This is a genomic window from Agrobacterium sp. SORGH_AS 787 (assembly GCF_030819035.1).
Classification (GTDB): domain Bacteria; phylum Pseudomonadota; class Alphaproteobacteria; order Rhizobiales; family Rhizobiaceae; genus Agrobacterium; species Agrobacterium larrymoorei_B.
This window is the reverse complement of the sequence record NZ_JAUTBG010000002.1, coordinates 506531-563986: the sequence shown is the minus strand read 5'-3', so window position 1 is coordinate 563986 and position 57456 is coordinate 506531. Positions and strand designations below refer to the sequence as shown.

General features: G+C 59.7%; 51 protein-coding genes and 1 pseudogene (2 of these 52 only partly in view). 30 read left to right on the top strand and 22 right to left on the bottom strand.

Annotation, left to right across the window (positions count from 1 at the left end; genetic code table 11):
* The 6 genes from QE435_RS12195 to QE435_RS12170 all read left to right on the top strand — a co-directional run.
* A protein-coding gene (locus tag QE435_RS12195; RefSeq protein WP_306934426.1) for a 2-dehydro-3-deoxy-phosphogluconate aldolase crosses the window boundary here: on the top strand, positions 1-507 show its 3' portion. The gene continues 132 nt to the left of window position 1, outside the view; the window shows 507 of its 639 coding nt (coding positions 133-639); its start codon lies beyond the left edge, outside the window; its stop codon occupies positions 505-507.
* 105 nt (positions 508-612) lie between these two features.
* On the top strand, positions 613-1314 hold the full coding sequence (locus tag QE435_RS12190) for a tellurite resistance TerB family protein (protein ID WP_309771801.1): 702 nt from the start codon (positions 613-615) through the stop codon (positions 1312-1314).
* 86 nt (positions 1315-1400) lie between these two features.
* Positions 1401-2096 (top strand): GNAT family protein, encoded by a 696-nt coding sequence (locus QE435_RS12185; protein WP_349041536.1) that lies wholly within the window; start codon positions 1401-1403, stop codon positions 2094-2096.
* Complete coding sequence (locus tag QE435_RS12180) at positions 2093-2299, top strand: hypothetical protein (RefSeq protein ID WP_309771799.1); 207 nt, start codon at positions 2093-2095, stop codon at positions 2297-2299. The genes QE435_RS12185 and QE435_RS12180 overlap by 4 nt, the downstream gene beginning before the upstream one ends.
* 146 nt (positions 2300-2445) lie before the next feature.
* Positions 2446-6450, top strand: a complete 4005-nt coding sequence (locus QE435_RS12175) for a Pls/PosA family non-ribosomal peptide synthetase (RefSeq protein WP_349041535.1) — start codon at positions 2446-2448, stop codon at positions 6448-6450.
* Positions 6447-7091 carry a 4'-phosphopantetheinyl transferase superfamily protein gene (locus tag QE435_RS12170; protein WP_349041534.1) on the top strand — a complete coding sequence of 215 codons (645 nt, stop codon included), beginning with the start codon at positions 6447-6449 and terminating at the stop codon, positions 7089-7091. The genes QE435_RS12175 and QE435_RS12170 overlap by 4 nt, the downstream gene beginning before the upstream one ends.
* Before the next feature lie 42 nt (positions 7092-7133).
* Here the strand turns inward: QE435_RS12170 and QE435_RS12165 are convergent, their stop codons facing one another.
* Positions 7134-7979 (bottom strand): diguanylate cyclase, encoded by an 846-nt coding sequence (locus QE435_RS12165; protein WP_349041533.1) that lies wholly within the window; start codon positions 7977-7979, stop codon positions 7134-7136.
* 382 nt (positions 7980-8361) lie between these two features.
* On the opposite strand from QE435_RS12165, the gene QE435_RS12160 reads away from it, so the two are divergent.
* Both QE435_RS12160 and QE435_RS12155 read left to right on the top strand, forming a co-directional pair.
* Positions 8362-9771: a histidine kinase dimerization/phosphoacceptor domain -containing protein gene (locus QE435_RS12160; protein ID WP_349041532.1), complete on the top strand. Its 1410-nt coding sequence runs from the start codon at positions 8362-8364 to the stop codon at positions 9769-9771.
* Positions 9756-10124, top strand: coding sequence for a response regulator (locus QE435_RS12155; RefSeq protein WP_349041531.1), 369 nt, complete (start codon positions 9756-9758; stop codon positions 10122-10124). Before QE435_RS12160 ends, QE435_RS12155 begins: the two co-directional genes overlap by 16 nt.
* A gap of 82 nt (positions 10125-10206) precedes the next feature.
* Here QE435_RS12155 and QE435_RS12150 read toward each other — a convergent pair whose 3' ends face one another.
* The gene (locus tag QE435_RS12150) at positions 10207-10701 is read right to left on the bottom strand and encodes a PAS domain-containing protein (RefSeq protein WP_349041530.1); all 495 of its coding nucleotides are present in this window, start codon (positions 10699-10701) and stop codon (positions 10207-10209) included.
* A gap of 394 nt (positions 10702-11095) precedes the next feature.
* Here QE435_RS12150 and QE435_RS12145 point away from each other — a divergent pair, with 394 nt between their 5' ends.
* On the top strand, positions 11096-11446 hold the full coding sequence (locus tag QE435_RS12145) for an HNH endonuclease (protein ID WP_349041529.1): 351 nt from the start codon (positions 11096-11098) through the stop codon (positions 11444-11446).
* A 51-nt stretch (positions 11447-11497) separates the two neighbouring features.
* Here QE435_RS12145 and QE435_RS12140 read toward each other — a convergent pair whose 3' ends face one another.
* Together QE435_RS12140 and QE435_RS12135 are read right to left on the bottom strand one after the other, a co-directional pair.
* On the bottom strand, positions 11498-11896 hold the full coding sequence (locus tag QE435_RS12140) for a hypothetical protein (protein WP_306934415.1): 399 nt from the start codon (positions 11894-11896) through the stop codon (positions 11498-11500).
* A 195-nt stretch (positions 11897-12091) separates the two neighbouring features.
* Positions 12092-12484: a helix-turn-helix domain-containing protein gene (locus QE435_RS12135; RefSeq protein WP_306934414.1), complete on the bottom strand. Its 393-nt coding sequence runs from the start codon at positions 12482-12484 to the stop codon at positions 12092-12094.
* Between the two features lie 181 nt (positions 12485-12665).
* Between QE435_RS12135 and QE435_RS12130 the strand changes: the two genes are divergently transcribed.
* A complete protein-coding gene (locus tag QE435_RS12130) occupies positions 12666-13397 on the top strand; it encodes an SDR family oxidoreductase (RefSeq protein WP_349041528.1) in 732 nt (243 codons plus the stop codon).
* Positions 13398-13502: 105 nt separating this feature from the next.
* Here the strand turns inward: QE435_RS12130 and QE435_RS12125 are convergent, their stop codons facing one another.
* The 4 genes and pseudogenes from QE435_RS12125 to QE435_RS12110 form a co-directional block, all read right to left on the bottom strand.
* Positions 13503-13814: a GNAT family N-acetyltransferase gene (locus QE435_RS12125; RefSeq protein WP_349042848.1), complete on the bottom strand. Its 312-nt coding sequence runs from the start codon at positions 13812-13814 to the stop codon at positions 13503-13505.
* A gap of 941 nt (positions 13815-14755) precedes the next feature.
* The gene (locus tag QE435_RS12120; RefSeq protein WP_349041527.1) at positions 14756-15919 is read right to left on the bottom strand and encodes a nickel/cobalt transporter; all 1164 of its coding nucleotides are present in this window, start codon (positions 15917-15919) and stop codon (positions 14756-14758) included.
* A 227-nt stretch (positions 15920-16146) separates the two neighbouring features.
* Entirely contained in the window at positions 16147-16794 is a 648-nt protein-coding gene (locus tag QE435_RS12115) for a DUF1007 family protein (RefSeq protein ID WP_309771787.1), read from the bottom strand.
* Positions 16795-16869: 75 nt separating this feature from the next.
* Positions 16870-17764 (bottom strand): annotated as a pseudogene (locus tag QE435_RS12110) (LysR family transcriptional regulator).
* Positions 17765-18307: 543 nt separating this feature from the next.
* Between QE435_RS12110 and odc2 the strand changes: the two are divergent.
* Both odc2 and QE435_RS12100 read left to right on the top strand, forming a co-directional pair.
* Positions 18308-19441: an ornithine/lysine decarboxylase gene (odc2, locus tag QE435_RS12105; RefSeq protein WP_113180914.1), complete on the top strand. Its 1134-nt coding sequence runs from the start codon at positions 18308-18310 to the stop codon at positions 19439-19441.
* Positions 19442-19715: 274 nt separating this feature from the next.
* Positions 19716-20282, top strand: a complete 567-nt coding sequence (locus tag QE435_RS12100; protein WP_306934407.1) for an N-acetyltransferase — start codon at positions 19716-19718, stop codon at positions 20280-20282.
* Between the two features lie 491 nt (positions 20283-20773).
* Here QE435_RS12100 and QE435_RS12095 read toward each other — a convergent pair whose 3' ends face one another.
* A complete protein-coding gene (locus tag QE435_RS12095) occupies positions 20774-21598 on the bottom strand; it encodes an AraC family transcriptional regulator (protein WP_349041526.1) in 825 nt (274 codons plus the stop codon).
* Positions 21599-21832: 234 nt separating this feature from the next.
* Positions 21833-23647 (bottom strand): methyl-accepting chemotaxis protein, encoded by a 1815-nt coding sequence (locus tag QE435_RS12090; protein ID WP_349041525.1) that lies wholly within the window; start codon positions 23645-23647, stop codon positions 21833-21835.
* A gap of 363 nt (positions 23648-24010) precedes the next feature.
* Between QE435_RS12090 and QE435_RS12085 the strand changes: the two genes are divergently transcribed.
* Both QE435_RS12085 and QE435_RS12080 read left to right on the top strand, forming a co-directional pair.
* Entirely contained in the window at positions 24011-24688 is a 678-nt protein-coding gene (locus tag QE435_RS12085; RefSeq protein WP_306934903.1) for an OmpW family protein, read from the top strand.
* A 424-nt stretch (positions 24689-25112) separates the two neighbouring features.
* Positions 25113-25559, top strand: coding sequence for a glyoxalase superfamily protein (locus QE435_RS12080; RefSeq protein WP_349041524.1), 447 nt, complete (start codon positions 25113-25115; stop codon positions 25557-25559).
* 55 nt (positions 25560-25614) lie between these two features.
* On the opposite strand, the gene QE435_RS12075 is transcribed toward QE435_RS12080, so the two are convergent.
* The 3 genes from QE435_RS12075 to QE435_RS12065 all read right to left on the bottom strand — a co-directional run bounded on the left by QE435_RS12075 (position 25615) and on the right by QE435_RS12065 (position 28902).
* Positions 25615-26604: a WD40 repeat domain-containing protein gene (locus QE435_RS12075; RefSeq protein WP_349041523.1), complete on the bottom strand. Its 990-nt coding sequence runs from the start codon at positions 26602-26604 to the stop codon at positions 25615-25617.
* 244 nt (positions 26605-26848) lie between these two features.
* Complete coding sequence (locus QE435_RS12070; RefSeq protein ID WP_349041522.1) at positions 26849-27994, bottom strand: GTP-binding protein; 1146 nt, start codon at positions 27992-27994, stop codon at positions 26849-26851.
* 113 nt (positions 27995-28107) lie between these two features.
* Positions 28108-28902 carry a creatininase family protein gene (locus QE435_RS12065; protein WP_349041521.1) on the bottom strand — a complete coding sequence of 265 codons (795 nt, stop codon included), beginning with the start codon at positions 28900-28902 and terminating at the stop codon, positions 28108-28110.
* A gap of 79 nt (positions 28903-28981) precedes the next feature.
* Between QE435_RS12065 and QE435_RS12060 the strand changes: the two genes are divergently transcribed.
* The 3 genes from QE435_RS12060 to QE435_RS12050 all read left to right on the top strand — a co-directional run bounded on the left by QE435_RS12060 (position 28982) and on the right by QE435_RS12050 (position 31775).
* Entirely contained in the window at positions 28982-29491 is a 510-nt protein-coding gene (locus tag QE435_RS12060; protein ID WP_306934401.1) for a MarR family transcriptional regulator, read from the top strand.
* Positions 29492-29614: 123 nt separating this feature from the next.
* A complete protein-coding gene (locus QE435_RS12055; RefSeq protein ID WP_062427810.1) occupies positions 29615-30637 on the top strand; it encodes a LacI family DNA-binding transcriptional regulator in 1023 nt (340 codons plus the stop codon).
* Positions 30638-30812: 175 nt separating this feature from the next.
* Positions 30813-31775: a 2-hydroxyacid dehydrogenase gene (locus tag QE435_RS12050; protein WP_349041520.1), complete on the top strand. Its 963-nt coding sequence runs from the start codon at positions 30813-30815 to the stop codon at positions 31773-31775.
* 22 nt (positions 31776-31797) lie between these two features.
* Here QE435_RS12050 and QE435_RS12045 read toward each other — a convergent pair whose 3' ends face one another.
* Positions 31798-32553: a gamma-glutamyl-gamma-aminobutyrate hydrolase family protein gene (locus QE435_RS12045; protein ID WP_349041519.1), complete on the bottom strand. Its 756-nt coding sequence runs from the start codon at positions 32551-32553 to the stop codon at positions 31798-31800.
* 402 nt (positions 32554-32955) lie between these two features.
* Between QE435_RS12045 and QE435_RS12040 the strand changes: the two genes are divergently transcribed.
* Positions 32956-34062: a TRAP transporter substrate-binding protein gene (locus QE435_RS12040; protein WP_306934398.1), complete on the top strand. Its 1107-nt coding sequence runs from the start codon at positions 32956-32958 to the stop codon at positions 34060-34062.
* 2 nt (positions 34063-34064) lie between these two features.
* On the opposite strand, the gene QE435_RS12035 is transcribed toward QE435_RS12040, so the two are convergent.
* Genes QE435_RS12035 through QE435_RS12025 form a run of 3 tightly spaced genes read right to left on the bottom strand, consistent with a single transcriptional unit; the run spans position 34065 to position 36528 of the window.
* Positions 34065-34400, bottom strand: coding sequence for a hypothetical protein (locus QE435_RS12035; protein WP_349041518.1), 336 nt, complete (start codon positions 34398-34400; stop codon positions 34065-34067).
* A gap of 58 nt (positions 34401-34458) precedes the next feature.
* A complete protein-coding gene (locus QE435_RS12030; RefSeq protein ID WP_349041517.1) occupies positions 34459-35961 on the bottom strand; it encodes a TRAP transporter large permease subunit in 1503 nt (500 codons plus the stop codon).
* 27 nt (positions 35962-35988) lie between these two features.
* Complete coding sequence (locus QE435_RS12025; protein ID WP_349041516.1) at positions 35989-36528, bottom strand: TRAP transporter small permease subunit; 540 nt, start codon at positions 36526-36528, stop codon at positions 35989-35991.
* A 427-nt stretch (positions 36529-36955) separates the two neighbouring features.
* Here QE435_RS12025 and QE435_RS12020 point away from each other — a divergent pair, with 427 nt between their 5' ends.
* The 3 genes from QE435_RS12020 (at position 36956) to QE435_RS12010 (ending at position 38939) form a co-directional block, all read left to right on the top strand.
* The gene (locus QE435_RS12020; protein ID WP_309771776.1) at positions 36956-37177 is read left to right on the top strand and encodes an aa3-type cytochrome c oxidase subunit IV; all 222 of its coding nucleotides are present in this window, start codon (positions 36956-36958) and stop codon (positions 37175-37177) included.
* 87 nt (positions 37178-37264) lie between these two features.
* Complete coding sequence (locus QE435_RS12015) at positions 37265-37798, top strand: hypothetical protein (RefSeq protein WP_349041515.1); 534 nt, start codon at positions 37265-37267, stop codon at positions 37796-37798.
* A gap of 394 nt (positions 37799-38192) precedes the next feature.
* A complete protein-coding gene (locus QE435_RS12010) occupies positions 38193-38939 on the top strand; it encodes a GGDEF domain-containing protein (protein ID WP_306934393.1) in 747 nt (248 codons plus the stop codon).
* 52 nt (positions 38940-38991) lie between these two features.
* On the opposite strand, the gene QE435_RS12005 is transcribed toward QE435_RS12010, so the two are convergent.
* Positions 38992-39858 carry an aldo/keto reductase family oxidoreductase gene (locus tag QE435_RS12005; protein ID WP_349041514.1) on the bottom strand — a complete coding sequence of 289 codons (867 nt, stop codon included), beginning with the start codon at positions 39856-39858 and terminating at the stop codon, positions 38992-38994.
* A gap of 116 nt (positions 39859-39974) precedes the next feature.
* Here QE435_RS12005 and QE435_RS12000 point away from each other — a divergent pair, with 116 nt between their 5' ends.
* Positions 39975-40904 (top strand): LysR family transcriptional regulator, encoded by a 930-nt coding sequence (locus tag QE435_RS12000; protein WP_349041513.1) that lies wholly within the window; start codon positions 39975-39977, stop codon positions 40902-40904.
* A 118-nt stretch (positions 40905-41022) separates the two neighbouring features.
* Here QE435_RS12000 and QE435_RS11995 read toward each other — a convergent pair whose 3' ends face one another.
* The gene (locus tag QE435_RS11995) at positions 41023-42186 is read right to left on the bottom strand and encodes a S41 family peptidase (protein ID WP_349041512.1); all 1164 of its coding nucleotides are present in this window, start codon (positions 42184-42186) and stop codon (positions 41023-41025) included.
* A 106-nt stretch (positions 42187-42292) separates the two neighbouring features.
* Between QE435_RS11995 and QE435_RS11990 the strand changes: the two genes are divergently transcribed.
* A complete protein-coding gene (locus QE435_RS11990) occupies positions 42293-43888 on the top strand; it encodes a hypothetical protein (protein WP_349041511.1) in 1596 nt (531 codons plus the stop codon).
* A 348-nt stretch (positions 43889-44236) separates the two neighbouring features.
* Here QE435_RS11990 and QE435_RS11985 read toward each other — a convergent pair whose 3' ends face one another.
* On the bottom strand, positions 44237-44890 hold the full coding sequence (locus QE435_RS11985) for a TetR/AcrR family transcriptional regulator (RefSeq protein ID WP_349041510.1): 654 nt from the start codon (positions 44888-44890) through the stop codon (positions 44237-44239).
* A 221-nt stretch (positions 44891-45111) separates the two neighbouring features.
* Here QE435_RS11985 and QE435_RS11980 point away from each other — a divergent pair, with 221 nt between their 5' ends.
* Genes QE435_RS11980 through QE435_RS11970 form a run of 3 tightly spaced genes read left to right on the top strand, consistent with a single transcriptional unit; the run spans position 45112 to position 50359 of the window.
* Positions 45112-46188, top strand: a complete 1077-nt coding sequence (locus QE435_RS11980; RefSeq protein ID WP_349041509.1) for an efflux RND transporter periplasmic adaptor subunit — start codon at positions 45112-45114, stop codon at positions 46186-46188.
* Positions 46185-47267 (top strand): efflux RND transporter periplasmic adaptor subunit, encoded by a 1083-nt coding sequence (locus QE435_RS11975; protein WP_349041508.1) that lies wholly within the window; start codon positions 46185-46187, stop codon positions 47265-47267. Before QE435_RS11980 ends, QE435_RS11975 begins: the two co-directional genes overlap by 4 nt.
* Entirely contained in the window at positions 47264-50359 is a 3096-nt protein-coding gene (locus QE435_RS11970) for an efflux RND transporter permease subunit (RefSeq protein WP_349041507.1), read from the top strand. The genes QE435_RS11975 and QE435_RS11970 overlap by 4 nt, the downstream gene beginning before the upstream one ends.
* Positions 50360-50768: 409 nt before the next feature.
* On the opposite strand, the gene QE435_RS11965 is transcribed toward QE435_RS11970, so the two are convergent.
* Together QE435_RS11965 and rpsU are read right to left on the bottom strand one after the other, a co-directional pair.
* A complete protein-coding gene (locus QE435_RS11965; protein WP_349042847.1) occupies positions 50769-51593 on the bottom strand; it encodes a tetratricopeptide repeat protein in 825 nt (274 codons plus the stop codon).
* Between the two features lie 226 nt (positions 51594-51819).
* A complete protein-coding gene (rpsU, locus tag QE435_RS11960; RefSeq protein WP_027675524.1) occupies positions 51820-52047 on the bottom strand; it encodes a 30S ribosomal protein S21 in 228 nt (75 codons plus the stop codon).
* 319 nt (positions 52048-52366) lie between these two features.
* Here rpsU and QE435_RS11955 point away from each other — a divergent pair, with 319 nt between their 5' ends.
* From QE435_RS11955 to QE435_RS11940, 4 genes are all read left to right on the top strand, one after another.
* On the top strand, positions 52367-53620 hold the full coding sequence (locus tag QE435_RS11955; RefSeq protein WP_062427831.1) for a sarcosine oxidase subunit beta family protein: 1254 nt from the start codon (positions 52367-52369) through the stop codon (positions 53618-53620).
* Between the two features lie 156 nt (positions 53621-53776).
* Positions 53777-54091 (top strand): sarcosine oxidase subunit delta, encoded by a 315-nt coding sequence (locus tag QE435_RS11950; protein ID WP_309771754.1) that lies wholly within the window; start codon positions 53777-53779, stop codon positions 54089-54091.
* Entirely contained in the window at positions 54088-57048 is a 2961-nt protein-coding gene (locus tag QE435_RS11945) for a sarcosine oxidase subunit alpha (RefSeq protein WP_349041506.1), read from the top strand. Before QE435_RS11950 ends, QE435_RS11945 begins: the two co-directional genes overlap by 4 nt.
* Positions 57041-57456, top strand: partial view of a sarcosine oxidase subunit gamma gene (locus QE435_RS11940; RefSeq protein WP_349041505.1) — the 5' portion only. The gene runs 133 nt beyond the window's last position; 416 of the gene's 549 nt are visible here — the first part of the coding sequence; its start codon is at positions 57041-57043; the stop codon falls past the right edge of the window. The genes QE435_RS11945 and QE435_RS11940 overlap by 8 nt, the downstream gene beginning before the upstream one ends.

Sequence of the window (57456 nt, the reverse complement as noted above, 5' to 3'; positions counted from 1 at the left end):
GAGATCACCATGCGCACGCCTGTGGCACTCGATGCCATCCGCGCCGTTGCCGCAGAGGTGGAAGGCGCACATGTGGGTGCCGGCACCATTTTGAATGCGAAGGATTTCGACGCCGCTGTCAAGGCGGGCTCCACCTTCATCGTCAGCCCCGGCGTCAACAAGAGCGTGCTGGATGCTGCCGAAGGCTCGGATGTGCCGCTGCTTCCCGGTGCTGCGACAGCCAGCGAAGTCATGGTGCTGCGCGATGCGGGCTACAAGGTCCTGAAGTTCTTCCCCGCCGAACAGGCCGGTGGCGCGCCCTACCTGAAAGCGCTCTCTTCGCCGCTCGCCGGCACCGTGTTCTGCCCGACCGGCAGCGTCTCGCTGAAGAACGCCAAGGACTACCTGTCGCTGCCGAACGTCGTCTGCGTCGGCGGCTCCTGGGTTGCGCCGAAGGAACTGATTGCGGCGGGCGATTGGGCTGGCATCACCAAGCTTGCGGCAGAAGCCGCAGCGCTTCGGGGCTGACGAAACGCCCAAGCCGTTCACGACGGCGTGATGGCTACAGCCAATTGTATTGGCCCGGACACTTCCTATCTCCTGTTTCGACATTGACCGAAACAGGAGATTTTGATGTTCGACGCGAAGAAGCTTCTCGACCAGTTTTTGGGTTCGCAGGTGCCTGGGCTGTCAGGAAGCGTGCGGGACCGGGCAGGGCAGGCGGCGGAAATCGCGAAGAACAATCCGATGAAGGCTGGCGCACTTGCCGCCGCCATTCTTGGCACCAAGACGGGCCGTAAACTTGCGGGCAATGCGGCCGCCGTGGGCGGTATCGCCGCCATCGCCGGTCTTGGCTATCTGGCTTATCGCAACTACCAGTCCGGCAAGTCGCCGCAGGCAGCGACCCAGCCGCAGCCGACGCAGGAGCTTTTGCCGCCGCCGGTCGATTCCCCGTTTCACCCGCAGTCTCCCGCGCTGTCCAACAGCTTCGCCTTGACGCTGGTGCAGGCGATGATTGCCGCGGCAAAAGCTGACGGCCATATCGATGCGGCCGAGCGCGCGCATATCATGGAGAAGGTCAAGATCTCCGGTCTCGACCATGAGGCGGAAGCCTTCATCGAGAAGGAACTGGCCGACCCGCTCGATATCGACGCGCTGGTGGCCGCGGCAAAGACCGAAGAGCAGAAGGTGGAAATCTACACCGCCTCGCGCCTCACCATCGAGCCGGACAGCCGGGCTGAGCGCGGCTATCTCGATCTTCTTGCCGGTCGCCTCGGCCTGCCGGATGCGCTGGTGGAGCATATCGAAGCCACCGTTTCCGCCGCCAAGGTCTGATCGATCAATTTATTCCATATCAGAGGTCGGTTGTCTTTGATCGATGGCTGACTTATTCCTGAGCGTCACAAAGCTCAGGAGGCAAGATGCGCGATCTCAGCCAGTTCAAAGGATGTCCAGCACCGCAGCCGGTGACGCTTGAAGGCCGGTTCGTGACCGCCGTTCCCTTTGATCGGGCGGCGCACCAGCAGGCGATCTGGGATGCCCTTGGCGGGCTCGGCACCAATGATCTGATCAAGTATTTTCCCAACGATCCCTTCCCGGATGCGGCCGCCTTCAGCGACTGGATCGAAGGCATGGCGACGAGCCTTCAATGGGTGACGCTGGTTTTCATCGAAAATGTCAGCAGCGACGTCGTCGGCATGGCGACCTATATGCGGCCCGATCCGAAGAATGGCGTGGTCGAAGTGGGGTCGGTTGCCCATGGGCCGAAGATGAAGCGTTCGCCGCTTTCCACCGAAGCCCATTATTTGATGGCGCGGCATGTCTTCGACGATCTCGGTTATCGCCGCTACGAGTGGAAGTGCCATAATGAGAACGAGCCGTCGAAGGCGACGGCCAAGCGCTATGGCTTCACCTTCGAGGGCGTCTTCCGCCAGCACATGATTTCCAAGGGCAAGAACCGCGATACGGCCTGGTTCTCGATCATCGACAGCGAATGGCCGGTGATCCGCGAGGCCTTTGAGACGTGGCTATCGCCGGACAACTTCAAGGAAGACGGTACGCAAAAGCGCAAGCTGGAAGACATCCGAGCCGGTCTTTCCGCCGGGGCTGCCGCATGAGCAGCAAGGACACGAAGTCGGCCGCCATTGCCGCCATCGTCATCATTCTCGGCTTCGGGTTTCTGTTCTACATCGTGCCGACGGTAACGCTGTGGCTTGCCAATACCTATTCGGTCTGGCTCGCAGCGGCTTTCGATGTTGCGGCGGTGCTGGCTTTCTTCCTGGTATTCTGGCTGAGAGCGCGCCACCAGCGGCGGGGTTGAGAGCAAATCGCGAGAGCGATCTTGCCTGCCCAAAAATTCTGCATTCGGCCTTTTATTGCCCCTTCTTTCGGCGCAATTCCAAATGATGTATAGCGGCGGCATTGAGATGCCGCTTCACATATTTTGGTGACTTCATGGATCGGAATGTGGCCGAAAGGCCGTTGGAATTGACCGTCTTTGCGCCGATTGCCCCGTCGCTTCCCGTCCGAGAGGATGAACCTTACGCCCGCGACGAGATGTTGCAGGAAATTTTTGAGCAGACGGCCAAGCGCTATCCGTCCAAACGCGCGCTTCGGCTTCTGGGAAACGATCCTGAATATAGCCGCCGGACCGAGCTGACCTATGGGCAGCTGGCTGAACGCGCCATTCGCTTTGCCCGCACGCTTCAGACCATGGGGGTGAGGCGCGGCGACCGCGTCGTGATCTGCCTGCCGCGCGGTCTCGATCAATATATGGCGATCCTCGGTACGCTCTGGGCCGGCGCCTGCTATGTGCCGGTGGACTGGACCTACCCGCAGGACCGTATCGACTTCATTGCCGAGGATAGTGGCGCCACACTGATCGTGACCGATGCGGAACGCGCCGGTGCCATGCGGGTGCAGACCTTGGTGGTCAACGAGACGCTCGGCGATCTCGCAGCACAGGATGCGCTGCCGATCACCCGGGCCGAAATCGGCGCGTCTCCCGACGATCTCGCCTATATCATCTACACATCCGGAACGACCGGTCGCCCGAAGGGGGTGATGATCTCGCATCGCAGTGCCTGCCATTTTCTGCGGGCCGAAGGCGCGATCCTGGCGGTCGAAGATACGGACAAGGTGTTCGGCGGCTTCAGCGTCGCCTTCGACATGTCGATCGAGACCATGTGGAGCGCCTTTTCCGCCGGTGCCGAGTTGCTGGTCGCCAATGAAGCCCTGCACAAGGCGGGCCCGGATGTGGCGATTACGCTGGCCGAGGAAGGCGTTACCGTCTGGCACGTGGTGCCATCGCTCTTCACGCTCGTGGAAACCGAGCTTCCGACGCTGCGGATCGTCAATCTCGGCGGCGAAGCCTGCCCGCCGGATCTGGTAAACCGCTGGGCGCGCCCCGGTCTTCGCATTCTCAACACCTATGGCCCCACCGAAACGACGGTCACGGCCACATGGACGGAGGTGCAGCCGGGCCGCCGCGTCACCATCGGTCGTCCGCTGCCGGGCTATACCGCCTGGATCGTCGACGACAAGCTCTGGCCGGTGAATGCCGGTGCCGAAGGCGAGCTCGTCATCGGCGGGCCGGGGGTCAGTTCCGGCTATGTGAACCGTCCCGATCTCACCGCAGACAAATTCGTCATGACGCCCTTCGACGGGCCGGATGGGTTTCCCGCCCGGATCTATCGCTCCGGCGATCTCGTGCGCCTCGATGCGGTCGGCGATATCGAATTCATGGGCCGCATCGATACGCAGGTGAAGATCCGTGGTTTCCGCGTCGAGCTTGCCGAGATCGAAGCGGTGATTGCCGAGGATTCCGCTGTGGCGCAGGCCGTGGTGCATCTCTTCCGCGATGACGATGGCTCGGAGCTTCTCGCCGCCTTCCTCGTGGCGCGTGGCAGTGCGGTGATCGATATCGACGCCGCCCGCAAGCGGGTGGCCGACCGCCTGCCGAACTATATGCGGCCCGCCGCTTACCAGATCCTCGATGCGCTGCCGACGCTGCCCGCCTCCGGCAAGGTAGACCGCAAGGCGCTTCAGCGCCCAGTGGTGGTTGCCTCCTCGGATCGCGCGGCTGTCGCGCCTGAAACGCCGCTCGAAATCCAGCTGCATGCCATCTGGTCGGAGGCTTTCGCGCCGCAAAAGGTGTCTGTCGAAGACGATCTGTTTGAGGATCTGGGCGGCCATTCGCTGAAAGCCGCGCGTCTGGCGTCGGCCATGCGCAAGGCGCCCGGCCTCTCCGGCGTGTCCATTCAGGATCTTTATGCCGCGCCGACGATCCGCCGGCTTGCCGCACGCCTTGGCGAACGGGTGATGGCGGAAAGCGCAGCCCTCGAGCCGTTCCACCGTGTCAGCACGTTCCAGAAGCGTCTCTGCTGGACGCTGCAGACCATCGCGCTGGTGCCGATCTATGCGGTGGCGGGGCTGCAATGGTTCTTCCCCTATCTGGCCTATACCTATCTCGTCGAAGACTTCGGCCGCGTCTCGGCGCTGCTGCTGAGCGGTTTGAGTTTCATTCTCATTCCACCGCTCGGCATGGTCTTCGCCATCCTGGTCAAATGGCTGGTGATCGGTCGCTACAAGGCGGGCGATTATCCGCTATGGGGCAGCTATTATCTGCGCTGGTGGTTTGTGCGCCGCCTCTCCGATATCATCGCGACACCCTATCTCAGCGGCACGCCGATGATCCGTTTCTATTACCGGCTGCTGGGAGCCAGGATCGGTCGCCGTGCCTTTATCGGCACCGTTGCCATCGACACCGCCGATCTCGTCAGCATCGGCGACGATGCGATCGTCAGCGATTATGCGATGCTTGCCACCAGCTCCGTCGAGCGCGGTCTGCTGCGCCTTGGCCCGGTCAAGATCGGCCGCAGCGCCTCCATCGGTACCATGGCGGTGATAGGGCGCAATTGCGTGGTGGGCGATGCCGCAGCGCTTGAAGACCTGTCTTCGCTGCCGATGAACCAGTCGATCCCGGCAGGCGAAAGCTGGAACGGCTCTCCCGCCAAATGCGCCGCCACGGGCCGTGTTGCCCGGCGTGATGACGAGGCGGGCTTCCTGCGCCGCTTCCTGGTCGGCGTGGGGCTGTTTGTCGCCGCTGCCCTTCTTCCCGTGGTCGCCATCCTGCCGATTGCGCCGGGTCTGATTGCGATGATCGAAATCGACTGGAACACGGATGGCTATTCCTACCTGCTGATCTCGCCCTTCCTGGCGCTCACCTATATCGTGTTGATGTGCGTTCTGACCGTCTTCGCCAAGCGCCTGATCCTCGGGCCGGTGCGGCCCGGACGCTACTCGATCCATAGCTGGTTCTATCTGCGTTTCTGGTTCGTCCAGCAGGTCACGGATCTGGCGCTGGCACTGCTTCATCCGATCTATGCCACGCTTTACGTGCTGCCTTGGTATCGCGCGCTTGGCGTGCGGATTGGCAAACGCGCCGAGATTTCCACCGCCGCAAAGATCGTGCCCGATCTTGTCGATATCGGGCCGGAAAGCTTCATTGCCGATGGCGTGGTCTTCGGTGCGGCGCGCCATGAGCCGGGCATCATCGAGCTTGCCCATACGCGCATTGGCCGCCGTTCCTTCATCGGCAATTCCGCCGTGCTGCCGACGGGTGCCAAGATTGCCGATGGTACGCTGATCGGCGTTCTTTCCAAGCCGCCATCGGATGGCGGAGCGGAAAAGCCGGATGGCACATGGTTCGGCTCGCCGCCGATTTCGCTGCCCGTGCGCCAGGCCGTCGGCCTGTTCGATGAGGGTGCGCGTTTTAACCCACGGCCAAGACTCGTCGCCATGCGCCTGTCGATCGAGGCGATCCGCGTGATCCTGCCGCTCACCTTGTTCCTGGCCTTCTTCAGCATCCTCTTCTCCATCGTCGGGGATATTCAGGATTACGATGATAGCCAGGCGCTGATCGCAGCCGTCTTCCCCTTCCTCTATATCGGCTTCGCGCTGGCCTCTGGTCTCTCGGTCGTGGCGCTGAAATGGCTGGTGATGGGCCGCTACAAGCCGACGACCAAGCCGCTGTGGAGCACCTTCGTCTGGCGCACCGAACTGGTGACGGCCACGTATGAGAACCTCGCGGTACCAAACCTTTTGCAGCCCTTGCGCGGCACGCCGTGGATCTCGGCCTATCTGCGCCTGCTCGGCTGCAAGATCGGTCGCGACTGCTTCATCGACACGACCGACGTCACCGAGCACGATCTGGTGCGCATCGGCGACGAGGTGGCGCTGAACGAGTTCTCCGGCCTGCAGACCCACCTCTTCGAAGACCGGGTGATGAAGGTCAGCAGCGTCACGGTGGGCGACCGCGCGGTGATCGGCTCCTACGCCATCGTGCTCTACGATGCGGAAATCGGCGACGATGCCCAACTCGGCGACCTTTCCGTCGTCATGAAGGGCGAAACGCTGCCGACCGGTACTTCCTGGGAAGGGTCTCCCGCCCAGCCCGTGCGCAGCGCATGAGCGAGATCGTCTGGCTTTCCGGCGCAGACGATCTGACAACACCCACCGGCGATGCGCCGGTGGCGTGGTATCTGCGCCTCGACAGCTCCGAAACAGGGACATTGGCGGGCGGTGCTGCACTCTCTGCCGCCGACAGGCAGGATCTGGCAGCCAGGCCGGAGGCCGGCATGCGGGCGTTGCGCCGGCGTCTGGCAAAGGTTCTTCTGGCGCGGCTCACAGGCTTGCATCCGGATGAGATCATTATCGGCAGAACCGAGCTCGGTGCGCCGCAAATCCTCCACCCACCCGGCTGGCATATCAGCCTTGCGGGCCGTTTCCCCCATTGCCTGATCGGTCTCAGCCGGTCCCCCATCGGCGTGGACATCGAACCTATCGATGCCGAGCCGCCACCGGAGGACAGCTTTACGCGCAGCGAATGGCTGGCCCTTCACGGTGCCTCTCCTCACACGCTCGTCACCCGCTGGACAGCAAAAGAAGCCCACGCCAAATGCCTCGGCATCGCCTCGCGTATCGATGCAGCGGAGATGGAAACGATGGTGTCTGGTGATGGTTTGCGTGTTGCTTCAAAGGAAGGTGAGACGCAGGTGTACGTTCGTCGGCAGGCGGGGACGGTGCAGGCGGTTTCTAGCCTATCCAACTGAAGGTCGAGATCGTTGGCATGCGCCGATCAGCGGAAGTTTCCTTTAAGGCTCCGCCCGAACCACGACGTTCCGGCCCTGGTCTTTGGCCGTGTACAACGCCGCGTCGGCGCGCAGAAGCAGCTCTTGCAGTCTCTCATTCGGGCGGGCCTGTGCGACGCCGAAACTGCAGGTGATGCGTCCTTCTGGCAATGGTTCGACGACGCGGCCTTCCACGGCGCGGCGCAGGCGTTCCGCAACCGTTTCGGCGGCTGCAAGGTCGGCGCCTGGCAGGACGATGCAGAACTCTTCGCCACCCATTCTTGCGGCGTAGTCGTAGGGCCGCAGGTGATCCTTCACCGCTTCGCCGATTGCCATCAAAACGCTGTCGCCAGCATCGTGTCCGTATTCGTCATTGATGCGCTTGAAGTGATCGAGATCGAAGAGGATGAGCGACACCGCTTCTTCCGGGCGCGCGGCCTTGGCGCGAATGATCGGCATCTGCTCCATCAGCGCTCTGCGGTTGCCGAGCCCTGTTAGAAAATCCGTCATCGCCTGATGCTTCAGTTGCTTGGTCAAATTCTCGACCTGCAAGAGCGTCGAACGCGCAATATCCGTCACGGTGCCGATTTCGTCACGGGATTTCGGATAGAGCCTCAGGATTCCCTTGTCCTCCGGATACCGCTTCATGGCGTCCGCCAGGAGGTTGAGCGGCCGTATCAGCCGCCAGATCGCGAAAAGACATAGGGTCGTGCCGACCAGAGTGGCGCCGAGGATGAGAAGAAGGACCGACAACGTGCCTGGCTGGAACCCCAACGCCAGATAGACTGCAAGCGCAATCAGCGGCACGTGGACGCTGACGAAGCAAACGAGAAAGGTCTTCGCGACGAAGGACGATTTGATCTTCTTCAAGGGCACCTCAGGTTACGGCTTATTTTACCGGGGCCTCATTTAGAAGCGCGAAAACAAGAATCCTAGACCCTATTCTGGTGGGCGACATCTTGCAGCCTGGGACTTGTGTTCAAGTAACCAACGCGATTGGTTCGTTTGATGATCTAAGCGATGATGGCGAGCGTCCTTTCGGGTCACAAGCGTTCGGTGATGGGAACCTGATCAGATCCGTGCAAAGGCGAGGCATCGAAACGGCGGAAGTCGACCAAATAAAAAGCGGATCCTGATGAAACTTTTTCGCCTGCCGGCCGTTGTCGGTGTTGGTTCTTAGTCGGTCCCTCGACTGAAAGACTTTCGATTATCGTTACGACCATACTGCTACCATCTTGGAGAACCATCCCTCTTGCATATCCTGACCTCCACTGATCTTGTCGCGATAGTGCAAGGGATGCCTCAACCCTATCTCATACTCGATGCTGATCTCGTCATCGTTGCGGCCAGCAACGCCTATCTGGCGCTGACGGACCGTACGCTCGAGGACATTGTGGGACGGTCCATCCTGGAGGCGTTTCCGGAAAATCCCGATGCCGCCGGAACGGTCGAGCAAGGCCCTCTGGAAGTGTCTCTCCGTCACGTGCTTGCAACTGGAAATCCGCATGAGATGGCGGTCATTCAATATGACATCCCGCAGCCGGGCGGCGGGTTCATGCAGAGGTTCTGGACACCTGTCCACACGCCCGTCGCGGGCGTCGATGGTAAGCCGGCCTTCATCATCCAGAGTCCGGTGGACGTGACAGAAAGCGTGCTGAAGACGCGGGAAGCGGATGCGCGTCTGCGCGTTGCCCTCCACGCTGCCGATCTAGCCTCGTGGGAATACGAGCCCGAGACAGACCTCTGGCGTCGCAGTGGCGCTGCCGATGTGATGTTCGGCTTCGAACCGGGAGAGGGTGGACCAGTCGCGGCACCATTCTTCGCAAAGATGCATCCAGAGGATCTGGAGCGTGTTCGTGAGAAAATTGCTTCAGCCATCGCATCGCCCGACCATACCGTTATCAACTTCGACTATCGCATTATCAATGGAGATGCTGTGAGGCACGTCGCTTCGCGCGGCGAAGTTCTTCGGACATCGACGGGCAAGATCAGGATGATCGGCGTCCTGATGGATGTGACCGCCGACCGGGAACGCGAGGCGGCGCTCTCATCGGCGCTTGAAGAGAAGAGCGATCTCGTCGCGCAGAAGGATCTCTTGCTTGCCGAGGTGAACCACCGCGTCAAGAACAGTTTGCAACTGGTGATCAGCACATTGCGGCTTCAGGCCCGGCGCCTGGAGGAGCCTGCGGTTGCCCAGGCTTTCGATCGTGCCATTTCGCGTGTCCGTGCCATCATATCCGTGCACGAAGGTCTCTATCGGGATCAGAACTCGCTGGCCGTAAACATGGCCGAACATCTCGACAAGCTTTGCAGAGACATGACCGTTGCCGGAGGAGAGCAGATTGAAATCGACGTCGATGAGATCAGCCTTCCCCCCGAACGCGCGATTCCCGTCTCCGTGATCGTCAGCGAGCTTATCCATGATGTGCCGCAGCACCGCGGCGGTGGCGGCCGGATTCGCGTGGCCTTGAAACGGAGTTCGCCGGACCGGTACGTGTTGAGCATTATCGGCGATGAGATTTCTTCATCATCGAGCGAATTGTCAGAACGCCTGATCGCCAGCATGGCGAGCCAGATCGATGGCACCATCTCGCGCACAGACGGTCGGAGTTCATGGACGATAACATTCCCGGTGGAGGCTCCTCAATGCCGCTGCGCGTGATGATCGTCGAGGATGAAATGCTTCTTGCCCTGGACCTTGAGGACATGCTGGTCGACGCGGGGCACACCGTCGTCGGTCAGGCATCCGACATGCTCCAGGCCATTGCGCTCGCCGAGAAGGTCGAAGGCGCCGTCGATGTCGCCATTATGGATGTCAATCTTGCCCGGGGAACGAACGGCGTCGAGACGGCTGCGGTGCTCCGCAATCGCTGGGATGTCCCGTCTCTCTTCGTCAGCGCGAACCTCGACGAAAGAACCCGCGCGCTTGCGCAGGCATCCAAGCCGGTTGGGTTCGTCGGCAAGCCATATTCGGAGCGGGAAGTCCTTTCGTCTCTCTTCAAACTCTCGACGTGAAGTGCTGCACCCCAGGTAAGGATCAGGGCTGACCCAGCCGCCTGGACGATCATCACGCGTCCGCGTAGGCTTCGTAGTGGTCTTATGAGCCGCCGGGCGAGAGAGATCTGAGCGCAGAGGACAGGTATCGTTCCGTCAGCTCAAATTTCTTCGCCTTCGCCAGATCGATTGCAGCGCCGATGTGCAATTCGAGCCCTTCAGCCCCGGAATTCGCCCCAATCTCCCTTTCGACAAGCACGACACCCGAATAGACCGAAGGCACGCCATCGGCGTCCCTGGCGCAGGAACCCATGCTCAAAAGAGACTTCACCTGTCCATCGGCACAATAGATCCGATAGGGCGAGACAAAGGGTGTGCCGCCAAGGATGACATCATGGATACGGGCGGCGAGGCGCGGACGGTCTTCCTCGACGATTCTTTCGAGTATGGACTCAACCGGAATACCCTTGGCGAGGTCGTCCTGATCGATCTCGTATATCTGCGCGAAGGCCAGATCACCCGTCAGCAGGTTCGTTGCCAATGACCAGGAATAAAATCCCCCGCCTTCCAACAGATTTTTGACCAAGCGCCTCTGCATTGTCTCCATGGCAGTCCCACACATTCCCCCTGAAGCCGTTTAAAATCATGATATTGGCTTCGCCAATGGGTTGCATACACTGTCTGGAGCAGGTTGCCTGTGCGGTCTCGATCACATTTATGTGTGTTCATATACGGAAGCATGAGCGCGGCCTGGGCCATGGTTATGCCAATGCTCCGGTTGCGGATACGCCGCGCGCGTGATCTGCAATGCCGGCGGATTTCGACTGATGGCAGGACGGATCAGACGCGCCAAAACAGGCGATGCGATGTTGACGATTTTGTGCTAGTCATAGGCATGTCGTCATATTCGCATCGGAAAGCTCGGTGCGTCAAAACTGACGCAAGGTGCCTGAGCAGGCAGCATCCGAATCCATAGCAGGAAAGACCAAGTCATGGCCCGCAAGAACAGGGATGAGTTCGCGTCATGGGATGAGCCGACGCCGGAGCCGGTGATCTGTCCGCTGTGCGAGCGCGTCATTCCGGACGACCAGAAAGACGAGCATCATCTTGTTCCCAAGAGCAAGGGCGGAAAGAAAACCGTCTGTCTGCATCGGATCTGCCACGACCAGATCCATTCGATCTTCACCGATGCCCAACTCGCCAAGAAATTTTCAACGATCAAGGCCATTCTGGAAGACCCGGCGGTGCAGACCTTCGTCGCCTGGGTCAAAAACAAGCCACCGGGCTTTGCGGATTCCGCCAAGGAATCGCGGCAGTCATTCGGTCGGGGCCGCAGGTGGTAAGCGGTGAATGGGCGCCGAATGCGGACCCGGTAGCCTCCCTCACCAATGGACTCAGACAGACTGATCGAACAGATCCGCTTCAGCCTGACTTGCGAATGTGAATGTCACCAATTCGCTGTCATCGCTCTGACGGATGCCGATGGCCGTGACGATCAACCTTGCGATCTCGTCCTGCGCTTCGCTTCCCGAGCGGGATGAACCCACCGCCTTCTCGATGGCGGGCGCGAAAACTTCGCTGATGACGCCGAGGCGCATATTGTATCGCATGATGATGTCGCGGTCCTCGATGATCGCGGCCTGTTCCTCCTTCGGGATGCCGGCGTTGTCCATCGCGGTGATCGTCGCATTCGTTGCCAGCTTGATCGGGCCTTCTGCCAGCCAGCGATCGACCATCTGGTCGAACTGGCGCATGCGCTGTGCGGGGATTGTCTTCTGTACCGTGATCGACATCTCAGTTCCTTTGTTCGCTTCCATGCTCGCGACGCGCTTCCCTGATCCGGGATCGGCTATCGCAGCATCGAGACCTTTTGCGAGCAGGCTTTATGGGGTCGGGCCGCAAGCTTCAATGTTTTTGTGTCGAAGGCCTGCCTGCCGAGACGTGCGATGCGAGGTCAAAGGGGGAACTCAGTGTGGCCCGAGACGCCGTCACCGACGCTCTTTCGCACCATCATAGGTTTTCATCGCCGCCTCGATCTTGTCGCCATTGGCCGCAGCCCAGGCACATAGAGCCTCGAAGGGCTCGCGCAGGGAATGCCCGAGCGGCGTGATGGCATATTCCACGCCAATGGGCTGCGTCGGCAGAACCGTCCTCGTGACAAGGCCATTGCGCTCCAGTCTCTTCAAGGCATCGGCCAATGCTTTGTGGGTGATGCCGTCCAGACGCCGCTTGATTTCGTTGAAGCGCGAAGGCTTGGGGCAGATCACCGTCAGGATCAGGATCGTCCATTTGTCGGCGATCTTGTCCAGCACCGGGCGCACCTTGGGCATATCGCAGAGCGCCTGCTGAGAGAGGGTTTCCAGGTCGGTATACTCGTCCATATCTAGGCTATTCCAGGTGCGTAATTGATATCAGATATCCACTGTATATCATGGTGAGACCATTGAGAGCAATTTTGGTGAACACGCGTTCCCCTGAAGTGCTCTCGTTTTTGTTTGACGCATTTCCGGACGCAAAACCGAGCACACTTTTGCTGGAAATGCTTTCCTGAAAGGAACTACGATGGCTCGCATGAACAACAAAGTGGCTCTGGTCGTGGGTGGCGCAAAGGGCATTGGTCTCGCCATTGCGGAGCGGCTTGCTGCGGAAGGCGCAACGGTCTTTCTCACCAGCCGCAAAGGCGAGGAGGCTGCAAAGGCGGCGCAAGGCATCGGCCATGGCGCCGTCGGTATCGCTGCGGACGCAAGCTCTCCCGACGATATGCTCGCAGCTGTCGAAACCGTTCGCAAAGCCCATGGCCGTATCGACGCGCTGGTTTTGAATGCCGGTCTTGCCGAACATGCACAGATTGCCGACATCACCCCGGAATTCTTCGACCGCCACTTCGACGTCAACGTGCGCGGCATGGTCTTCGGCCTTCAGGCCGCACTACCGGCGATGACAGAAAGCAGCTCAGTCGTCCTGATCGGCTCGATCGGTGCCCATGCCGGCTACCCCGGCTATGGCACCTACGCCGCCACCAAGGCGGCTGTGCGCTCCTATGCCCGAACCTGGACCGCCGAACTCGCCCCCAAAGGCATCCGCGTCAACGTCGTCGCCCCCGGCCCGACGGATACGGACATGATGGCCGCCGTCGCGGACGACGTGCGGGCCTCCATCGTCGCGCCGATCCCGTTGGGGCGCATGGCAAAACCCTCAGAAGTGGCCGCGGCCACACTCTTTCTGTTAAGCGATGATGCCAGCTACATCGCAGGAGCGGAACTCTGCGTCGATGGTGGGTTGCGGCAGGTTTAAGGCTTAGGGTGAGACGCGGTGCCCGACTTTGAAGGGGTCGGGTGCCGCGACGCCAATCCCTCTGGTGAAGACAGCAATGGCCGCCTCTTCAGCCAACAAAAGGCCTCAAGGGCGCGCCTTGGTCAGCCTGATTTGATCGTCCTCACCCCTGATCTCGCTGCCCCAGCCAAGATGCTTATAAAAGCCAGCGGCGCGGCTGTTCTCGGCCGTTTCAAGCCAGATTTCAGAATGGTGTCGGAACAACTCGTTCTCCGCAACACGCACAAGCTCCGCGCCAAACCCCATCCCCTCATGTGAGGGAAGAACGAAGGCAGCGAAGAGAGACCCTTCGGTAATATCGATTATCGAGAATCCAACGACCTCATCACCCGAAACGGCGACCCAAGCGCAGGGTGCAGAGGAAATCATCTCGGCAATCGAGGTTTCGCTGATGCCGAGACCGGCCAGTTATTCGCGGCTGAGGTGGTTCTCGCGTACGGATGTGCGGATGTGAAATAGTGCCGGGACATCAGCTGGTTCGGCAGGTCTCATCTTTGTTGTCATAAATCATTCTCGGTAATGACGTTTTCGCGCGCGCGTTAGGGAGAGCATCGCTGACCAAAACAAAGTTGCTAATACCGTGGCCGCAGCGACACAATATAATACTCTAAATCCGGTTCGTTCGGCGATAGTTGCGCCAACCATTATTCCTATTGCAATATAAAACAGCAGGGAACGGCGACTAAAGAAAAGATAAGAAGACAGAGTTCTAAAGAAGAAATGTACTGGTTCGGGGAGCCGAAATCGGGAGGTTCTGCGATGTACAAGTTCTGTGTCACGCATGTTTGACTGCGTTCTCTTTATGAGCTTGCTACTCCAAGACATGTCTGGCACCTAAATGCTGGCTTGAACAAAATCGTTAACGAATACATGATGCCGCTTTCGCTGCGAAGCTGGCTCGGTACTTGGCGGAACCCGGAGGCAAGTCCCCGATATCTAGCATATCCTTTGTTGAATGCCACCTTTCCGCACGGAGGTGCCGAGGACCGATAACCCGCCGAAAGGTAAATTTCGCTCAGAAAAGTCACCCTTGCTGTTCACTGAGGGTCGAGAAGGATGAAAATCGGCATTTTTCGGGTTCGCATTTCGCCGATCATTTGCAGGCGGTAGCTCGAGCCTCATCGTCGAAGATGTACTTTCCCGAGGTTTCGTCAGCGCAGCGGTCAATACGTTCGTTGGCGTCAAGGAGCCCCTTTACGACCAAGCCAGCGCTGATCAGGATGCCAAATCCGAGCACAGCTGCAACACATCGAAGGGCTACTTGCATTTTGTGTCCTACTGCATGTAGCGCTCAGTACGCTGTTTGTAGTGCAGGGTGCTCACGCCTGCAACGACGCCCCCAGCAAAGCCAGCCCCATCAGCAATACCACAAGCGCCCCCGCAATCTCGATGCCATTGGCGATCCTTGACGCACGGCGGCTGCCGGTTCCGGCGTAGCGGATGGCGGCGTCCTTGGCGGTGACGGCGAGGATGGCGAGTAGCGAGACGGTGAGGGCGGTGCCGATGGACATGGCGAGCACCGAAAGCATGCCGCCGATGAGCAGGCCGTTCAGCATCGAAAAGCTCATGACGATGATGGCGCCGGAGCAGGGGCGCAGGCCCACCGCGACGATGGCCGACCAGGCTTCGGTGAGGCTGAAGGTGCGGGACTGGAAGAGTGAGGGGTCTGGCGCATGGGCCTTGCCGCAGGCATCGCAGAGTTCGCCGCTGCCGCTTTGGGCGTGATCGGCAAAGACCGGCTGGCCCTGGAAGCGCAGACCGCTTCCCATGCCGGTGCGGCGGGGTGCGGCGGTTCCGGCCTCCGCGAAACCCGTCGTGGTGTTTTCGGCTGCCTTGAACGAGAGCGCGGGGCTTCTGGACAGGCTAGCGCTCGCGACAGGTAAGGCGGATGGGGATGCGGCAAGGGCCGGTGCGGGCGCTTGCGGGGATGCGACGGCGTGATGATCGGCGCGCTGGTGCAGCATGCTCCAGATCTTGCGCACCAGAAGCCAGGCGCCGAAGAGCGCGACCATGGCGAAGCTTACGATCTCCATGGCTTGCGTGGCTTTCGTCATGGTGATGGAGGTGCCGCGCAGCAGAAAGTAAGCGGCGGTGACGAGCAGGATGGCGACCGCGCCCTGGATCAGCGCCGAGACGAAGGAGATCAGGATGCCGCGTTTCAGCTGTGTTTCGTTGGCGATCATATAGGAGGAGATGACCGCCTTGCCGTGGCCGGGGCCAGCCGCATGGAACACACCATAGGCAAAGGAAAGGCCGATCAGCGAGGTCAGCGCCCAGGGGTCTTCGCGCATGGCTTTCAGCGCGCCGGTCAGTGCGCGGTAGAAGCTCTGCTGGTGGACGTTGATCCACTGGAAGAAGGGTGCAAGCGGCCCGCCGACGGAAATGGAGGGTTCGGCCGAGCCGATGCCGAGCGGCGATTGCGCATGGGCGATGCCGAGCGAGGCGAAGAGCAGGGTGAGGGTGGTCAGCGCGAGGAGCCACACCGTACGGACCTCATTCCTGTCCTCAGACTTGTTCCGGGGATCGTCACAGGAATCCAGCCAGCCCAGGCCTCTGGGCTGAAACGACTCCTCTCGCCGCGCAGACGCGCGCCAGCTGGATTCCTGTGATGATCCCCGGAACAAGTCCGAGGACAGAAATGAGGGGAGAGAAAAATGCTCGCCGACTATGCTTGAGCCAGCTTTGGCGCGAATCTTCGAAACAATGTTCCCTAGCATTGCAGTTCCAGTCTTGTCGCAAAGAGCTTGGTCATGTCGGTGCCGGTCGGGTCGTTGAAGAAGGCGTCGGTCAGGCTGCTCTGGTTCTGGGCGATGATTTCATCCGGGTCGGGGCGCACAACCTTGTGCTTGCAGGCGGCCAGATGCGGGCCTTTCACCACGATGTCGGTATCCTTGGCGAAATCGATGGCCGTATACATGGTCGGGTCCCAGGCGCCGAAGGAGAGCTTGCCCTTGACCGGCAGCGGGTTTTTCGGCTTGACCGAGAAGAACATCAGGATCTGGCCGTCCTTGTAATCCACGTGGATGACATCCGGCTTGTTGAAGTCGATGTTCTTCCCGTTCACCGCGATGAAGGTGTAATAGGAATATTCCGCCAGGGACTCGTGCACCGTATTGCCGATTTCGGCGAGTTCTTCCTTGTCGAGCTTGGCGTCGCTGTTCTTGTCGTAATCGAGAACCACGCTTGCGGAAAACATCTCGTCGAAGCGCCAGATGTTGCGCACTTCCTGCACATTGCCATCCGCGCCTTCGATGATTTCCATGCGCGCTTCGGCAAAGATGTGCGGATGAGCGAAAGCGGTGAGCGGCGCAAGACAGGCAGCGGCGCAGGCGGCCATTGGCAGAATGAGTTTTTTCATGGGCCGCGTTTATCCTCAGGCGAATCTGGGGTTACTCTATAACTAATTGGGACTGAATTTCGGCGGCAGCGCCGATCAACCGTTCTTTCGGAACCAGTTGGAGAGATAATCGACGAAGCTGCGCACCTTGGCCGGCAGATAGCGGCGATGCGGATAGACGGCGTAAATGCCACGATCGCGGGAAATTATAGTCATCGAACAGCGTCACCAGCTCGCCTGACTGGATATGCGGGCGGGCGATGAAGTCCGGCACGATGGCGACGCCAAGGCCTGAGCGGGCGGCGCGTAGCGTAGCCTGCGGGCTGTTGACTTCGATCGGCCCGCGGGTCGCAACGGAATTGGTGCCACCGCCCGGCTCGAAATAGCGGATGTGATTCTGGAAGCGGGAATTGGTGTCGATGATGCAGGGGACTTTTCCGAGGTCCTGCGGGTTTTCCAGCGGTCCATGGCGGGCAACGAAATCCGGTGTCGCCACCGCATGGACGCGGAAATCCGACAGCTTTCGGGCAATAAGGCCGGAATCCTCCAGCTTGGTGATGCGGATGGCGAGGTCAAAACCTTCCTCGATCAGATCGACGAAGCGGTCATCGGCCACGATCTCCATGGACAGTTCCGGGTTCTCGCGGGCGAAATCGATGAGGCTCTGGCCCACATCGGCATCGATGAAGGTGCGCGGCACGGATAGGCGCAGCTTGCCTTTCAGGTCGGAATTCTTCTCGCGCACGAGGTCGGCGAGATTGTCGATCTCTTTCAGAATGTCGGAGGCGGTGCGGTAATAGGTATGGCCTGCTTCCGTCAGCGAAAACTGCCGCGTGGTGCGGTTGAGAAGTAGCGCGCCGAGATCGTCTTCCAGCTCACGCACATATTTGGACAGCAGCGCCTTGGAGCGTCCGGTCTTGCGCGCGGCGGCGGAAAAACCCTCCGCTTCGACCACGTCGATAAAGGCGCGAATGCGGGTCAGCGTATCCATCCATAAACTCCTGTTCGTTCCATATAATTGAACGATTGGAATCCACTGTCCAACAAGAAAAGCACTGCCGAAAAAATTCGCGAAATGGTGAAAAAATCCTCTTGATTATGACGGCGAATATTCTTATCTCCGTCCCTGCCCAAAGTCGCACGTGCCCATGTGTGTCCGCCGACCCTCGATGTGGTGAGGAGTTCGGTAAGGTACCTGGAATTAACCCCTCCAGTCGCTGTTCCGGCCAACCGGATATGCGAGGACATACGAAGCAACGACGGTGCGGGCCTTTCTGGTTCTCTGCCGGCTTTCCATCAGCCGGGGTACTGAAGAGGCACACCATCATTGCCGTAAGTGCGGTTGGGTATGATTCCCTCCAATCCCATGGCAGACAAAGCCGAATAATGCTCCTGGCAGGGCGTTGTTCACATTTGCGCCTTGAGCGTATGCGAATGAATCTGCGCCTCCACCGGCTGATTCGTCCTGCATATCTCGAGCGTTCTTTGTCCTCCGGAATTTTTCCGGAGCCGGATCAAGTTAGGGAACACAAAGATGACGACTGCACGCATCCTCGACTTCATCAATACCCGCCGTCCCGAAGGTCCCTGCCTTGTGGTCGATCTCGACGTCGTGCGCGATAATTTCCACGCGTTCCGGCATGCCCTGCCGAACAGCGCCATCTATTACGCCGTCAAGGCGAACCCGGCTCCTGAAATCCTCAAGCTGCTCGCTTCGATGGGCTCCAACTTCGATTGCGCCTCCGTGGCTGAAATCCAGATGGCGCTCGATGCCGGTGCGACCTCCGACCGTATCTCCTTCGGCAACACCATCAAGAAGGAACGCGATGTTGCACGCGCTCACGCGCTCGGCATCGATCTCTTCGCCGTGGACAGCCATGAGGAAGTCGAGAAGGTTGCCCGTGCAGCCCCAGGTGCCCGCGTATTCTGCCGTGTTCTGACCGATGGCGAAGGCGCCGAATGGCCGCTGTCGCGCAAGTTCGGCTGCGTGCCGCAGATGGCTGTCGACGTTCTGGTCTATGCACACCAGCTGGGTCTGGAATCCTACGGCGTGTCCTTCCATGTCGGTTCGCAGATGATGAACCTCGACGCATGGGATGCAGCCGTTGGCGATGCCAAGCGCGTCTTCGCGTCTCTTGCCAAGCAGGGCATCCACCTGCAGATGGTGAACATGGGCGGCGGTTTCCCGACCAAGTATCTTCGCGACGTTCCCGCCGCTGAAGAATACGGCCAGGCAATCGACACGGCGCTGCGCAAGCACTTCGGCAACCAGATCCCGAAGACCATCATCGAGCCGGGCCGAGGCATGGTTGGCAATGCGGGCGTGATCAAGGCGGAAGTCGTTCTCGTCTCGCGCAAGTCCGACAATGACAACCATCGCTGGGTGTTCCTCGACATCGGCAAGTTCGGCGGTCTGGCCGAAACCATGGACGAAGCCATTCGCTACCCCATCCGCACCACGCGCGATGAGGACACGATGGAGCCTTGCGTTCTGGCCGGTCCGACCTGCGACAGCGCCGATGTGCTCTATGAGAAGAACATGTACCCGCTGCCGGTCTCGCTGACCATCGGCGACGAAGTTCTGATCGAAGGAACGGGCGCCTACACGACCACCTATTCGGCGGTCGCATTCAATGGCTTCGAGCCCTTGAAGGCCTATGTGATCTAAGTCCCTCTCGGGACAAAATCGATCCAAAGCAATGTGATCTGCGCGAGACGCCGCCCGTTGGGGCGGGCGGCGTTCTCCCGGATCTTCCCGTTCCGGCCCGGCTGACGCCCGGGCCTGGCGCAAACCCTGCTTGCCGAACCTCTGTCCAGCCGAGGGAAAAGCTTGCGGCGCGCGCCGGGCCGGAACGGTTCAATCCTTGTCGTTGCAAGAGGCTTGCGCGACATGTTTCTGGCAGGTGCCGCTTTCGTGGGCGGCTTGGTAACGGGAGGCCGGGATGGCCGCTGTTCTCAATTCGGTTCGTGCATTCTTCACGCCGCAGACATTCTTTATCGAAACCGAAAACGCCGGCGATGTCGTCGCGCGCGAAAACCTGCTGGACCGCGCCATGGGTCCCGGCCGCCGCCGCAAGTCTTCCGAGAAGCTGCGCGCTGGCCGCGTGCCGGCCGAAGGCTTGGCGCTGGTCGCCCGCGATCAGGACGGCCATGTGATCGGCACCGTGCGCCTGTGGAACGTCCAAGCTGGCGTCACCCGCGAAGGCAGCCCGGTCGCAGCCCTGCTGCTCGGACCGCTCGCCGTCGATGCCGCGCATGAGGGCAAGGGCATCGGCTCGGCGCTGATGCGCGCCGCCATTGCTGAAGCAACCCGCCGCGACCACGGCGCCATCCTGCTTGTGGGTGATGCGCCCTATTACGAGCGCTTCGGCTTCTTCGCCACCAAAACCCAGCACCTCGTCATGCCCGGCCCCTTCGAGCGCAACCGCTTCCTGGCGCTGGAGCTGAAGCCCGGCTGGCTGGATGGTGCGGCTGGCATGCTGGTCGCAAGCGGGCGCCGGTTTTCCTGAGGGCGGGCGGACCCTTGAGGTCTGTCATGTAGATTGAAAAGTTGCCAAGACAGCTCTGAATGCTTGGCATCATACCCCCCTCTGTCCTGCCGGACATCTCCCCCTCAAGGGGGGAGATCGGCACGAGGTGCTCTTCGCATGTCACGTCTGACCGCAATTTGTGGCAAGACGGTACGACAGTTCGATCTCCCCCCTTGAGGGGGAGATGCCCGGCAGGGCAGAGGGGGGTATGTGACAGATCCGGAACGTAGAAGGATATTGGCAATCCGCGCGACGTAGATCTGGATACAGACCACGGAATATTCTGTTGACGCTGACGAAGGACGCTATTGTCGTGTCTTACGACATTGATCGCTACTTGCTGTCCAGAACGCAGTGAAACGTCCAAAACAAAGTCGAATCATCCATTGTCCAAAAACTTAAAAACGGACAGCAGCGGATGACCTGCGGGATGACAGTGGAGGTGTGGCGCCCTGCACGTCAGTGGCCCCTCACGAAACGATCGGAATCCAGATCTCCACCTCGCCGCGACCGGTGCGGCCATCGAATCGGTGGTCGTATCGCTCGAAGTCCGGTGCGTTCGCGCTTTCAAGCCCAGCGTCCGGCAGTGCCTTGTTCCAGATCGTATAGACCGTCTTGCCGATATCCGAGATGTGGCCGCTATGGGTGAAGACGGCATAGGTCTGCGCGGGGATGTCGATATGCTCCATGCCGGGTGTCGATCCTGTTGCCTCGATACCGGCAATGTAGCGGAAGTTGCCAGCGCCATCGCCCATGCAGCAGACGCCGTAAACCGGGCCGGGCACAAGGTTCTGGACCTCTTCCTCATGCTCCATGAAGGATCGCCAGAGTGCTGGGATTTCGCCCGTCTTGTCAAAGGCGCAATCAAGGCCAAGACCGACCACGCGGAAGGCTTCGCGGTCTTCCCTGCGTGGTGCGGCAAGCGGAACAATCATGTCCTTGTTCATTTCAAAAGGCTCCATAAGATTGAGGGTTGCGATGGACAGCTCGCATCTCAGCCTGCTTGGCGGTGTGCCGAAATAGCTGGCGAAGGCGCGTGTGAAGGCCTCGTGGGAGCCGTATCCGGCATCCAGCGCGATGGCGATGATGGTCTCCTCACCACATGCGATGGCCCGTGCCGCGACGGATAGTCTGCGGGCGCGGACATAGGTCATGATGGACATGCCGGTGGCGAGTTGAAACACCCGGCACATGTGGTGAAGATTGACGGCACAACGCCTGGAGAGAGACGGCAGCGAGAGGTCGGATTTGAGGTCCGTCTCGATCTGCCAGATCAGTCTTTCCAGAATGGCCATGGTGTCTCCCTTTGCTTCACGCCTCCCTTATTCCGCATCGGAGGGCGTTGCGCTTGATCGCATTTGACTTTGCGATGAGGTGGGGAGCAAGAGGGCGCTCGGTGACAAATGTATGAAGCGCGCCACGATCTTTTGGATCGCTGCGCGCTTCAGGTCTTGTTATCGCATGTCGTTATCGCAGAACCGCTGCACACTTTTGCGCGAGATGCTTCAGGTCTCGGTTGCTCGCTGCGATCACGCGGCGCGGCGGATGGCAGCCTGGCCGTTGCCGCCGATATGGAACCGGCCTGCGAGCGATGCCAGGTTACGGGCCGCTTCGGCAAGGTTCTGGGTGGCGGCGTTGGTTTCTTCCACCATCGCGGCGTTGTGCTGGGTCATCTGGTCCAGCGTGTTGACGCTGGTATTGATCTCCGACAGGCCGACAGACTGTTCGCGCGCAGCGGTGGCGATGCTGTCGATGTTGAGGTCTATGCGCGAAACGAGCGCTTCGATTTCTGCCAGAACCGCGCCCGTCGATTGCACGAGATCGACGCCGCCTGCCACCTCCTGGCCGGATCTGGCGACGAGCTGCTTGATCTCATTGGCGGCGGCGGCAGAGCGCTGCGCCAGTTCGCGCACCTCCTGGGCGACCACGGCAAAGCCCTTTCCGGCTTCCCCCGCACGGGCGGCTTCGACGCCTGCATTCAAAGCCAGAAGGTTGGTCTGGAAGGCAATGTTTTCGATCGTGCCGATGATCGAGCCGATTTCGCCTGACGCGGTCTCGATGCGGTTCATGGCGGAAATGGCCTTTCCGACGACGGTCGAGGAATGGACAGCGGCGTCGCGGGCATTCTTTACCAGATTGCGGGCGTCTTCGATGCGCGCGACGGCCGCCTTGCCGGTGGAGGTGACCTGCTCGAGGGCTGCGGCGGTCTCTTCCAGTGCCGCGGCCTGCTGTTCGGTGCGGCGTGCCAGATTGTCGGCACCGCCACGAAGGTCCTGGCCCTGCCGGTTCAGGTGGTCGGTCTCTAACAGCACATCCCGAAGCGTCAGGCGCAGGGTGGAAATCGACTCGTTGAAATTCTGCCTGAGCGTTTCGAAGCGCGGATGGAAAGGCTGATCGAGGCTGCGGCTCAGATCGCCGGTGGCGAGCTGGCTGAGGCCGCCGCCCAGTTGCTCCACGGCAAAGCGCAGCGCATCGGCATCGGCCAGGCGTTCACGCTCACGCTCGTGGCGTTCGCGATCGCTCAACTGGCGCGCCTCTTCGGCTTCCGTTTCCAGGCGTCGTTTGGCAAGGCCCGCATCGCGGAACACGGCGAGTGCTTTGGCCATCGCGCCGATCTCGTCCTGGCGGGCAAGGTGGGGCGGCTCGTCTTTCAGATCGCCGCCCGCCATTCTGGTCATTGTCTCGGTCATATCTCCCAGCGGGCGAATGGCGCGGCGTCTGGTGAAGAGGGTGGATGCAATGCAGAGCAGGATGAGGAAGACGCCGAGCCCGTAGCTTGCGCCCTGCAGCAGGCTTGTCTGCGAAGCGGCATAGGCTTCCTGCTCCTTGCCGAAAACGTTGCCCATTTCCACCAGTTCGGTGACGGCGGCCTCATGGCGATGGAACTTGACGCGCAGCGCCCCCAATGACGCGACGATAGCATTGCGATCACTGCCCTGAAGGGCAGGCAGCGTGGCGCTTTGCATTTCGCGCCAGAAGTCATCACCCTTCACCAACACATCGTCGAGAAGCTTGGTCTTCAAGAAATCGGGAAGTCTCGTCGTTTTCCAGTAGGCCCGGCGCTCCTCATATTGGTCCTTCAGAACCTTCATGCGTGGCGCGTTGACGGCCAGCGTGTCGGGATGCAGCGTGCTTTCATTGGCCAGCGCATAGCTTTCGATCACATAGAGCGGCGGCGGCAGAATATCGGCGATCAGGTCCTTGCTGTAGATGATATTCTCATAGATCGGACCGTTGACCTTCAATCGGTTCAGCGCACCGGCGCCCGTCGCAAGTGTCAGGAGAACACCGGCAATCAGGGCAATCCCCGTTGCCGTCACCGCGGCCGAAATCGAAATTCGCATCCCTATGATCCTCCCACCCCGAGCACGCCGGATGCAGCGCCGAGGCAATTTCTCTATTATTGAGAGATACTTAGAGACAATAAGTGTAGATTGAATTAATTATTGTTAATAAGTATATCGTGTTTTAGAGCTGTTGAATTTTTTTGCAATTTTCCGTTGCGCAGGGTGCGGGCCAATCCATGGCTTTGCCCAGCAAAAGCGCATCTTCTCCGCATTTGATCCACCTCAAAGAGCACCTCGGCACAACCCGATAGGGATGGTGCGAACACCTGTGCTGCTCCGTCCTGCGGGTAGACCCTGCATGGAGCGGGCGAAAAGGCGTGTTCATCGATCTGATCAAGGAGAGAAAACGTGTTTGCGACCATCCGAAAAGCTACCCTTCCGCTTGCCATCCTGTGCGGCGTCCTGCCCGGCACTGCCTTTGCGGCGGATCTGGCACCCGTTGCACCGGCCCCCACAGCGGAAGACGCCATTGCTGCGGCAAGCCCATGGATGATCCGCGTTCGCGCGCTTGGCGTGCTGACCCATGACAGCGGCACGATCAATGGCGTGCCCGGTGCGGGGCTCTCCTATTCGGACACGGTGATCCCCGAACTCGATATCAGCTACTTCTTCACCGACAATATTGCCGCTGAACTCATTCTCGGTACGACCTTTTCCAAGATCAACACGACGGGAACGCTGGGTGAGATCGATGTCGGCAAGACCTGGCTTTTGCCGCCGACGCTGACGCTGCAATATCACTTTACCGATTTCGGCGCCTTCAAGCCCTACGTGGGTGCGGGCGTGAACTACTCGCTCTTCTATCACCAGAGCGAAAAGCCGGGCTTCAGCAATCTCGACGTCAAGAACGACTTCGGCGCTGCCTTACAGGTCGGCTTCGACTATATGGTGACAAAGAACTGGGGCGTGAACTTCGACGTGAAGAAGATCTTTCTCGATACCAAGTGGACGGCAACGAGCGACGCGTTCGGTGACATCAGCGGCAAGGCCAAGCTCGATCCGTGGCTGGTGGGTGCAGGTGTGACCTACCGGTTTTGAGGGTTCAGGAGAGGGTGTCGCCAGAGGGTGCGGCCCCTTTTGCCGTTCATGCGCGCCCCTCTCCGTCATCCTCGCCCCTGAGGCGAGGATCCAATTATTCCCAATGGCGTCAATGGTTTATGAATCCTCGGGTCGAGCCCGAGGATGACGGAGAAGGGGGCGAGCATGTCTGTCCCCATCGGCGTCACTGCGACTATGGCGTCTCACCGTTTCATTCCAACGCGCTGTCTTCAGCCCAAATTGACCGTTCCTCACAAATCCGCTAAACACTGCGGCAGGCCGAGAGTGCCTGCCGTCCGCAAGCGTCCATGCTTTGGTGAAACTCTCTGTCAAACCTCCGGTACGGTCATTCCTTTTTCAGGCATGCAGACGGTGGCAATGCGGACCCCTCCTCAATGATGTATGCCGATGCAGGAGAACCGCCATGCGGAATACGACACCACCTTTACCCAGTCTCGATACGCTGAAAGATCAGGCGAAGCGTCTTCGGGCCAGCCTTGCCGCAGACGGCACGGCGATTGGCCACTCGCGCGCGCTGGAACTGATCGCCGCGCAATATGGCTATCGCGACTGGAACACGCTTCACGCCGCCGTCGGCAATCGGCCACCCTTCAATCCCTATATGCTGGGCTCGCGAGTCAGCGGCTATTATCTCGGCCAGCCTTTCACCGGCGCCATCCTCGGTGTGCAGTCGCTCGGTGGCGATCCGGAGCGCTTTCGTCTGACGATGCATTTCGACGATCCGGTCGATGTCGTCACCTTCGACAGCTTTTCCGCCTTTCGCCAGCGGATTCATTGCAATGTGGATGCGAGCGGTCGCACCACGGAGCGCACCTCCGATGGGCGGGCGCAGGTCGAGTTGACTTGGTGAAAGCTTAAACCGGCGCATCCAGTGCGGATGCGCCATTGCTACAGATATCTTGCGTTCACACCGAGATATCGACGATGCCACAATCGCCGGCTTCGGAGGCAAAGGCGAGCAGTTTGCCGGTGGCGCTCCAGGAGAGGCCGGAGATGGCGCCCTTGCCGGGGCGGCGCAGCAGCGCTTCCTTGCCGTCCGCCATGCGCACGCCGAGGATCATGCCATCGATGAAACCGATAGCCAGCACGTCGTCGGCGGGGTGGAAGGCGACCTGGGTGGCCATGATGTTGCCGCGCGTGCCGAGCTCTTCCGGTGGCTTGCCCATCGGGCCATCCTTGCCGGAGAACGGCCAGACGATGGCGGCAGGCGCACCCGAGGAGGCAAGCCATTTGCCCTTGGGCGACCAGGAGAGCGATTTGACCTTGGCCGGATAGCCGGTCATGCGCATATGACGGGCGTCGGCGCCCTTTGGTGCGTCGAGCTTCCAGCCATGCAGCGCATTTTCCTGCATGGCGGTGACAAGGAAGCGGCCATCGGGGGAGAAGGTCACGCCGGTATGGGCACCCTTCCATTCCAGATCGACCGGATCTCCGGCGGTTGCCACCCAATGCAGTGTCACGCCATTGTAGCGGGCAGCGGCGATGCGCAGGCCCTTGGGCGCAAATGCAATCGCCTCGACCGTGCGCTCTTCCTTGAATTCCTTGGTGGTGCCGTCAGGCAGCCGCACGAAGCTTGATTTGCCGACGGCATAGGCCACGGCCTTCTGCGGGCCGCCCGCCACGACGTTGATCCACTTGCGCGGCACGTGAGCGAGTTCCGTGACGGCGCCGTCATGGCCGATGCGCAGCACCTTGCCATCCTCGCCGCCCGTCAGAAGCGTGGCGCTGTAGGGATCACGAATGCAGGTGAGCAGGCCCTCATGGGCCTCCGTTACCTTTTCCCCGCCATCGAGCCGATGAATGGTGCCAGCGGCGGTGGCAAATAGCGGGATATCGCCCAGAAAATGCGCCGCGACGACGTGGCCTTCAAGGTCAAGAGGAGCAACGGTGGGCATGGGCAATGAGTCTTTCGTCTTTTTGAGTTTTGGCTGCGGGCGTTGTGGAGACTAGGCCTCTCGGTCGTCATGGTCGGCCCCCGGGTCTCGCCCGAGGGTGACTCGACCATCCATCCCGCCTGTTCCGTATAGAGTGTGCGGCGTGGATCCTCGGGTCAAGCCCGAGGATGACGCGGAGGAGAGGGCGGAGCCCAAGCTTCCCTTGGTTGGCCTAGGGAGAATGGACCGGCGGGGAGGGGAATGCTCAAGCCTTCGCTTCACACGCATGGAAGCTGGCTTCCAGCTTGGCGCGGTCGAGTTCGCGGCCGATGAAGACGAGGCGGCTTTCGCGCTTTTCGCCATCCTTCCACGGGCGTTGGTGGTCGCCCTCGATGATCATGTGCACGCCCTGCACCACGTAACGGTCGGCATCGCCTTTGAAGGCGATGATGCCCTTGAGGCGCAGGATGTTCGGACCGTCGGTCTGCGTCACCTTCTGGATCCAGGGGAAGAAGCGCTCCGGGTTCATCTCGCCGCCACGCAGCGAAACCGACTGGACCGTTACGTCATGGATGGGCGATGGCGCTGCATGGTCATGATCATGGTCGTGATGATGGTGATCATGGTCATGCCCGTGGTGATCGTGGCCGTGATCATGCCCATGATGGTGATGATCATGATCGTGGTGGTGATGGTCGCAATCCGGGCCGCAGACATGATCTTCATGGCCGTGCTCAAGGAAATGCGGATCGTTTTCGAGCGCGCGTTCCAGATTGAAGGCGCCTTGATCCAGGACACGGGCGAGATCGACGCCGGAGCGTTCGGTCTTGTAGATGCGGGCAGACGGGTTGATGGCGCGCACGATATCTTCGATGCGGGCCAGCTCTTCCTTGGTGACGAGGTCGCTCTTGTTGATGACGACGACATCGGCAAAGGCGATCTGGTCTTCGGCCTCGCGGCTGTCCTTCAGACGCAGCGGCAGGTGCTTCGCATCGACGAGTGCGACGACGGCGTCGAGCTCGGTCTTGGCGCGTACATCGTCATCCATGAAGAAGGTCTGGGCGACGGGAACCGGATCGGCAAGGCCGGTGGTCTCGACAATGATGCCATCGAAGCGACCGGGACGGCGCATCAGGCCTTCGACGACGCGGATCAGGTCACCGCGCACCGTGCAGCAAATGCAGCCATTGTTCATCTCGTAGATTTCCTCGTCGGATTCCACGATCAGGTCGTTGTCGATGCCGATTTCGCCGAACTCGTTGACGATCACCGCATATTTCTTGCCATGGTTCTCGGCCAGGATGCGGTTGAGCAACGTGGTCTTGCCGGCACCCAGATAGCCGGTCAGCACGGTGACGGGAATGGGCTTTGCAGCAGCGGCGGTGTTTGCTTCGGTGATTGTTTCGGTCATGGGAAACCTCGATAGGCGGCCGGGTGGCGCGACAGACAAAATGTTGCCGTTCATATAGGCTCGCGAAGAAGGCAGTTCAAAGAAATTCTGTTCAAGAATTTTGATGCTGCGGCTCAATGCCGATCGAAGGCCGTTACATCGAAGGCGCGAACGTCCTCCAGAAGCGCGATCAGGCCGCGCACCGAATGGGCGATGATCTGTTCGCCCTTCTCGGCGGTTGCGGCGGCGGCGTTTCCGGCGACGCCGAGCGGGTTGAGATCGCTCATCATCCAGCCAAAGGCGTGGGGGCCATAGGCGCGCAGATGCGCAAAGCGGCTCGCAAATTCGCTCTGGCGGGAGGAGAAGCTTGCTGCCTTGTCCATGGCAACTTTGTCGGGGTTCAGCGCCAGCATGACGGAGGTTTCGATGTCGCCGCCATGGATATCGATCGCCTTGTCTTCCGGCGCAATCAGCCCCTCGGGCAGGCCAAAGCGCGTCCAGCTGGTGGCGACCGCCAGCATGTTGAAGCGCGTGCGGGCTTCGGTGGCGACGATCGTCATCAGCGGCGCGTTGCCGCCATGGGCATTCAGCATGACGAATTTGCGGATGCCTTTCTCATGCTGGACGCGGGCAATATCCAGCCAGCGATTGACCGCCTCATCGAAGGCAAGCGTCTTCGTGCCGGGCACATCCATGTGTTCTATGGAATAGCCGACCGGTTCGACCGGCAGGAAGGTGGCGGGGACGCTTTGCGGCAGGGTGGCCTTCAGGCGCGAGACGATGCCTGTCGCAATCAGCGTGTCGGTCTCAAACGGTAGATGCGGGCCATGCTGCTCATGGGCGCCAAGCGGCAGGACTGCGATGATCTCCGACGGTTGAAATCCGGCTGTTATCGTTTCGTCGTCAAATTGCGTGTATGTGTGTGGCATATGGCGATCCGCGCCTGTATTCGTTAGAAGTTACAACATCATATAGTCGTTTCGCGATCTGGCAAAAGGCACAGGCTGAATGAGCAAGGACAAGGCCTCCAAAAAGGACAAGTCGTCCAAGAAGGACAAGTCGCAGAAGAAGAAGGATTTCGCCTTCAGCCCGGAAGAGTTGGCGCAATCCCTCACGCAAGCCGCACGCTCTATGCGCACGGCGCTCAGCCATAATCTTGCAACGAGCGGTCTTTATGCGGGCCAGGATGGCGTGATCCTGGCACTTGCGCAGGAAGGCAGCATGACGCCCGGGCAGATTGCCCAGAAGCTCGGTGTGAAGGCGCCGACCATGACCCGCACCATCGGTCGCATGGAAGCGCAGGGCTTTGTCGAGCGCAGTGCCGGCGAGGGTGACGGTCGCCTCACCATGGTGAAGCTGACCGAAGCCGGACAGAAGAGCGTCGATCACATCAACACGTCGCTTGCCACCTGTGGCGCTCGCGCAGTGGAAGGACTGTCGGCCAAAGACGTTAAGAACGTCGTCAAACTCCTGCGCGCCATCGATGCCAATCTGCAGTCCCTGGATTTAATCGATTAAAAAATTGAAGTGAAAGCTTTCAAGAGTTCGCAAAACCCTTAAACCAGTTGCGCGTGTTGTTTAAATTGTTTAGTCACGATTTAAATGTCGCAGTATGGCGACGCGCGATCTCGGGGAGGGGACATGGCGCAAAAGGTCAAGCTTTCAACGATTGCCGAGAGCCTGGGGCTTTCCACGGCGACCATTTCTCTGGCGCTGCGTGACAGCCCGTTGGTGGCGTCCGACACCCGCGAAAAGATCAAGGATCAGGCCCGAGCACTCGGCTATATCTATAACCGTCGCGCCGCCAGCCTTCGCACCTCGCGCTCCGGTATTATCGGCGTCGTCTTTCACGACGTGATGAACCCGTTCTATGGCGAAATTCTCAAGGCCATTGAAAGCGAACTGGACCGCAGCCGCCAGACTTTCATTCTGTCCAACCACTACGACTCGGTGGAAAAGCAACGCACCTTCCTGGAAACGCTGCTGCAGCTTGGCAGCGACGGCGTGATCATGTCGCCGGCAATCGGCACGCCGACGGAAGATCTGAAGCTTGCGGAAGAAAACGGCATGCCGGCCATTCTGGTGGCGCGCTCCATGGATGGTGTCGACATGCCGACCTTTCGCGGCGACGACAGCTACGGCATTTCGCTTGCCACCAATCATCTGATCAGCCTTGGCCACCGCACCATTGCCATGGTGGGTGGCACCGACCAGACATCCACCGGTCGCGACCGCTATCAGGGCTATGTGAATGCGTTGCGCAAGGCTGGTATCGAGGTCGATCCGAATTTGCGCATTCCGGGCGCCCGCTCCAAGCAGGGTGGCTTCGAGGCGGCGGTGAACTTTCTGTCCTTGCCGCAAAAGCCGACTGCCGCCGTCTGCTGGAACGACCTCGTCGCCATCGGCCTGATGAACGGGGTTTCGCGCGCAGGCTTCGTGCCGGGTAAGGATATTTCCGTGACCGGCTATGACGATCTGGAAGAGGCATCGATTTCCACGCCTTCGCTGACGACCGTGTCCAACGGTCAGGCGGAAGTGGGACGGCTTGCGGCCCGTGCGTTGCTCGACAGGCTGGCGGGTAGCCATGAGCCGGACGGCATTCACCTCATCAAGCCGGAAATGCGCATCCGCCAATCCACGGGTCCGTGCATTCCGCGGCAGTAATCCACGACAGTACCAATCTCGTCTTTTCGCGGGTTTCGGTTTTGTCTCGCATCGGTTAGCTTTGCCTTCCGCATCACGGAGCGGTCCCGCCGCTTCGACATTTTTTGCATTTCCGGGTCTTGAGAGCGACCGGCTCTCCTCTCTGGAAATGCGTCTGTAGGAGGAATGACCGCCCATGTCCGATCAGAAACCCGTCGTTCTCGTTCCGGGGAAAATCCATCCGCGCGTGCTGGAGCGCTTTGAAGGCAAGGTGGAGGTCGTTTCCGCGCCAGTAGGTGCAACGCCCACCATCTCTGCCGATGTGGCAGAGCGTGTTCGCGCAGTCGCCGTCTCCGGCAGCGTCAATGCGGCCTGGATCGATGGACTGCCGAACCTTGAGATCATATCCAATTTCGGTGTGGGTTATGATGGCGTCGATGCCAAGCATGCGGCCAAGCGCGGTATCATCGTCACCAACACGCCGGATGTGCTGAATGACGAGGTGGCCGATACGACGATTGCGCTTCTGATCAACACCGTGCGCCGCCTCTATCAGGCCGAGACCTATCTGCGCGAGGGCAAGTGGGTGAAGGAAGGGCCGTTTGCGCTCTCGCCCTTTTCGCTGCGCGGTCGGAAGGTCGGCCTCTTCGGCATGGGCCGCATCGGCCAGGAAATCGCCAAGCGCCTCGAGCCCTTCAAGGTGGAGATCGGCTATCACACGCGCAGCAAGCGCGATGAGCTTTCCTACACCTATTATGCCTCGTTGAAGGACATGGCGACGGCTGTCGACATTCTGATCTGTATCGTGCCGGGCACGCCGGAAACCCATAAGGCGATCAATGCCGATATCCTCTCGGCACTTGGCCCGAACGGCGTGTTCATCAATGTCGGCCGTGGCTCCAGCGTGGATGAAGATGCGCTGATCAAGGCGTTGCAGGATGGCACGCTCGGCGGCGCCGGTCTCGACGTGTTCTATTCGGAGCCAAAGGTGCCCGAAGCGCTATTGTCCTTCGACAATGTTTCGCTGTTGCCGCATGTCGCGTCTGCCTCGGTACCGACGCGCAATGCCATGGCGGATCTCGTGGCGGATAATATTCTCGGCTGGTTTGCGGAGCGGAAGGTGTTGACACCCGTGCCGGAAACACCGGTGAAGGGATAAAAGATAAGGGAGCGAGGCTTTTCTAAGCCTTGCTCGCCTGATATTCGCGCACGGCCTTGCCGAAGGCTTCGAACAGAGCGCGTGAGGGACCATCGGTCTCGGCCCAGTATTCCGGATGCCATTGGACGCCGATGGCAAAGCCTTTGGCGTCGATGACCGAGACGGCCTCAATGGTGCCGTCTTCGGCTGTGGCTTCCACCTGCAGCCGTGGCGCCGTCTCGGCAATGGCCTGGCGGTGGACGGAGTTGATCTGGATCTCACCAGACAGGCCAAGATGCTGCGCGATGCACGAGTCTTCGCGCACATGCACCGGCTGGCGAATGCTGAACATGACATCGCGCTCGGTGGTGTCAGGCTTGCGGTGGTCCCAGCGTCCCGGCAGTTCCTGGATTTCGCTGGCGAGCGTGCCGCCGAGCGCCACGTTCAACTCCTGAATGCCACGGCAGATGGCAAGCATCGGAATGCCACGATCGATCGCGCGGCGGATGAGGTCTAGGCTCGTCGCATCGCGTCCGGCATCGAAGGGGCCATCGGCCTCGGTTGCTTGCTTGCCATAGAGCGAGGGATGCACATTGCTGGCAGAGCCCGAGACGAGCAGCCCATCCACCCGGTCGAGAATGGCGTCAACCTCGTTGCCGCTTTCGAAGGCCGGCACGATCAATGACATGACGCCGGCCACCTTCAGCGCGGCTTTGAGATATTGCGTCTGCGCCGCATGCCACTCGGCACCGTCCACCTGTTTGATATCGGCGGGGATCGCGATGATGGGCTTCGACATGATGGCTCCGAACTTGGCTGCGGTCTTCAAATATATTGTCGTCAGTGAAGCCGAAGGGGTGGATTCGTCAAGCGTTCTCTTCGCTGAAAGCTCTTCCCGGTAACCGCGATCGCTATGGGGGAACGAGGACGGGCCTGTTCAAAACACCGGAGGCTCATCCGACTGTGCGGGAGGAGAAACCTCTGGCTCAGTGACGAAATCTATTGGTCTAAAGTATAAGACAATGCCGATTGGAAAATCGACTTTTCCTCATGGCGATCGATTTTGCCGGTCCCAAGCATATCCGGCGATTTATTCTTTGGTGCGCCGCTTGTCAGTTGCCATGGCCCATGCTTTTCTCACTCCGTGTCGTGTGCGTGGAGGGATGCGACACGATGACAGGTTCGTATCTGGGAGGATAATATGGATCGACGTTCATTCATCAAAAAAGGTGCGTTTGCGGGCACGGGTGCTGCGGCAGCAACGGTTCTGGCCGCACCGGCAATCGCGCAGGACAATGCCAAGATCACATGGAGGTTGACGTCCTCGTTCCCCAAATCGCTCGATACGATCTTTGGCGGCGCGCAGGATATCGCCAACCACGTGAAGAACGCGACCGACGGCAATTTCAACATTCAGGTGTTTGCCGCGGGTGAAATCGTTCCCGGACTGCAGGCGGCGGACGCCGTGTCCTCCGGCACGGTCGAAATGTGCCACACCTGCTCCTATTACTATGTCGGCAAGGACCCGACCTTTGCCATCGGCACTGCCATCCCCTTCGGCCTCAATGCGCGGCTCACCAATTCGTGGTTCTATGAAGGCAATGGCAATACGCTGATGAACGAGTTTTATGCCAAGCATCAGCTCTATGGCATGATCTCCGGCAATACCGGCGTACAGATGGGCGGCTGGTTCCGCAAGGAAATCAACACCGTGGACGACCTCAAGGGCGTGAAGATGCGCATTGCCGGTCTCGCGGGCAAGGTGGTCGAAAAGCTCGGTGTCGTGCCGCAGCAGATCGCTGGCGGCGATATTTACCCCGCCCTGGAAAAGGGCACGATCGACGCGGCCGAATGGGTCGGTCCCTATGACGATCACAAGCTCGGCTTCCAGAAGGTGGCGAAGTATTATTACTACCCGGCCTTCTGGGAAGGCGGTCCGGTCATCCACTCCTTCGTCAATCTCGACAAGTGGAACAGCCTGCCGAAGAACTATCAGGCCGTGCTGCAGGATGCCTGCTCGTTTGCCAACACCAATATGCTGGCGAAATATGATGCCAGGAACCCGAAGGCGATCAAGCAACTGGTTTCCGAGGGCGCCACGCTGCGCCCCTTCAGCCAGGATATTCTGGATGCCTGCTACAAGGCGGCGCTCGAAGTCTACGCGGAAATCTCCGCCGTCAATCCGGACTTCAAGAAGGTCTATGACGACCAGACCGCCTTTAAGCGTGAAGGCTATCTCTGGCTGCAGCTGGCGGAATATACCTATGATACGTTCATGATGATCCAGCAGCGCAACGGCAAGCTGTGACGTTATCCGTAGGATTGATAGGACGCCCGGATCGAAAGGTCCGGGCTTTTTCGTTTGAGCTTAAACCGGGCTCTCGCGCGTTTATGGACAAGTAACGACGCGTGATTATGATCGGCAGCGTTGAGCAGCGAAGCAGCACATTCCGGGGACCAGCCGGAATATCGGCGAGGATAGGCCACGCCGACCTTGGCAAAGGCCTTGCTGTTCAACTGTGGAGGTAGTGCGATGCGTAAACCGCTGAGCATTACGTTTATCGTGAAGAAAAACCGGACAGGCTGGTCAATGACTGTCCGGTTCACATTCTTCAGGAAGTAAATAAACGGAAGGTAGGTGTGCAACCCTACCTTCCACTCCACCAATATAACGCTTTCATCCCTATCAAACAAGCGTTCGCCGTCAGGGATTGATCTTCGGCGGCTCGTTGAGGTTCGGCATGCCGGGCAGACCGTTGCCGCCGCCTTGGCCGGGGATGCCGTCCATGGGGGGTAGGCCGAAATTCGGCATGGTGTTGCCGCCCTGGTTGCCGAAGGCGGGGACCTCGATCTTGATGGTGTTGAGGTCGACCTCCGGGGCCTTGTCCAGCCAGTAGGTGACCGATTCCGGCCAGAAGATGACGATGGCAACGAGGATCAGCTGCATGCCGAGCCAGGGGATGGCACCCATGTAGATGTCCGAAGTCTTGACCGTGCGCGGCGCGATGGAGCGCAGATAGAAGAGCGCGAAGCCGAAGGGCGGGTGCATGAAGCTCGTCTGCATGTTGATGCAGAGCAGAACGCCGAACCAGATGAGATCGATACCGAGCGATTGCGCGATCGGGGCCAGCATCGGCACGACGATGAAGGCGATTTCGAAGAAATCGAGGAAGAAGGCGAGGAAGAAGATGAAGATATTGACGAAGATCAGGAAGCCGATGGGACCGCCAGGAATGCCGGACAGCATGTGCTCGATCCACAGCGATCCATCCATGCCCTGAAACACCAGGGAGAAGCAGGTGGCACCGACCAGAATGAAGACCACCATGGAGGTAATGTGCATGGTGGAGTGCATGCCCTGCTTGACGAGATCCCAGGTGAGGCGACGGTGGGCTGCGGCGAGTGCCATGGCGCCGACGACGCCGAGTGCGCCAGCCTCCGTCGGCGTTGCAAGGCCGAGGAAGATGGTGCCGAGAACGAGGAAGATCAGCACGATGGACGGAATCATGCCGCCCAGCACTTTCAGCACCAGCGCCCGGTTCAGCTCTCCGCGTGCTTCCGGCGGAAGTGCGGGAACATCCTTCGGCCGGAAGACCGAGAGGAAAAGGATGAAGAGCATGAAGATTGCGACCTGCAGGAAGGACGGGCCGATGGCGCCGAGATACATGTCGCCGACGGAGCGGCCGAGCTGGTCGGCCAGAACGATGAGAACGAGAGACGGCGGAATGACCTGTGTGATGGTGCCGGATGCGGCGATGACGCCGGTGGCGACGCGCGGATTATAGCCGTATTTCAACATGATCGGCAGGGAGATGACGCCCATGGTGATGACGGATGCCGCCACCGTGCCGGTGATCGCGCCGAGAATGGCGCCAACCAGAATAACCGCATAGGCAAGGCCACCGGGGATGGCACCGAAGAGCTTGCCGGTGCCCTCTAGCAGATCCTCCGCAAGGCCGCATCGTTCCAGGATTGCCCCCATGAAGGTGAAGAAGGGAATGGCGAGCAGCAGATCGTTGGAGATGATGCCGAAGATGCGCAGCGGCAGCGCCTGCATGAAGGCAGGCGAGAAATGCTCGGTGAAGATGCCGATGACGCCGAAGAGAAGGCCGACAGTGGCAAGCGAAAAAGCGACCGGAAAACCGTAGAGCATGAAGATGATCATGCCTAGGAACATCGCCGGCGGAAGAAAACCGTATTCGAACATCAGAATATCCCTACAAGAGCGCCGGCGTTACTGGAGCGGTTTTTCGTATTTGGTGTCGAGCTGATAGAGCCCGTTCAGCGCGCCGATGCGCTTCACCAGTTCGGATATTCCCTGAAGGACGAGGAGGGCAAAGCCCGCGAAGATGATGAGCTTGACCGGCCAGCGGACGAGGCCGCCGGCATTGGAGGACATTTCGTTTTGCGACCACGACAGCTGGAACATCGGCCAGCTGAGCCAGGCGAGATAGAAGCAGGCGGGAAGCAGAAAGAAAACGATGCCGATAATATCCACCCAGATGCGGGCGCGCGGCGCAATCGCGCCATAGATGATATCGACGCGCACATGCTCATTCATCCGCAGCGTGTAGGACGCGCCGATGAGAACGATGAAGGCGAACATATACCACTGGATTTCCAGGAGGCCGTTCGAGCTGTAATTGAACAGGTAACGCACAATGGCGTTGCCGGCGCTGACAAGGCAGCAGATGAGAACCAGATAGCCTGAGAATTTTCCCAGCGCCTCGCTCAACAGGTCGATGGCGCGGCTCAGTTTCAAAAGCGCGTGCATTGTTTTCCCCTTTCGATCCCTTTGCGGGTTTTCGAGGAGGAATTTTTATGGCGGAAACCCTTCAGGCGGATCGTCCTCCCACGCCTGTTGTCCCCACCAGAAATCCTCCCTGCGTCCATCGTTATGGGCAGGATTTGCCAAATGCAACTAGGAAGAAGGTCGATCATGCACCATCCCGGTCTTTCCTGCACGCCGGTGGCGTCGATGTGACAAATGCCGAGGTTTTCCAGCGGCGCGAGCCCGAGATAATTTGCCCGAATTCGCAGCGATTTTGCCGGGCAAACAGCGACTTGACCGCGTTGCGTCGAGGCAAAATTTTGTGTAGGTCTTGACGCGGAGCGTTCTGTCGCTTGCTTCGTTATCAGGGAAGACGCCATCTTCAGATGGAATGATGACAGCAAGCGCAGATCAATAGAGGGGAAACAGCATGAGCGAACACCATAGCGGTCCAGTCGAAGTCGGTGCGAAGATGGACTTTGCCGAGCATCAGAAGACCTACAATCATTTTCTGGTGGCTTCGAAATATGGCACGATGCTGGTGTGCATGCTGATGGTCGCAATGGCTGTCGGTTTCTTCACCACAGGTGGATTCTTCGGCGGATTGCTGGTCTTCATCATCCTGTCGGCTGCGGGTTTCTTCATTCTCTGAGCCGTCTCGGCCGTTCATCCACGACAGCGCCGCATCCGTCGCGCTTCATCTCACTCTACGTCATAGGACTGAAGAGAGGCGCGTGTCATGAAGGCTCTTTTCCTGGCGCTTTTCCTCGTTGTTTGCGGCTGGCAGGGCGTCGCGGCGCGTGAGTTCACGGCTGATGAAAAAGCCGACCTTCGGGGGCAGATCGAGCGTTTCGAAACCGCGCTGAAGCAGGGCGACTTCAACCTTGTTGCCGAATCCGTTCCACCCAAGGTTCTCGGGCATGTTGCCACCAAGGCCGGTGTGGGTGTTGAGCAGCTGCGAAGCGCGATGCAGGCGCAGATGCAGATCGCGCTCGCCTCGGTCAAGCTTCTCGATTTCGATATGGATTTCGACAAGGCCAGCTACAAACAGGCTCCTGATGGCATGCCCTTTGTGCTCATTCCTTCCCGCAGCCTGATGGAAACGAAAGGTCAGAAGATCGAGGCAAAGACCGCGACGCTGGCGCTGATCGATGATGGAACGTGGTATCTGGTGAGGATCGACGACGCCCAGCAGATCAATATCGTGCGCGCTGTCTATCCCTCCTTAGCCACCGTGGAGTTTCCGGAAGGAACGATGGAAGCGGTGCAGTAAGCTGCCTCTTCTGATATTGCGCCCGTGGTGTCAGCCTTCAGCCACGGAAACCCTCTGACGAGTGTTTCCCAACCCCGGTCAACTCTTCGCGGGCTCTAAGCCATGATGACGGGGCCGCATTGGGCAATCGACGCAGATATCAATCAAACATTCACCTTCGTTCTTCATGCGATGTCAAAACATCCCGTGCAACAGTGCTATCCGGTCGGGGGCGACTACAGCATCGGCAAGGCCAATTCTGTAGATTTTAATGCAGAGCGTCCTTTGTGCGTCCAAAGGGACGTGAGGCGCTCTATCGCTCAAACGAGGAACCTGAAGGTCGATGCTTGCATTTGTTGAACGCCATATAAAGCAGGCTTGCGCCACGGACCGGTTTGAGACCAGGGACAAGGTCTTGTCCTTTTCTTTTCGCATGGCTTTTGCCGTCACGCTGATCGCCGACATATTGAATTTTGTCGCCCATCATCTGCTGAATGCATTGGGCCTGCTGCCCTATGATGTCTGGCCTGCCGTGACAGTGGGCGTGATCATATCGACGGTGGTGGCCTCGTCGCTGACATTTTCCATCGTCTATCTCGTGGGTCTTGCCATCCATCATCTGTCCATCTCGCGCGCGACATTCGAACGGCTGAGCCGCACCGACATGCTGTCGGGGCTCCTCAATCGTCGCGCCTTCATGGAAGAGGTCGCGAAAGCCGACAGTAATGCTTCGCTCATCCTGTTCGATATCGACCGTTTCAAGCGGATCAACGACGAGTTCGGCCACGATGTCGGAGACCATGCGATCGTGACCGTGGCACGGCACCTGATGTCCGCTTTCCCACAACCCCATGTGGTTGCAAGAATTGGCGGCGAGGAGTTCGCCGTTCTGGCCGTTCAGCTCACCGCACAAAAACGTCTCGCGCTGGCCCAAAGATGCAACGAAATGCTGGCAGCCCGGCCGGTGAACATCAAAGACACACTGGTTCACATCACGCTGTCTGGCGGGGTCGCCGACAAGGAATCCTACGCGTCCTTCGAGGATCTGTTCAACGCCTGCGACAGGGCGCTTTACCTGGCGAAATCATCAGGCCGCAACCAGATACTTCATAGCGACCTGTTGCCCGAGGATTTCAAGACAAAGGCCCGCGTGGCTGTTTAGCCGCGCGAGCACTTGTGGCACGACTGATCGCGCCTGACCGTTGGCTCAGGCATCAGGCCTGCATATTATCCAGCTCCGATAATGCGTCCGAGGGAAGCTCGATCGCCGCCGCTGCGAGGTTTTCTCGCAGATGTCCGCGTGACGACGTGCCAGGGATCAGGAGAATGTTCGGCGATCGCTGGAGAAGCCAGGCCAGCGCCACCTGCATCGGCGTGGCGTCGAGCCTTGCGGCCACGTTGGACAGGGTCGAGGATTGCAGCGGCGAGAAGCCGCCAAGCGGGAAGAACGGCACATAGGCGACCCCACGGGAGGCGAGTGTGTCGATCAAGGCGTCGTCCTGCCGATGCGCCAGATTGTACTGGTTCTGCACACCAACGATGTCGGTGATCTTTCCGGCGTCCTCGATCTGCTTCGCGGTGACATTGGACAGGCCGATATGCCGGATCAGCCCCTGTTGTTTCAAATCCGCCAGCGCTTCAAGTGGCTCGTCCAATGAGCCCTCCGCGGTGCCAAACACGTCGAACATGGCGCGCAGGTTCACCACATCGAGTACGTCAAGCCCGAGATTGCGGAGATTGTCATGAACGGCCTGCGTCAGTTCCGCGCGTGAAAATGCCGGGTTCCAGGAAGCGTCCGGGCCTCTGGTCGCGCCGACCTTGGTGACGATCAGAAGGTCGCTGTCATAGGGATGGAGAGCTTCGCGGATGATCTCGTTCGTGACATGCGGGCCATAGAAATCGCTGGTATCGATGTGATTGACGCCGCTTTCCACCGCCTCGCGCAGAACGGCGATGGCCTCCGCACGATCGCGCGGCGGTCCGAAAACGCCCTTGCCCGCCAGCTGCATCGCGCCATAGCCCAGCCTGCGTACGGTGTGATCGCCAAGCGTGAAGGTTCCTGAATTTGCAATCGTGTTCATGGTCTATCTCCTTGTGTCCTTCGAAAATAGACAGATGGCATATATGCGACAAGACGCTATAATCCGGACAGCTTGTCCGCCACAAAGGACAATGGTTTCGGTTGTTGGAGAGCAGGGTGCCGGATTTAACGGATTTGAATGCGTTTCTACTGGTGGCGCGGTCCAAGGGCTTTCGGCAGGCGGCGCGCGAAAGCGGCATCAGCTCTTCGGCCTTGAGCGATGCGGTGAAACGCCTGGAAGACGACCTTGGGGTACGACTGTTCAATCGCACCACACGAAGCGTGCTGATGACGGATGCGGGACGTCTTCTGCTGGAGCGCACCGCACCTGCATTTGCCGAGGTGGCATCGGCATTGAACGAAGTGAAAAGCAGCCGCGGCCGTACCTCGGGCGAGCTTCGGCTCAATGTGCCAATGAGTGCGGCAAAGCTGGTTTTGCCCTCCATCGTGCCGCCGTTTCTGAAGGCCTACCCGGACATCAGGCTGGAAATCGTGACCGATGAGAATTTCGTCGACATCATTCAGGGCGGCTGCGATGCCGGTATCCGTTATGACGAAAGGCTTGAGCAGGATATGGTGGCTTTGCCGATCGGCCCCCGCCAGCAGCGCTTCGCCCTTGCCGCGTCGCCGGAGTATCTTGCAAGAAAGGGCACGCCGCACCATCCGCAAGACCTGCTCTCGCATGACTGCATTCTCGGCCGGTTTTCAGGCCGCGCCATTCCGCCCTGGGAGTTCGAAAGTAACGGGGAAGAGGTCGTCATCAATCCGAAAGGCAGCCTCGTCGTTCAACTGGGTGGCGGCACCGATCTCGGCATCGACGCCGCCATCGCCGGGTCCGGTATGATTTATATTTTCGAGGACTGGCTGACGCCACACTTCGAGCGAGGCGATCTTGTGCCGGTGATGGAAGAATGGTGGCTGCGGTTTCCCGGCCCGTTTCTTTATTATTCCGGACGAAGGCTCGTGCCTGCACCTTTGCGGGCGTTTATCGATTTTGTGCGGCAAATGAGCAGGGATACAGGGAAAGGTTTGCAGTCAGGCCGGTGAATATCAAAGACGGGATTGTTTCCGTTGCTCTCTCTGGCGGCGTCGCCGGAAGGAGTGGTAGGCTCCTTCTGGATGGAGACTATCGGGCCTAAGCCTGAGTATGCATAGAGTTGAAAGGCTACGCAGAAGACATCACGGGATCCGCGCCCGGCGGCCAGTTCCTATAAATGTCGGGCTCAATCCCCAAACCTTCGAATCGCGCGCCATTTGGAAACATCTGCCTCTTGGTGCTGACCCACAACCGCATCCCGTCGCCCAAGTCGCATAGGTAAGGTTGTCCGCTGCTTCCTCCCGTTGTCTCACCCACGATCTCGGCACGTTTGTTGTCTTTGAAAGGCACGACAAAATCCTCAGCAGCTGAGAAGGTGCGTCTATCGATGAGGATTGTCAGCGGTCCTTTGAATGCTTCCTCGATAGGCTCTATCCATTCTGCTTCGAAGACAAGCAAGGAAGCCGGCGCCCCTTGAGCGCGTACAAGGGCGTTCGTGACGGGTGTAACATATCTCCAGAATCGATATCGATCAGGCATGAGTGCGGCGACGAGTTTGTCGGGTGTGTTGCCGCCGGAGTTGCCGCGAACGTCGATCACCAGACGAACGGTGCTGCTGAGCGACTGCAGAAGTTCGATAGCGTCAGTTTCGAAGTGAGGTTGAGCAAAGCTTGGTATGGTCAAGAGGTATCTCTCGCCGTTCTCCAGCCAGCGACCGGTCGTTGCGGTACCGCCCCCGGGTAGCTCCCTTCCACGGTCGATTGTTTTCTTCGAGCCGTCTTCCATCACGATCTCGAAGGAAGGTGGAAACAAGAACGGCTTCGAGAAAAGCCGGGTCCGTTGCTCACGAGTGCTAGACCCCGGCACGAACGCCAAAAGCGTCGAGGCCACCTCATCGATTGGCCGGTCGTCGATCCTGACAATTCGAGCTCCCGGAGCAATATCATCATACGCTGATTTGGTAACGCACCATCCAGCCTCGTCGTGCGTTACCTCCAGCCCTATGGGCGCACCATGCTCCTGCCAGAGCCATTCATCGGAAAATGCGGTATGCCCGTTTCTCAGCTTCGCAATAAACCGCATCGTGGCAAGATCGAAACCCAGGCGATTCGGCACCTCGAAAGCCTCTTCGACATAGGCCTTGAACTCAGCCTCAAAGTCGAAACTGGCAAGTGCCTGGGAGTGCGCGAAGCAAGATCGGATCGCTTCATATATGCCAGCGATGATTTCACCACACCGCGACGCGGACAATGTCGTCTGCGCATCCAATCGATCAGCGTCTTGCGTTGCCATCTCCAGCCTCAGCTCAACAGGCGATATGCAGATGACGGGGCTACATTGTTATCGCCTGACGAATTAAGTATGCAATTTATAACCCCGAATTGCATAGACGGTTTTCATGTTTGGTTTCTTCAAGAAAAAGGTCTGGCCTCCTAACAAGCAAAACCCGCCTTGGGGAAACGCTTCGTCAATCTATGGCCATATCGCTGCCCATACCGGGCCGACGGGCTTGTCGGAAGAGGGCTATGAGCTGCCGGATGAAAAGGTCAGTGATTCCAACAAAATCTCATTCGCACCGGGGGCGATGGACGGAGTCATGAGCCACCACGGTGCTTCCAACTCGGAAGATCAGAGGGTCTTCGAATTATATGGGGCCTTGAAGCGGGCTATAGAAAATGCATCGGACAGCAACATTAGAGCCTTATATTTTCTAATCAAAGACGGCTCGGCCCTCGGGGTCATTGATGAGCTTATGGAAAGAATCAGGTCCGACAGGGCTTTGGACGCTGACCGACTGTACCACATCGTGCATTGGTTTTCGACGCACGCCGCTCACAGAGAGCCGGTGAAGTTTTCTATGGCATTGCTAGGCATGCTCCGGGGAAGCGATGACTCCGAGATTTTCCTGACGCTCGGCAGACATGACGAGTTCACGCTTTATGCCGCTGTCGCAATCTCTGGTAATGTCAGCTACGGCGAAAGAGTACTTTGGAAGTTGGCCAAGACCGTCGAAGGATGGGGACGAATTCACGCTGTAGAGCGGCTTGCGGGCACAGCTGATGAGGAAATCAAGAACTGGCTGGTTCGTGAAGGCTATATAAATGCGGTTATGTATGAATATTTAGCCTGTATTTGCGCTAGGGCCGGTGACCTGCACATCGCGCTTCAGGCTGATCGAATAGATGACGAATTGCTCAATTCTGCCGCCGAAATCGTCGATACCATGATAGTTGGCGACAATGGACCCGCTGAAGGGTTGTCTGACTACGAGCACGGTTACGCGGTCGTGCGCGCACTTTTGGAGCACGGGAAAAGGAGATTTGTTTCCGTTTCGCACTATTCTTTTCTTTTTCGCCTTCGAGATTGGCTCAATGAGCATCAGTCGGGTGAAAGGAAACTGCAGCAAGATTGGCCTGCCGACGGTGTCGATCGCATATTCGCAACTCTCTCCGACATACTGGCCGAAGACCACTGGAAGCGGGAGATATCGAGCGCTCTGGAGTTTGGGGACAGGCGACAGTTTCGGAATGCAAGCAGCGTATGTCAAGAATTTGGAATCGACCCATTTCCCTATTTCTATGCTCGAACCGAATCTGGCGACGAATATTGGTGGGATTTGATGCGCAACTCAGATTCGAAACGTATTGATCAAGTGCTGGAGCTTGGCTTGAAACGCATCCCACTCGATGAAATTGCGACAGGCCCGAGAAACGAGTTGGGCCTCGGCCCGGAATACTCCGCACATACCTCTCTGGACTTCATTTTACAGGAGCTTGGGAAGTTTCCTGGCAAGGGCTGGGCTTTTATTGCCGCGGGACTGCAAAGCCCGGTGGTGAGAAACCGCAATATGTCTGTTCGCGCCCTATCGAGGTGGAATCGAAAAGTCTGGCCTGAGGAAGCCTTAGCTGCCTTGAATCGATTGAAACAATTTGAGGTTAACGACGACGTGCGAACTCGCATCGAAGACGTGTTAGCGGGAAATGAAATTCATTAGACTGTTCAAAGACCCACTAAAGACAATGTCTTCGTACCTGAACCAGAACTCGGCATTCCGATGCTTCCTTCGACGGAATGTGCGAGCCAGCCGAGGACATTGGGTGGGGGCGGACGCGGAGGTCACTGACGCCCAACGGCGGCTAACTCATCGCAGACGCCGGAACCGGATAGTCCGCTTCCGGCCACATTTAAGCCGTCAACGTCGATCCAGATCATGTCTCCTTTTGGCGCAAACCAGTCCCAGAGAAGAGATCAAGGAAGCTGACTGCCTCTTGCGTTGGCGTCAGTTCCCCTGTCAGCGTCGGTGCATCTTTCGTTATCGCGACCCCTGCTCGCCGACCCGCCCTCAACCTTCCCCGCCCTTCTTCACCAAAAGACCATTCATCAACAGGTCGAGATGGGCGTTCAGATAGGCGTCCATATCCATCTCCAGCCGCTCATCGAAGATGATCCTGAGAACCGCGAGCGTCATCAGCGGCGAGATGATCAGTTCGGGAAAGGCCAGATAGTCGTCTCTCAGTTCGCCGATGGCGGCACCTTCCTTGACGAGTTCGGTCACCCTGTCCATCAGCGGCTGGAAGACGTGCTGTTCGTGGCGCGCGACGATGTCGGGGAATTTCTGGCCTTCGGAGATGATCAGCTTCAGCACCTCGCGGTTTTCGCTGTCGCTGCGCAGATGGGCGTACAGGGCTGCGAGCAAGGATCTCAGCCGCTCCGCGGGTGTGCCTTCGTGGGTGTTGGTATGTTTGACGATATCGGCGAAGGACGTCGAGGCGTGGCGGATGGTGGCTTCGAAGAGGATTTCCTTGGTCTCGAAATACACATAGACGGTGCCCTTGGTGACGCCGACATGTTTGGCGATATCCTCGACCCGTGTTGCGGCATAACCGTTCTTGACGAATTCGGTGAAGGCTGCGTCCAGGATCTGAGCGGGGCGGAGTTGCTTCTGCTCGGCGCGCGTCAGTTTCTTTCCCACCTTGGATTGGCACAGCTTAAACATCGGTGATCGGCATCCCATTCATTCGGCATCGATAGCTCTAAAGCAAACTGCGATCTTCCAGATTCGCTTCCCGGATTTGTTTTATCGCATATCGTTATCGCAAAACCACGCACAGCTTTTTTGTGTTCCGTGGACAAGAAGTTATCATTGACTTTCCGGTCAGTCAAATATACGCACTCCCGACATCTCGATGATAAGGCCCAGCCATGAAGCAGCCACCCATGAAGCAAATTTTGAGCGTTCTCCTGATTGCGAGCGCCGGTTTTTTGACCGCGTGCAGTCAAAAGGAAGATGGAGGAGAGCCGGACCTTAGACAGGTGCGGGTGGTGACGGTTGAGAACAGCCAGGTCGTCTCCGGCGGGGCGGTGACCGGTGAAATCCGCGCGCGCGTCGAGACCGATCTTTCTTTCCGGGTGGGCGGCAAGATCATCGATCGTCAGGTCGATGTCGGAGACCATGTGAGAGCGGGCCAAGTTCTGGCGCGCATCGATGCCGAAGAGCAGCAGGCAGATCTGGCGGTTGCTGAGGCCAATCTCGAGGCAGCCGTGGCGCAGCGCATCCAGGCGGAACTGGCCTTTGCCCGTCAGCAGAAACTTTTCGAAACGCAGGTCACGCCACGCTCGGCGCTGGATCAGGCGCAGGAGGCGCTTTCGACCGCGCAAGGCAGCGAGCGGGCGGCGGAAGCCCAGCTTGGCAGCGCCAAGGAAGCGCTGTCCTATACGGAGCTCAAGGCCGATCAGGATGGTGTGATCACTGCGCGCAATGCCGAAGTGGGCCAGGTGGCGCAGGCGGCCTCGGCCATTTTCACGCTGGCGCAGGACGGACCGCGCGATGCGATCTTCGAGGTGGTGGAGACGCTCTTCCTCGGCCGCGAGATTCAGCCCGAGGTGAAGATCACGCTTCTGACCGATCCGGGGCGGCAGGTGACCGCGAAGGTCCGCGAGATCTCGCCCACCATCGATTCCTCCACGGGAACGGTAAAGGTGAAGGTGGGGCTTGGCGTTGACGTTCCGATGCCGCTCGGCGCAGCCGTGCAGGGGAACTTCCTCTATGAGCCGGAGGCCGCGATGGTACTGCCGTGGTCGGCGATGTCTTCCAAGGATGGCAAGCCTGCCGTCTGGGTGGTCGATCCGGCCTCGTCCAAGGTGGCGCTGCGTGTGATCGAGGTCGAAGATTATGAAACGGGTCATTTCATCGTCAAGCAGGGGCTGAAGCCCGGTGAGAGCGTCGTGGCGGAGGGGGCCAAATTCCTCCGCCCGGATGAAAAGGTCGCGTTCGAGAAGGTGGCAGCACGATGATGAGAACCCATATCGCGACCCTCCTTCTGTCGGGGCTGCTGCTTGCGGGTTGCAGCGAGGATCAATCCGAGGCTCCGCCGCCACCGCGCCCTGTGCTCTCGGTGGTGGCGAAGGAAGTGCCGACCCAGTCTCTGAGCTTTGCAGGCACGGTCACTCCGCGTTTTGAGGCGCAGCTTGGTTTTCGCACGCTGGGGCGGCTGACCTCGCGCACCGTCAGCGTCGGCGATCTCGTGGAGAAGGGGCAGGTCATTGCTACCATCGATCCGACATCGCTGGAGCTTGCGGTTCGCAGCGCCCAGTCGGATCTTTCCAATGCGCAGGCGCAGCTTCGCAATGCGCAGAGCACGCAGCAACGCCAGTTGCAGCTTGCCGAAACACGCTCCGGCACGCGGGCCGCATTGGAAGAGGCGGAACAAGGTCTGAAGACCGCGAGCGCCTCTGTGGCGCGGGCGCAGGCCAATCTCAACAAGGCCAATGAGCAGCTCGGTTACGCCCAGCTTGCCGCCGAATTCGATGGCGTGGTGACCGCAACCTCGGCAGAACTCGGCCAGGTCGTGACCGTCGGCCAGGTGGTGGTGACGATTGCCAAGCCCGATGAGCGCGATGCGGTGATCGACGTGCCGCAGTCCATTGCTGAGCAGTTGAAGCTTGGCACGCCTTTCGATGTTGCCTTGCAACTCGATCCGCAGGTGCGGGTAACGGGCACGGTGCGTGAGATCGCGCCGCAGGCCGATACCGCCACGCGCACGCGCCGCACGAAGATTGCGCTCGACCATCCGGGTGATGCCTTCCGGCTGGGTGCGGTGATCCGCGCCTCGGCCAGCATCGCCTCCAAACCCAATCTGATGCTGCCCGCAACGGCCATTCGCACGCGTGACAAGGACACTGCCGTGTGGATCGTCGATGAGGCCGCCGCCAAGGTGACGCTTCGTCCGGTCGTGCTGGAAGGCCCGCCCAATGCCTATGGCTATGTGGTCATCAAGGAGGGCGTGAAGCCGGGGGAGCGCGTCGTTATTGCAGGCGTCAACTCGCTTGAGGACGGGCAGTCCATTCGCATCGATCAGGAGCGCGTACAGTGAAAAAGTTCAATCTCTCCGAATGGGCATTGGCGCACCGCTCGCTCGTCTCCTATTTCATGATCGTCTTCCTGATCGCCGGGGTCTTTTCCTATCTCAATCTTGGGCGTGAGGAAGATCCGAACTTCACCATCAAGACCATGGTGATCTCCGCCGCCTGGCCGGGCGCGACGGCGGAAGAGGTCAGCCGTCAGGTGACGGACCGTATCGAGAAGAAGTTGCAGGAGCTGGAATCGCTCGATTATACCCGCAGCGAAACCACCGCCGGCAAGACCACCGTCTTTCTCGAGCTTCTGCCCACCACCAAGGCGCGGGATGTGGAGCCGACATGGCGCCGCGTCCGCAACATGATTTCCGATATCAAGGGTGAGTTTCCCTCCGGTGTGCAGGGGCCGTTCTTCAACGATCGCTTCGGTGACGTGTTTGGCAACATCTTTGCCTTCACCAGCGACGGGCTTTCCCAACGGCAACTGCGCGATCTGGTGGAAGATGCGCGCTCCAAGATCCTGACCATCGAGAATGTCGGCAAGGTCGACATTATCGGGGCGCAGGACGAGGCGATCTATCTGGAGTTTTCCACCCGCAAGATCGCAGCGCTCGGCATCGATCGTCAGGCGATCATCGCCACCTTGCAGGCGCAGAATGCGGTCACCCAATCCGGTTTCGTGACTGCCGGGCCGGAGCGCATTGCCATCCGTGTGGGCGGGCAATTCGCCTCGGAAAACGCCCTGGAATCGATCAATCTGCGCGTCAATGATCGCTTCTTCCCGCTGACGGATGTGGCGACGATCCATCGCGGCTATGTCGATCCGCCGACAGCACTCTTCCGTTACAACGGCAAGCCGGCCATCGGTCTTGCCATCGGCATGCGGGCCGGTGCCAACCTGCTGGAGTTCGGTGAGGCCGTCGACGAGCACATCAAGGCGGTCGTCGCCGACCTGCCGATCGGCGTCGAGGTCAACCGCGTGTCCGATCAGCCGGCGGTGGTGGAGGAGGCGGTCTCCGGCTTCACCCACGCGCTTTTCGAGGCGGTGGCGATCGTTCTCATCATCAGCTTCATCAGCCTTGGGCTTCGCGCCGGTCTGGTGGTGGCGGTCTCCATTCCGCTCGTGCTGGCCATCACCTTCGTCTACATGGAATATTCCGGCATTTCGCTTCAGCGCATTTCGCTTGGCGCGCTGATCATCGCGCTCGGCCTTCTCGTGGATGACGCGATGATTGCGGTGGAGATGATGGTGGCGCGGCTGGAGGCGGGCGACGACCTGCGCAAGGCGGCGACCTATGTCTATACGTCCACCGCCTTCCCTATGCTGACCGGCACGCTGGTCACCGTCGCGGGCTTCATTCCGATCGGTCTCAACAGCAGTGCGGCGGGCGAGTTTACCTTTACGCTGTTCGTCGTCATTGCGGTTTCGCTACTGGTGTCGTGGATCGTCGCGGTGCTCTTCACCCCGCTTCTCGGCGTCTTGATGCTGCCCAAGCAGATGAAGAAGCATCACGACAAAAAGGGCCGGTTTGCGACCATCTTCTCGGGCCTGCTGACGACCGCCATGCGCTGGCGCTGGGTGACCATTCTGTTGACGATCGGTGTCTTCGGCGTGTCCGTTGCGGGCATGGGTCTGGTGCAGCAGCAGTTCTTCCCAAGCTCCGACCGTCCCGAACTGATCATCGACTGGAACCTGCCGCAGAACAGCTCGATTGCCGAGACCAACCGGCAGATGGCAAAGTTCGAGCAGGACAAGCTCGCCAATAATCCCGATATCGACCACTGGACGACCTATGTGGGGCAGGGCGCGCCGCGCTTCATTCTGTCCTTCGACGTGCAGAGCCAGAACGTCTTCTTCGGCCAGACGGTGATCGTGCCGAAGAGCCTGGAAGCGCGTGACCGCGTGCGCGGTGATTTCCAGAAATATCTGAACGAGACCTTCCCCGGCACCGATGCCTTCGTGAAGCTGCTCGATATCGGCCCGCCGGTCGGCAAGCCGGTGCAGTACCGCATCAGCGGACCGGACATCCAGAAGGTGCGGGACATCTCCATGCGCTTTGCCGGTGTCGTCGGCCAGCATCCGCTCTTGACCAACATGATCTATGACTGGAACGAGCCATCGCGCGTGGTGAAGGTCGATGTGTTGCAGGACAAGGCCCGCCAGCTTGGCGTGAGTTCGGAAGATATCGCCACCGTGCTGAACAGCATCGTGGAAGGATCGAGCGCCACGCAGGTGCGCGACAATATCTACCTCATCGACGTGATTGGGCGCGCAGCGGCCGATGAGCGCGGTTCGATCGAGACGCTGCAGAACCTGCAGATTGCAGGCTCGGACGGGAAGCTGATCCCGCTCTCGGCGGTGGCAAACCTGCGTTATGATGTGGAACAGGCGATGATCGCATCGCGCGATCGCATCCCGACCATCACGCTGAAAGCCGCGATCAAGGGCCCGACCCAGCCTGCGACGATCGTTACCCAGCTTCAGCCGCAGGTGGATGCCTTCATCAAGACGCTGCCGGTGGGTTACAAGATCGAGATCGGCGGCGCGGTGGAATCGAGCGCCGAGGCGCAAGGGCCGATTGCCGCCGTTGCACCGCTGATGCTCTTTGCCATGGCGACGATCCTGATGATCCAGCTGCAAAGCTTCAGCCGTCTGTTCCTGGTCTTTGCCGTGGCCCCTACGGCGTTGATCGGCGTGGTGGCGGCACTGCTTCTCAGCAAAGCACCAATGGGCTTCGTGGCGATCCTCGGCATTCTGGCGCTGATCGGCATCCTCATCCGAAACTCGGTCATTCTCGTCGTGCAGATCGAGGATCTGCGCAAGGAAGGCATGCCCGCCTGGCATGCGGTGATCGAGGCGACCGAACACCGCATGCGCCCGATCATGCTGACCGCGGCGGCGGCGACACTGGCACTGATCCCGATTTCACGCGAAGTCTTCTGGGGCCCGATGGCCTATGCGATGATGGGCGGTATCGTGGTTGGCACGGTGCTGACGCTGCTTTTCCTGCCGGCGCTTTACGTGACATGGTTCCGGATCAAGCCGGAGGAAAAGAAGTCTGAGCCAGAGGCGAAGGCCGAGGCCGAAGGCGATGCCAAGCCTGCATGACAAAACAAGCTGGGGGCGATCCCTTTTAAGTTCTGAATCTGGGGCTTACCCCCCTCTGTCCTGCCGGACATCTCCCCCCTTGAGGGGGAGATGTCCGGCAGGACAGAGGGGGGTGTAGAACCTCTCGGGCAGAGCTACCAGAAAGAAGAGAGGTGGGGCGACCGAAAGAGAAAACCTCTCAATCTTCATCCTCGGGCTTGACCCGAGGATCCATGCTTCCAAGTGCTTAACGGTCGGGTCGTGGATCCTCGCCTCAAGGGTGAGGATGACGGGGAGGAGGGGTTCAGCTTCGCATCAACGTCGCACGGAAGGAAACCCGCCTGCCTCATATGACAGAGTACACGGAAGAATAGCCATTCGCGTCTTTGACTGTGGCGTCCGGAAGGACGGATGGCGTTCGGAGGAAGGTTTACGACGCGCCAGCGCCGCGCATGCGGGCGAGGCCGTCGACGGCGGGCTTGTATTTGGGGTCGAGGCGGGCGGCGTGGTTGTAGGACTTCAGCGCCTTGTCGCGTTCGCCGCGGCGCTCATAGACCAGCGCCTGGTTGGCCCAGGATTCGGCACGGCTGTCATCCAGCGCAATGGCGTGGTTGAAATCGGCGAAGGCGTTTTCGTCGTCGTTCAGTGCCACGTAGGAAATGCCGCGGCCATTATAGGGCTCCGGCGAGTTGGGCGAGAGCGAGATGGCCTTGGAGAAGTCTTCGATCGCCTGGCTGTGCTGGTTGCGCAGCTGGTAGATCAGACCGCGATTGTGATAGGCGCGGCCATCGGTCGTATCGGTGTTGATGGCGGCGGTGAAGTCGTTGAAGGCTTCGTTGGTGCGGCCGGTCTGGCGGTAGAGGTTGCCGCGGCCGATGAGCGCCACGTCGTAATTCGGATTGATCTGCAGCGCGCTGTTGTAATCCTGAAGCGCCTGCTGCTGCTGTCCCATGTTGCGGTAGACGAGCGCGCGGTTGGCGTAGGCCTGGTAGAAGCGCGGGTTGAGCTTCAGGGCCTGATTGAAATCGGCAATGGCGCGCTTGGAGTCACCGGCGCGACCGTAGGCCGAGCCACGGACATTGTAGCCTTCGGGATCCTGCGGGTTGGCATTGATGACCGACGTCAGCGAGGCGATGTTCTGCTCGGATCCTTGGGCACGGTCGATCTGGAACACGTCGTTCGTCTGGGTGGTGGTGGCGCAGCCGGCAAGAGCCGCAACCATGCCGCAGAGGATGAAGGTGGACGAAAGCCGCATGGTTTTTCTCTGAGATACGCCGTGGGAGAGGGCGGAAGGACGTCTGGATTCACGGGTATCAACAGCGTTCATGCGATATGGGTTCCCTCTCAAGGCTGATCATGCGGAGCCAATTATGCAAGGCCCGATCGTGCAAGCGAATTCAGATAGGCGCAAAGTCAAAGAGCGGCGGCGAAAAAATCGCCCCCGCCCCATAAGCATTCAAAAACGTCGAAAAGACGGCCTATTAACGGCTCGCGCGAGGAGCAGCAATCAGACCTTCGCGCTGCATGCGCTTGCGAGCCAGCTTGCGAACGCGGCGAACGGCTTCAGCCTTTTCGCGAGCGCGCTTCTGCGAAGGTTTCTCGTAGTAATCGCGCATCTTCATTTCGCGGAAGATACCTTCGCGCTGCATCTTCTTCTTGAGAGCGCGAAGCGCCTGATCAACGTTGTTATCGCGGACTAGTACCTGCACGTGAATCCCGTTCCTTTAGGTTGGTTATCTTGCCTTGCGAATAAAGGCATTCGCAGGCAAACAAAAAATCGTTCGTGTGGCCGGGTTGGCCGCGCGATTGGTGTGGTGCAATATCAGATCGTTTCCCTGAAGTCCAGCCGTTAACTGTGTCTCTTGGCGAAAATACAAGGGGTGCTGAGGGGGGTGCCAAGAAAGTTATGGCGCATGTCAAAACAATCATGTTGCGGCGTCGCAAAATGAACACTGCACACTGCGCATATTTGCCATTCATAGGTCTCAGCCGGAATAATCCAGCGTGTCTTCAGGGAGTTGCTTGCGAATGCGCAAATTTTCTGTTTTTGCCGTGGCTCGCGAGGCAATGCGCGCCCACAAGGGATGGGATGCCCAATGGGCGTCTCCCGAGCCGCGCAAGGAATATGACGTCATCATCATCGGTGGCGGCGGCCACGGTCTTGGTGCCGCTTATTATCTGGCCAAGGAACATGGCATTACCAATATTGCCGTTCTGGAAAAGGGCTGGCTCGGCGGCGGCAATACCGGCCGCAACACCACCATCATCCGCTCCAACTATCTCTATGAAGAGAGTATGGATATGTATGAGCACTCACTCAAATTGTGGGAGGGCTTGAGCCAGGATCTGAACTATAACGTCATGTATTCGGCGCGCGGCGTGATGATGCTGTCGCACAATGTGCATGACCAGCAGTCCTTCAAGCGCCATATCAATGCCAACCGCCTGTACGGCATCGATAATGAATGGCTGACGCCGGAAGAGGCCAAGGCCTACTGTCCGCCGCTCGATATTTCCGCGAACGCCCGCTACGCCATCAACGGTGCGGCCCTTCAACGCCGTGGCGGCACGGCGCGTCACGATGCGGTGGCCTGGGGCTATGCCCGCGCGGCGTCCGATCGCGGCGTCCACATCATCCAGAACTGCGAAGTTACCGCGATCCGTCGCGGTCCCGATGGCGCGGTGACGGGTGTGGAAACCAATCGCGGCTTCATCGGCGCGAAGAAGATCGGCGTGTCCGCTGCCGGTCATTCCTCCGTCATCATGAAAATGGCCGATGTGCGCGTGCCGCTTGCCTCCAACCCGTTGCAGGCGCTCGTCTCCGAGCCGTTGAAGCCGATCTTTCCTTGCGTAGTGATGTCCAACACCGTGCATGCCTATATCTCGCAGTCCGACAAGGGCGAGCTGGTGATCGGTGCCGGTACCGACCAGTACAATTCCTATTCGCAGACCGGCGGCTTGCAGATCATCACCCATACGCTGGACGCCATCTGCGAACTCTTCCCGATCTTCCGGCGTGTGAAGATGATGCGCCAGTGGGGCGGGATTACCGACAACACACCGGATCGTTCGGCGATCCAGAGCGTGACGCCGGTGCCGAATCTCTTCGTCAATTGCGGCTGGGGCACGGGCGGCTTCAAGGCCACGCCAGGGTCTGCGCATCTCTTCGCGCATCTGATTGCGCGTGGCGAGCCGCACCGGCTGGCGGCGGGTCTGAACCTCGACCGGTTCCGCACCGGACGGTTGATCGACGAGGCGGCAGCCGCGGCGGTTGCCCATTGACGACGTTGCGTCAAGGGGCGAAGCGACGCGCTTCGGCCCTCCGCGAATTTTGAATATCTGACAAGCAGGCTCTCCCCCTACATCACCATGGGAAAGCGCCTGTGTGACCAACCCGCCGGAACGATGGTTCCGGCAAGCTCTCCTTGAGGGACCATCATGCTGCTGATCCGTTGTCCATATTGCGAAGAAGAACGCTCTGAACTGGAGTTCCGCTGGGCTGGTGAGGCTCATATCGCCCGCCCGGAAAACATCGCAGGCATTTCCGATGAGGAATTTGCCGAATATTTCTTCATGCGCGATAACGACAAGGGCATGGTCTATGAGCGCTGGCGCCATATCCATGGCTGCGGCCGCTTCTTCAATGCGGCGCGCCATTCGGTGACCGACAAGTTCCACCTGACATATAAGGCAGGCGAGCCGAAGCCGGATGAGGCTTCGCTTCTGCAAGCCAGCGAAGGAGCAGCCCGATGAGCGGCGCTTACCGTATCAAGGGTGCAGGCCGCCTGACGCCTGCCCGCACCGCCCGCTTCAACTTCGACGGCAAGAGCTATACGGCGCTCCAGGGCGATACCGTTGCCTCGGCGCTGCTTGCCAATGGCGTGCACCTCATCGGCCGCTCGTTCAAGTATCACCGTCCGCGCGGCTTTCTCTCCGCCGGTCCGGAAGAGCCGAATGCGCTGATCGACGTGTCGCGCGATGCGTCGCGCCGCCAGCCGAATGTGCGCGCCACGGTGCAGGAAGTTTTCGACGGCGCGATCGTCTCGTCGCAGAACCGCTATCCGTCGCTGTCCTTCGATGTCGGCGCGATCAACGATTTCTTCTCGCCCTTCTTTGCGGCGGGCTTTTACTACAAGACCTTCATGTGGCCGAAGGCGGCATGGCACAAGCTTTATGAGCCGATCATCCGCCGCGCCGCCGGTCTCGGCAGTGCGCCGAAGCAGGGCGACACCGATCAATATGCCAGCCGCTTTGCCCATTGTGACGTGCTGGTGGCCGGTGGCGGCGCTGCTGGTCTGACGGCGGCGCTCTCCGCAGCCAAGACCGGTGCGAAGGTCATTCTGGTCGATGAGAACCCGACGGTTGGCGGTGCGCTGCGTTTCGAAAGCGGCACCGTGATCGATGGCAAGAATGGCTATGACTGGGCGCAATCGGTGCTTGCCGAATTGAAGGCCATGCCGAATGTGGAGGTTCTGACCCGCACCACCGTTTTCGGTTACTATAACCACAACTTCATCGGCCTTGCCGAGCGCGTCACCGACCACCTTGCATCGCCTGCGCTGCATGAGCCGCGCGAGCGCCTATGGCAGGTGCGCACCAAGAAGATGATCATGGCGACGGGCGCCATCGAGCGCCACATGGTGTTTGCCAATAACGACCGCCCCGGCATCATGCTGGCGTCCGCTGCACGCACCTATCTTAACCAGTATGGCGTGGCTGTCGGCCATAATGTCGGTGTCTATACCGCGCATGACAGCGCCTATGAGGCCGCCTTCGACCTGATGCGCGCCGGTGTGAAGATCGCGGCGATCGTCGATTGCCGTCCCAACCCGAGCGCCAAGCTTCTGGACGAGGCGCGCGCGCTTGGCATCGAGGTTCTGGCTGGCCACAGCGTTTACGACACCACAGGCCGCCTTCGCGTCACCTCCATGACCGTTGGCCGCAATGGCGGTTCGGGCAAGCGCAAGATTGCTGTCGATGCGCTGATCGTGTCGGCCGGCTGGACGCCATCCGTCCATCTCTTCTCGCAGTCCCGCGGCAAGCTGAAATATGATGCTGCCAACCAGCGCTTCCTGCCGGACGTGCATGTGCAGGATGGCGTGTCCATCGGCGCCTGCAATGGCACCGACGATCTCTCCGCGCTGCTTTCCGAAGCGGCTGCGGCTGGCGGCGGCGAGGTTGCCATCTCCGGCAGCAACGCCAACACCTGGACGGGCGGCATGATCGGTGCGGCCGAAGGTGCCGGTGCCGACCACAGCGTCAAGGCCTTCATCGACTTCCAGCACGATGTCTGTGCCAAGGATATCCGTCTGGCCGTGCGCGAAGGCATGCACTCCATCGAGCACATCAAGCGCTTCACCACCAACGGCATGGCGTCCGACCAGGGCAAGATGTCCAACATGCATGGTCTTGCTATCGCATCGGAAGCGCTGGGCCGCGATCTGCCGAAGGTCGGTCTCACCACCTTCCGCGCGCCCTATACGCCGGTGACCTTCGGTACGCTGGTCGGCCATTCGCGCGGCAAGCTGTTCGACCCGGCCCGCAAGACGCCGATGCATGCTCTGGAAGAAGCAGAAGGTGCCGCATTCGAGGATGTCGGCAACTGGAAGCGCGCCTGGTACTATCCGCGTGCGGGTGAAGACATGCATGAGGCGGTCAACCGCGAATGCAAGACGGTGCGCGAAAGCGTTGGCGTCTTCGATGCCTCCACGCTCGGCAAGATCGAGGTTGTCGGCCCGGATGCGGCGACGTTCCTCAACCTGCTCTACACCAATGCCTGGGATACGCTGAAGCCCGGTCGCTGCCGCTATGGCATCATGACCCGCGAAGACGGCTTCGTTTATGACGACGGCGTTGTCGGTCGCATGGCGGAAGATCGCTTCCACGTGACGACGACGACGGGCGGCGCGCCACGCGTGCTGCACCACATGGAAGACTATCTGCAGACGGAATTCCCGCATCTGAATGTCTGGCTGACGTCTGCCACCGAACAATGGGCGGTGATTGCGGTACAGGGACCGAAGGCGCGCGAGGTGATTGCGCCGCTGGTGGAAGGTATCGACCTGTCGCCGGAAGCCTTCCCGCATATGGCGGTGGCGGAAGGCAAGATCTGCGGTGTGCCGACACGTCTTTTCCGCGTGTCGTTTACCGGTGAACTCGGCTTCGAAGTCAACGTGCCGGCGGATTACGGCCCGGCCGTGTGGCAGGCGATTGCCGAGCGGGCGAAGGCCGTCGGCGGCTGCCTCTACGGCACCGAGACGATGCACGTGCTGCGCGCCGAAAAGGGCTACATCATCGTCGGCCAGGATACCGACGGTACGGTCACGCCTGACGATGCCGGCCTTGGCTGGGCCGTCTCCAAGAAGAAGACGGATTTCGTCGGCATTCGCGGCCTGCGGCGCCCGGATCTGACCCGCAGCGGCCGCAAGCAGCTCGTCGGCCTTCTGCCGAAGAACGCGCATGAGGTGCCGGAAGAGGGCGGCCAGATCGTCGTCGATCCGAATGCACCCAAGCCGATGACGATGCTCGGTCACGTCACATCGTCCTACTGGTCCGAAAATCTCGGCCGCGCGATTGCTTTCGGTCTGGTGGCCGATGGTCGGGCGCGGATGGGTGAGACCCTCTACATTCCGCTTGCCGACAAGACGATTGCAGTCGAGGTGACGGACATGGTGTTCTTCGACAAGGAAGGAGGCCGGATCAATGGCTGATTTGGCAACAGCAAAGCGTACATTCGTTCTCGATGGCGTCCATGGCGGTTCCGCCGGAGCCTCCATCAAGCCCGCGGCCCCGGCCTACCGGCTGGTGCTGCGTGCGCGTCCAGAAGCGGTGGAAGCGGTCTCCCAGGCGCTCGAGCTTGCGCTGCCGACCCGCCCGAAAACCTCCGTCACCTCCGGTCTCCGCTCCGCTTTGTGGATCGGCCCGGATGAGTGGCTGGTGATCGACCAGGGCGAGGCCGACCTGATGGCAGCCCTTTCCGGCACCACCGGCCTGTTTTCCGCAACCGACGTCTCCCACCGCAACCTCGCCATCATCGTCTCCGGTCCCGGTGCGGAAACGACGATCAATGCCGGCTGCCCGCAGGACCTGTCTCTCGCCGCCTTCCCGGTGGGTGCCTG

Excerpts from the sequence above, each read along its gene's own strand:
- QE435_RS11955 (WP_062427831.1), top strand. The coding sequence starts at position 52,367 with ATGCGCAAATTTTCTGTTTTTGCCGTGGCTCGCGAGGCAATGCGCGCC.
- QE435_RS11965 (WP_349042847.1), bottom strand. The coding sequence starts at position 51,593 with ATGCGGCTTTCGTCCACCTTCATCCTCTGCGGCATGGTTGCGGCTCTT.
- QE435_RS12135 (WP_306934414.1), bottom strand. The coding sequence starts at position 12,484 with ATGGACGAGTATACCGACCTGGAAACCCTCTCTCAGCAGGCGCTCTGC.
- QE435_RS12045 (WP_349041519.1), bottom strand. The coding sequence starts at position 32,553 with ATGTCGAAGCCCATCATCGCGATCCCCGCCGATATCAAACAGGTGGAC.
- QE435_RS12170 (WP_349041534.1), top strand. The coding sequence starts at position 6,447 with ATGAGCGAGATCGTCTGGCTTTCCGGCGCAGACGATCTGACAACACCC.
- QE435_RS12150 (WP_349041530.1), bottom strand. The coding sequence starts at position 10,701 with ATGCAGAGGCGCTTGGTCAAAAATCTGTTGGAAGGCGGGGGATTTTAT.
- QE435_RS12185 (WP_349041536.1), top strand. The coding sequence starts at position 1,401 with ATGCGCGATCTCAGCCAGTTCAAAGGATGTCCAGCACCGCAGCCGGTG.
- QE435_RS12190 (WP_309771801.1), top strand. The coding sequence starts at position 613 with ATGTTCGACGCGAAGAAGCTTCTCGACCAGTTTTTGGGTTCGCAGGTG.
- QE435_RS12070 (WP_349041522.1), bottom strand. The coding sequence starts at position 27,994 with ATGACCGAAACAATCACCGAAGCAAACACCGCCGCTGCTGCAAAGCCC.
- QE435_RS12030 (WP_349041517.1), bottom strand. The coding sequence starts at position 35,961 with ATGTTCGAATACGGTTTTCTTCCGCCGGCGATGTTCCTAGGCATGATC.
- QE435_RS12075 (WP_349041523.1), bottom strand. The coding sequence starts at position 26,604 with ATGCCCACCGTTGCTCCTCTTGACCTTGAAGGCCACGTCGTCGCGGCG.
- QE435_RS11945 (WP_349041506.1), top strand. The coding sequence starts at position 54,088 with ATGAGCGGCGCTTACCGTATCAAGGGTGCAGGCCGCCTGACGCCTGCC.
- QE435_RS12065 (WP_349041521.1), bottom strand. The coding sequence starts at position 28,902 with ATGCCACACACATACACGCAATTTGACGACGAAACGATAACAGCCGGA.
- QE435_RS12055 (WP_062427810.1), top strand. The coding sequence starts at position 29,615 with ATGGCGCAAAAGGTCAAGCTTTCAACGATTGCCGAGAGCCTGGGGCTT.
- QE435_RS12050 (WP_349041520.1), top strand. The coding sequence starts at position 30,813 with ATGTCCGATCAGAAACCCGTCGTTCTCGTTCCGGGGAAAATCCATCCG.
- QE435_RS12115 (WP_309771787.1), bottom strand. The coding sequence starts at position 16,794 with ATGAAAAAACTCATTCTGCCAATGGCCGCCTGCGCCGCTGCCTGTCTT.
- QE435_RS11950 (WP_309771754.1), top strand. The coding sequence starts at position 53,777 with ATGCTGCTGATCCGTTGTCCATATTGCGAAGAAGAACGCTCTGAACTG.
- QE435_RS12130 (WP_349041528.1), top strand. The coding sequence starts at position 12,666 with ATGGCTCGCATGAACAACAAAGTGGCTCTGGTCGTGGGTGGCGCAAAG.
- QE435_RS12060 (WP_306934401.1), top strand. The coding sequence starts at position 28,982 with ATGAGCAAGGACAAGGCCTCCAAAAAGGACAAGTCGTCCAAGAAGGAC.
- QE435_RS12145 (WP_349041529.1), top strand. The coding sequence starts at position 11,096 with ATGGCCCGCAAGAACAGGGATGAGTTCGCGTCATGGGATGAGCCGACG.
- QE435_RS11975 (WP_349041508.1), top strand. The coding sequence starts at position 46,185 with ATGATGAGAACCCATATCGCGACCCTCCTTCTGTCGGGGCTGCTGCTT.
- QE435_RS12095 (WP_349041526.1), bottom strand. The coding sequence starts at position 21,598 with ATGGCCATTCTGGAAAGACTGATCTGGCAGATCGAGACGGACCTCAAA.
- QE435_RS12005 (WP_349041514.1), bottom strand. The coding sequence starts at position 39,858 with ATGAACACGATTGCAAATTCAGGAACCTTCACGCTTGGCGATCACACC.
- QE435_RS11985 (WP_349041510.1), bottom strand. The coding sequence starts at position 44,890 with ATGTTTAAGCTGTGCCAATCCAAGGTGGGAAAGAAACTGACGCGCGCC.
- odc2 (WP_113180914.1), top strand. The coding sequence starts at position 18,308 with ATGACGACTGCACGCATCCTCGACTTCATCAATACCCGCCGTCCCGAA.
- QE435_RS11980 (WP_349041509.1), top strand. The coding sequence starts at position 45,112 with ATGAAGCAAATTTTGAGCGTTCTCCTGATTGCGAGCGCCGGTTTTTTG.
- QE435_RS12155 (WP_349041531.1), top strand. The coding sequence starts at position 9,756 with ATGCCGCTGCGCGTGATGATCGTCGAGGATGAAATGCTTCTTGCCCTG.
- QE435_RS12100 (WP_306934407.1), top strand. The coding sequence starts at position 19,716 with ATGGCCGCTGTTCTCAATTCGGTTCGTGCATTCTTCACGCCGCAGACA.
- QE435_RS11995 (WP_349041512.1), bottom strand. The coding sequence starts at position 42,186 with ATGGCAACGCAAGACGCTGATCGATTGGATGCGCAGACGACATTGTCC.
- QE435_RS12180 (WP_309771799.1), top strand. The coding sequence starts at position 2,093 with ATGAGCAGCAAGGACACGAAGTCGGCCGCCATTGCCGCCATCGTCATC.
- QE435_RS12090 (WP_349041525.1), bottom strand. The coding sequence starts at position 23,647 with ATGCGAATTTCGATTTCGGCCGCGGTGACGGCAACGGGGATTGCCCTG.
- QE435_RS12140 (WP_306934415.1), bottom strand. The coding sequence starts at position 11,896 with ATGTCGATCACGGTACAGAAGACAATCCCCGCACAGCGCATGCGCCAG.
- QE435_RS12015 (WP_349041515.1), top strand. The coding sequence starts at position 37,265 with ATGAAGGCTCTTTTCCTGGCGCTTTTCCTCGTTGTTTGCGGCTGGCAG.
- QE435_RS12080 (WP_349041524.1), top strand. The coding sequence starts at position 25,113 with ATGCGGAATACGACACCACCTTTACCCAGTCTCGATACGCTGAAAGAT.
- QE435_RS11990 (WP_349041511.1), top strand. The coding sequence starts at position 42,293 with ATGTTTGGTTTCTTCAAGAAAAAGGTCTGGCCTCCTAACAAGCAAAAC.
- QE435_RS12020 (WP_309771776.1), top strand. The coding sequence starts at position 36,956 with ATGAGCGAACACCATAGCGGTCCAGTCGAAGTCGGTGCGAAGATGGAC.
- QE435_RS12025 (WP_349041516.1), bottom strand. The coding sequence starts at position 36,528 with ATGCACGCGCTTTTGAAACTGAGCCGCGCCATCGACCTGTTGAGCGAG.
- QE435_RS12040 (WP_306934398.1), top strand. The coding sequence starts at position 32,956 with ATGGATCGACGTTCATTCATCAAAAAAGGTGCGTTTGCGGGCACGGGT.